Annotated in this window: 41 protein-coding genes and 1 pseudogene; 22 read left to right on the top strand and 20 right to left on the bottom strand. The window is 34.7% G+C overall.

Annotation, left to right across the window (positions count from 1 at the left end):
* Window positions 1-550: 550 nt before the first annotated feature.
* Together GMC_RS0106450 and GMC_RS0106445 are read left to right on the top strand one after the other, a co-directional pair.
* Window positions 551-7,960 (top strand): T9SS type B sorting domain-containing protein, encoded by a 7,410-nt coding sequence (locus GMC_RS0106450; RefSeq protein WP_010521368.1) that lies wholly within the window; start codon window positions 551-553, stop codon window positions 7,958-7,960.
* Between the two features lie 12 nt (window positions 7,961-7,972).
* Window positions 7,973-8,917, top strand: a complete 945-nt coding sequence (locus tag GMC_RS0106445; RefSeq protein WP_010521367.1) for a PorP/SprF family type IX secretion system membrane protein — start codon at window positions 7,973-7,975, stop codon at window positions 8,915-8,917.
* 41 nt (window positions 8,918-8,958) lie between these two features.
* Here the strand turns inward: GMC_RS0106445 and GMC_RS0106440 are convergent, their stop codons facing one another.
* The 11 genes from GMC_RS0106440 to uvrC all read right to left on the bottom strand — a co-directional run bounded on the left by GMC_RS0106440 (window position 8,959) and on the right by uvrC (window position 22,071).
* Window positions 8,959-9,366, bottom strand: a complete 408-nt coding sequence (locus GMC_RS0106440; protein WP_040472463.1) for a hypothetical protein — start codon at window positions 9,364-9,366, stop codon at window positions 8,959-8,961.
* Between the two features lie 168 nt (window positions 9,367-9,534).
* Window positions 9,535-10,596, bottom strand: a complete 1,062-nt coding sequence (locus GMC_RS0106435; RefSeq protein WP_010521365.1) for a formylglycine-generating enzyme family protein — start codon at window positions 10,594-10,596, stop codon at window positions 9,535-9,537.
* Window positions 10,597-12,654: a T9SS type A sorting domain-containing protein gene (locus GMC_RS0106430; RefSeq protein WP_010521364.1), complete on the bottom strand. Its 2,058-nt coding sequence runs from the start codon at window positions 12,652-12,654 to the stop codon at window positions 10,597-10,599.
* 50 nt (window positions 12,655-12,704) lie between these two features.
* A complete protein-coding gene (locus GMC_RS0106425; RefSeq protein ID WP_010521363.1) occupies window positions 12,705-13,142 on the bottom strand; it encodes a hypothetical protein in 438 nt (145 codons plus the stop codon).
* A gap of 93 nt (window positions 13,143-13,235) precedes the next feature.
* Entirely contained in the window at window positions 13,236-14,879 is a 1,644-nt protein-coding gene (gene pgi, locus GMC_RS0106420; RefSeq protein WP_010521362.1) for a glucose-6-phosphate isomerase, read from the bottom strand.
* Window positions 14,809-16,029: a M23 family metallopeptidase gene (locus GMC_RS19315; protein WP_010521361.1), complete on the bottom strand. Its 1,221-nt coding sequence runs from the start codon at window positions 16,027-16,029 to the stop codon at window positions 14,809-14,811. Before GMC_RS19315 ends, pgi begins: the two co-directional genes overlap by 71 nt.
* A gap of 105 nt (window positions 16,030-16,134) precedes the next feature.
* Window positions 16,135-17,103, bottom strand: coding sequence for a tryptophan 2,3-dioxygenase family protein (locus GMC_RS0106405; protein WP_010521360.1), 969 nt, complete (start codon window positions 17,101-17,103; stop codon window positions 16,135-16,137).
* Between the two features lie 6 nt (window positions 17,104-17,109).
* A complete protein-coding gene (locus GMC_RS0106400; protein ID WP_010521359.1) occupies window positions 17,110-17,889 on the bottom strand; it encodes a DUF3108 domain-containing protein in 780 nt (259 codons plus the stop codon).
* Between the two features lie 110 nt (window positions 17,890-17,999).
* Complete coding sequence (locus GMC_RS19310) at window positions 18,000-19,559, bottom strand: BamA/TamA family outer membrane protein (RefSeq protein WP_238527938.1); 1,560 nt, start codon at window positions 19,557-19,559, stop codon at window positions 18,000-18,002.
* 14 nt (window positions 19,560-19,573) lie between these two features.
* On the bottom strand, window positions 19,574-20,260 hold the full coding sequence (locus GMC_RS20590) for a patatin-like phospholipase family protein (protein WP_050813294.1): 687 nt from the start codon (window positions 20,258-20,260) through the stop codon (window positions 19,574-19,576).
* A 20-nt stretch (window positions 20,261-20,280) separates the two neighbouring features.
* Window positions 20,281-22,071 (bottom strand): excinuclease ABC subunit UvrC, encoded by a 1,791-nt coding sequence (gene uvrC, locus GMC_RS0106390; protein ID WP_010521358.1) that lies wholly within the window; start codon window positions 22,069-22,071, stop codon window positions 20,281-20,283.
* 407 nt (window positions 22,072-22,478) lie between these two features.
* Between uvrC and GMC_RS0106385 the strand changes: the two genes are divergently transcribed.
* From GMC_RS0106385 to GMC_RS0106365, 5 genes and pseudogenes are all read left to right on the top strand, one after another.
* The gene (locus tag GMC_RS0106385) at window positions 22,479-22,907 is read left to right on the top strand and encodes an ATP-dependent zinc protease family protein (RefSeq protein WP_010521357.1); all 429 of its coding nucleotides are present in this window, start codon (window positions 22,479-22,481) and stop codon (window positions 22,905-22,907) included.
* A 3-nt stretch (window positions 22,908-22,910) separates the two neighbouring features.
* Window positions 22,911-23,783: a 30S ribosomal protein S6--L-glutamate ligase gene (rimK, locus tag GMC_RS0106380; protein WP_010521356.1), complete on the top strand. Its 873-nt coding sequence runs from the start codon at window positions 22,911-22,913 to the stop codon at window positions 23,781-23,783.
* A 3-nt stretch (window positions 23,784-23,786) separates the two neighbouring features.
* Window positions 23,787-24,760: pseudogene (locus GMC_RS19305) on the top strand (succinylglutamate desuccinylase/aspartoacylase family protein).
* On the top strand, window positions 24,753-25,319 hold the full coding sequence (locus GMC_RS0106370) for a 5-formyltetrahydrofolate cyclo-ligase (RefSeq protein WP_010521355.1): 567 nt from the start codon (window positions 24,753-24,755) through the stop codon (window positions 25,317-25,319). Before GMC_RS19305 ends, GMC_RS0106370 begins: the two are co-directional and overlap by 8 nt.
* 68 nt (window positions 25,320-25,387) lie before the next feature.
* The gene (locus tag GMC_RS0106365; protein WP_010521354.1) at window positions 25,388-25,795 is read left to right on the top strand and encodes a response regulator; all 408 of its coding nucleotides are present in this window, start codon (window positions 25,388-25,390) and stop codon (window positions 25,793-25,795) included.
* Here the strand turns inward: GMC_RS0106365 and GMC_RS0106360 are convergent.
* From GMC_RS0106360 to ileS, 3 genes are all read right to left on the bottom strand, one after another.
* Window positions 25,792-26,403 (bottom strand): lipoprotein signal peptidase, encoded by a 612-nt coding sequence (locus GMC_RS0106360; RefSeq protein WP_010521353.1) that lies wholly within the window; start codon window positions 26,401-26,403, stop codon window positions 25,792-25,794. The genes GMC_RS0106365 and GMC_RS0106360 overlap by 4 nt on opposite strands.
* Window positions 26,404-26,482: 79 nt before the next feature.
* Window positions 26,483-26,869 (bottom strand): TraR/DksA family transcriptional regulator, encoded by a 387-nt coding sequence (locus tag GMC_RS0106355; protein WP_010521352.1) that lies wholly within the window; start codon window positions 26,867-26,869, stop codon window positions 26,483-26,485.
* A gap of 6 nt (window positions 26,870-26,875) precedes the next feature.
* The gene (gene ileS, locus GMC_RS0106350) at window positions 26,876-30,277 is read right to left on the bottom strand and encodes an isoleucine--tRNA ligase (protein ID WP_010521351.1); all 3,402 of its coding nucleotides are present in this window, start codon (window positions 30,275-30,277) and stop codon (window positions 26,876-26,878) included.
* Between the two features lie 201 nt (window positions 30,278-30,478).
* Between ileS and GMC_RS22745 the strand changes: the two genes are divergently transcribed.
* Window positions 30,479-30,736 (top strand): nitrilase-related carbon-nitrogen hydrolase, encoded by a 258-nt coding sequence (locus GMC_RS22745; RefSeq protein WP_316928965.1) that lies wholly within the window; start codon window positions 30,479-30,481, stop codon window positions 30,734-30,736.
* Window positions 30,721-31,257: a nitrilase-related carbon-nitrogen hydrolase gene (locus GMC_RS19300; protein ID WP_316928964.1), complete on the top strand. Its 537-nt coding sequence runs from the start codon at window positions 30,721-30,723 to the stop codon at window positions 31,255-31,257. Before GMC_RS22745 ends, GMC_RS19300 begins: the two co-directional genes overlap by 16 nt.
* Window positions 31,258-31,384: 127 nt before the next feature.
* Here the strand turns inward: GMC_RS19300 and GMC_RS0106340 are convergent, their stop codons facing one another.
* Both GMC_RS0106340 and GMC_RS0106335 read right to left on the bottom strand, forming a co-directional pair.
* Window positions 31,385-32,998, bottom strand: coding sequence for an Ig-like domain-containing domain (locus tag GMC_RS0106340; protein WP_010521350.1), 1,614 nt, complete (start codon window positions 32,996-32,998; stop codon window positions 31,385-31,387).
* 310 nt (window positions 32,999-33,308) lie between these two features.
* Entirely contained in the window at window positions 33,309-33,998 is a 690-nt protein-coding gene (locus GMC_RS0106335) for a ComF family protein (RefSeq protein WP_010521349.1), read from the bottom strand.
* Window positions 33,999-34,045: 47 nt separating this feature from the next.
* On the opposite strand from GMC_RS0106335, the gene GMC_RS0106330 reads away from it, so the two are divergent.
* A complete protein-coding gene (locus GMC_RS0106330; protein ID WP_040472462.1) occupies window positions 34,046-34,927 on the top strand; it encodes a DUF8428 domain-containing protein in 882 nt (293 codons plus the stop codon).
* Between the two features lie 65 nt (window positions 34,928-34,992).
* Window positions 34,993-36,534 carry a glycine--tRNA ligase gene (locus GMC_RS0106325; RefSeq protein ID WP_010521347.1) on the top strand — a complete coding sequence of 514 codons (1,542 nt, stop codon included), beginning with the start codon at window positions 34,993-34,995 and terminating at the stop codon, window positions 36,532-36,534.
* Between the two features lie 203 nt (window positions 36,535-36,737).
* On the opposite strand, the gene GMC_RS0106320 is transcribed toward GMC_RS0106325, so the two are convergent.
* Together GMC_RS0106320 and GMC_RS0106315 are read right to left on the bottom strand one after the other, a co-directional pair.
* Window positions 36,738-37,088, bottom strand: coding sequence for a tRNA-binding protein (locus GMC_RS0106320; RefSeq protein WP_010521346.1), 351 nt, complete (start codon window positions 37,086-37,088; stop codon window positions 36,738-36,740).
* A 12-nt stretch (window positions 37,089-37,100) separates the two neighbouring features.
* Complete coding sequence (locus tag GMC_RS0106315) at window positions 37,101-37,832, bottom strand: lysophospholipid acyltransferase family protein (RefSeq protein WP_029489631.1); 732 nt, start codon at window positions 37,830-37,832, stop codon at window positions 37,101-37,103.
* 293 nt (window positions 37,833-38,125) lie between these two features.
* On the opposite strand from GMC_RS0106315, the gene GMC_RS0106305 reads away from it, so the two are divergent.
* Both GMC_RS0106305 and GMC_RS0106300 read left to right on the top strand, forming a co-directional pair.
* Entirely contained in the window at window positions 38,126-39,007 is an 882-nt protein-coding gene (locus tag GMC_RS0106305; RefSeq protein ID WP_010521344.1) for a diacylglycerol/lipid kinase family protein, read from the top strand.
* A 240-nt stretch (window positions 39,008-39,247) separates the two neighbouring features.
* Entirely contained in the window at window positions 39,248-39,502 is a 255-nt protein-coding gene (locus GMC_RS0106300; protein ID WP_010521343.1) for a DUF1660 family phage protein, read from the top strand.
* A gap of 8 nt (window positions 39,503-39,510) precedes the next feature.
* On the opposite strand, the gene thiL is transcribed toward GMC_RS0106300, so the two are convergent.
* Window positions 39,511-40,557: a thiamine-phosphate kinase gene (gene thiL, locus GMC_RS0106295; protein ID WP_010521342.1), complete on the bottom strand. Its 1,047-nt coding sequence runs from the start codon at window positions 40,555-40,557 to the stop codon at window positions 39,511-39,513.
* A gap of 292 nt (window positions 40,558-40,849) precedes the next feature.
* Between thiL and GMC_RS0106290 the strand changes: the two genes are divergently transcribed.
* The 6 genes from GMC_RS0106290 to GMC_RS0106265 all read left to right on the top strand — a co-directional run bounded on the left by GMC_RS0106290 (window position 40,850) and on the right by GMC_RS0106265 (window position 47,346).
* On the top strand, window positions 40,850-42,061 hold the full coding sequence (locus GMC_RS0106290; protein ID WP_316928963.1) for a choice-of-anchor B family protein: 1,212 nt from the start codon (window positions 40,850-40,852) through the stop codon (window positions 42,059-42,061).
* A gap of 5 nt (window positions 42,062-42,066) precedes the next feature.
* A complete protein-coding gene (locus GMC_RS0106285) occupies window positions 42,067-43,464 on the top strand; it encodes a hypothetical protein (RefSeq protein ID WP_010521340.1) in 1,398 nt (465 codons plus the stop codon).
* A 1-nt stretch (window position 43,465) separates the two neighbouring features.
* A complete protein-coding gene (locus GMC_RS0106280) occupies window positions 43,466-44,221 on the top strand; it encodes an MbnP family protein (protein ID WP_040472464.1) in 756 nt (251 codons plus the stop codon).
* 97 nt (window positions 44,222-44,318) lie between these two features.
* On the top strand, window positions 44,319-45,395 hold the full coding sequence (locus GMC_RS0106275) for a cytochrome-c peroxidase (RefSeq protein WP_010521338.1): 1,077 nt from the start codon (window positions 44,319-44,321) through the stop codon (window positions 45,393-45,395).
* A 311-nt stretch (window positions 45,396-45,706) separates the two neighbouring features.
* Window positions 45,707-46,090, top strand: coding sequence for a VOC family protein (locus GMC_RS0106270; RefSeq protein WP_010521337.1), 384 nt, complete (start codon window positions 45,707-45,709; stop codon window positions 46,088-46,090).
* A gap of 134 nt (window positions 46,091-46,224) precedes the next feature.
* Complete coding sequence (locus GMC_RS0106265; protein ID WP_010521336.1) at window positions 46,225-47,346, top strand: Gfo/Idh/MocA family protein; 1,122 nt, start codon at window positions 46,225-46,227, stop codon at window positions 47,344-47,346.
* A gap of 271 nt (window positions 47,347-47,617) precedes the next feature.
* Here GMC_RS0106265 and GMC_RS0106260 read toward each other — a convergent pair whose 3' ends face one another.
* Window positions 47,618-48,427, bottom strand: coding sequence for a DsbA family protein (locus GMC_RS0106260; RefSeq protein WP_010521335.1), 810 nt, complete (start codon window positions 48,425-48,427; stop codon window positions 47,618-47,620).
* A gap of 223 nt (window positions 48,428-48,650) precedes the next feature.
* Between GMC_RS0106260 and GMC_RS0106255 the strand changes: the two genes are divergently transcribed.
* The 3 genes from GMC_RS0106255 to GMC_RS0106240 all read left to right on the top strand — a co-directional run bounded on the left by GMC_RS0106255 (window position 48,651) and on the right by GMC_RS0106240 (window position 51,919).
* Window positions 48,651-49,685 carry an aldo/keto reductase gene (locus GMC_RS0106255; RefSeq protein ID WP_010521334.1) on the top strand — a complete coding sequence of 345 codons (1,035 nt, stop codon included), beginning with the start codon at window positions 48,651-48,653 and terminating at the stop codon, window positions 49,683-49,685.
* 328 nt (window positions 49,686-50,013) lie between these two features.
* A complete protein-coding gene (locus GMC_RS0106245; protein ID WP_010521333.1) occupies window positions 50,014-50,622 on the top strand; it encodes a DUF4254 domain-containing protein in 609 nt (202 codons plus the stop codon).
* A gap of 256 nt (window positions 50,623-50,878) precedes the next feature.
* Window positions 50,879-51,919: a glycosyltransferase family 9 protein gene (locus tag GMC_RS0106240; RefSeq protein ID WP_010521332.1), complete on the top strand. Its 1,041-nt coding sequence runs from the start codon at window positions 50,879-50,881 to the stop codon at window positions 51,917-51,919.
* Window positions 51,920-51,926: the final 7 nt, after the last annotated feature.

The following is a 51,926-nucleotide window of genomic DNA, read 5'->3' as shown; positions in this document are numbered from 1 at the left end:
AAATATATAATTCCTAATTTTGTACTAAATGCAACGTTTAATAGGAGGTTTTAATTCGATTTTTAGCTAATAAATGTTAAATTGAATTTTCACTCAAATTCAATTTAACATTTGTGCGAATAATCCTTCAATTCAAGAAAAGAACAATTTAAATTGATCTCAAAATTGTTTATTACTGGTTTATTATTTTTTTGGTTCCTGTATAATAATTTGGCTACAAATCCGTTACACGGTGAATTTAGTTCTGAAATGAATTTAATATAATTATTAAAAATCTGTTAGTCAGAAATTTATGTTTTAGTTAGCTTTTAATTGGGCTGACTTTTTTTCACAAATCGATAAAAAAGCAAGATGAAACATAAAATTCTACTGTCGGAAAAATTTCGATGTATTGCTCACTAACTACGTTGTTGGAAGTGATAATTATGTTAAAATTAAAGATTGAATGTTTTTAATTTTTTGGAGCAAAATTTAATTCTATTTATGTCATTTATATGATACGTAAAGTCGAAGGCTATGATAGGAATTAAAACTAATTAAAAGAATTACTATGAAAGAACGATTACTTAATCAAAAACTAAATTATATAACTTTAGTTTGTTTGTTGTTTGCTACTAGTAACCTATTTTCACAGGCTGAAGAGCGTGGTGAAATTATTAAGTTTGAAACCAGAGCAAACGAGACTATTCAGGGAGATATGTCTATTACAGGTAATAGTGTTTTGGGTATTCGAGGAGCCTTTACAAATGCCAGCGGTATTATTACTGATTTTTTACCAAATGACGATTATAATGGAGGCTTAAGTAATGGAGTTTCTCGTGGAGGTGGAATAAATTATAGTAGAGCATATATTGATATTGATAGTGATCGTTCAGGGACTCGATTTTCAACTATTTTTAACCCAGGGCTGGCCAATTCTGAAACTGAATATGGGGGTACAGTAAATGAAAATGGTACACCAACTTCGTTTAGTAGCGATGGAACATTTAGTTCAAGCGCAGCTCGTTTGGATACAAATGAAGAATGTGCCAAAATAGTTAAAGCCTATTTGTACTGGTCAGGCTTTAATGTTGGAGCTACTTTTGATTCTGGTAGTGGCTCATTTACGCCAAGAACAAATTTTTGTGGTAGCGATTGTGAAGATTATACTGAAATCAAAATCCTTCCTCCAAACGGTACTGAATATTACGACATTAGTGCAAATCCAACGACAACATCAAATCCTAATGGGATTCAGTTGGAAACTGAAGTTATTGTCGATGGAAAAATAGGGTCTTTTTACAATAATACAATTAAAAGGGATAACGGCAGGGATATTGGTCGAATTCACGGAGATGTATATGTATGTAGGGCTGATGTAACTTCTTTATTTAAAAGTTTAGAAGTTCAAGATATTGAAACTGATGGGTTTTGGACTGTAGCAAATGTTGTAGGAACAACGGGCTATTGGGAGTTTAGTGGATTAGCAGGAGGGTGGACTTTAGCTGTAATTTATGAAGATACGACGCCTACAGTAACGTCTAAAAATATTTACTTTTTTGATGGTTTTGCTGTTATAAATGATAGGGATCCTCCCGTTAATTTTGATTTGCCTAGCTTTAATACTATTCCGAACGGAGAAATCAAGGCTTGGATTGGAACAGCCTCTTTAGAAGGGGATAGGGGATTATCGGGTGATCAATTCTCAATAGAGACAGAGTCAACTAAAAGGAATTTTCCAGGGAACTCAAGAATACCATTATCAGAAAATTCAACCCCTGACAATCGAACAAACTTTTTTAATAGTACGATTACAAATTTAGCTGGGGATACCAATTTTAGATTCCCTAATTCCCAAAATACGTTGAGTTATGATACGGATCATTTTCAATTAATAAATACTCAAAATCGAATTTTAAATAATGGTAGTGCAGTAGGAGGTGGTTTAACAGATACAACAGCCACTATGTATTTAAGTACAAATCAAGACAGTTATAGTAACTTTTTTAATGCGTTTGCTGTTGAAATTGTATCGCCAAATGTAATTGTCGAAAAGAAATTTTTCGATGGTGCAGGCAATGAATTTCCCGAAACAGCTGTAGTGAATTTAGGAGATACTATTATTTATAGTTTGACTATTCAAAACATTGGTAATGATACGGCAACAAATGTAGTGTTGGAAGATTTAATTCCAATCAATACCAATTTGGATGCTACATCATTTACTTATGACGGATTTACACCTACAAACTTTTCAATCACACCAGGGCAACCAGTTATTGACGATTTAACAGGGCTGGAATTTTCAACAGATTTAGTAACAATTGAGCTGCCTGATTTAACTGGTTTAGATTGTGGAACACCAAGTTCGCCAGGTCCTTGCTTAAATGAAGTTAAAATTGAATTCAAGGTACAAGTTGTTGCTCAATGTAGTGAATTGAGAAATGCCTGTAATAATGTAGTTCAAAATATTGCTACAACTAGCTATAATGGTAGGTTGAACACCAATGATTTTACCTCTAGAAGTGTACCTAGCTTTGATAACACTTGTGGTGCTGAGGATGCTGAGCCTACTATATTTTTGTCCGATCAGGAGCAATGTCAGGATATTACGGATTCAGTGTTGTTATGTGCTAGTGAACAAGTTTTAGAAGCAGGTTTAGGTTTTTTAAGTTACGAATGGTTTAGGCTGCCCGAAGGATCTACAAGTAACAATCCCAATGATGGTGTGCTCATTTTATCAAAAACTAATTTGGACGTTGATCCAAATAAAATTACCATTACTGAAACAGGAAGGTATATAGTTGTTGAAAAAACTGATAGTCCTTGTTTAAATATTACCCAAACATTTGATGTCAAATTATTTGATCCTACGCTAACCACATTCAGTCCATTTAATAATCCTGAACTCAACGGTACTCAATTAGAGCCTTGTAGTGTGGATGGCGAAGTGGTAACTCAATTTTTATTATGTAATGGAGCTATTGACATATCGGCCAATTATGTAGATCCTGATACAGGAGATAATATTTTTTATCCTAATGGAACTAACCTAACCTGGTCAAAATTTACTGAAGGCTCCTGTCCAAGACCAGATGATGATAACAACTGTCCTTATATTGGTGAAGGATGCGCTTACACTGAAGTTAAAAGTGCAGTCGTAGACACCATGGATGATGATACTTCTCTATTCAATTTAGCCGAAACAGGAAATTACCGTTTGGAAATAGTATTGCCTGGAGGGTGTAGTAATATTTTTTATTTCACAGCATCAGAAGTAGATCCTGGTTTAAGTATTTCGGTTCCACCAAATGCCATTTGCGCCGGAGATGCTTTAGTGCAAGTTAACGGTTTACCAACGTCTGATACGTCAACTAATTTGCGTTACAATTTGGAGTATTTGATAGACACAGGAAGTGGTTTTGTATCTGAACTTTCACAAACTCCAACAAGCGATAATTATGGTAGTTTTAATATTCCTAAACCAAACCCAATTGTTAGGTCGGTTAATGTTAGAGTGGTTGCTAAGCCTTTAATTATTGGACTTTCCGATACTTCTAGTTGCGAATTTATTTTTGAAGATACAGTGCAATTTACGGATCCAATTATTGAAAGATTTGAATTTACAAGATTGCCATCATGTAGTGTGGATAAATTAGTTAGTAGCGAAGACGATACTAAAGCTGACATCATTGTTGAAGTGGCTCCAGGTACGCCGCAGTATTACTACCAGTTAATTGATACCAAGGGGACTACTAGTTTGGCGGATGATGAGATAGCACAGGAGTCTTTACCCACAACTACTTTTTCATTTCCTTTCTTTAACGTGGATCCAAATGGAACCTATAAAATACGTGTTTTTTCTGGCAATAGCGCCAGTATAGCTTTAACAGAGCCCATAACAAATGCTGAATGTGCGCAGGAAGCAGGACCAATTGAAACGCCACCGTTTCCAACTTTTGCAGGAACATTTTCTATTGAAAAAGAAATTACCTGTACCGCTGGTGAGTATAGGCTTGAGTTATCAACACCCGCTACGTCATTGGATTTATCGCCTGCAGTATTTCAAATTCTTGAGCTAGGTATTTCAGGCAGAGGTGCTAATGCTACTTTTAGAGTTGATGACATTAGCAACCAACCGCCACCAATTGATGATACAACAGGGGGGCTTCCTACCGGACCTGATGTGTCTGATGTAACCTTTGTTGATGTAGCATCATTGCCTACGGATTTAACTTTGGAAATTGACCTAAACGGTTGTATTGTTACGCAAACAATACCAAATCCACTTCTGCTTTATGATGGTTTGGATTTTACTGTTACTGATGCGTCTGTAAATCCAATATGTAATGCATCAAGTGACCACCGTTTCAGGATAAATGCCACTAAAGCTGATGGTACGGATTTGGCTCCAGGTAGAGTACTTGAATACGAAGTAACTGCAGGACCAGTAATAAGACCAAGACAGGCGGATCCTATTTTTATAAATATGCCAGCTGGAACTTACACGGTAGCAGTAATTGATGTAACCAATCCTGATGATGAGTGTTTGGTAGAAAAAGAATATATTGTAATAGACCCAGATCCTTTAATTGCTCCAGATTTAGAGGTAGTTGACGATTTAGCCTGTGACACGAATGGAAGTATAACTATTAAAGATGCTGCTACATTAGCTATTGGAGGTACAGGAACGTATATTGAATTTCAATTATTTAATGGTGGATCGGTTCCAATACGTACCATAACATCCGTGGCTGACTTGCCATTTGAAAATTTAGTTAAAGGGAATTATACACTTGTTGTGGTGGATTCTAATGAATGTGAATCTCCAGTATCTAATGAAATTGTATTTGATTTGTCTGGTGATATTAATTTTATACCTGAAGATCAAATCAGAATTGTACCAACAAATAGTGAGGTAGATTGTTTTAACGATAGGACAACAATTAGCTTTAGAGTAGAAAACTATACGGGTTTTTACAGATATGAAATAAGAGATGGTTCTGGTGCTGTTATTGAAGCTAATGTTGCCTTGTTAAATACGGATACTACTACCAATGTTACTACATCTAATACTTTGGCAATAGGGACCTATACAATTGAGGTTGTGGCCACCGATGGTTTTGGAGTAGATACAGCTACAGATATTTGCGCAGATACTGAAGTAGTACAAATTATAGGACCAGATAGTCCCGTTGAACTCACGATTGATGAGGTAACTGAATTAACCTGTAGTAACCCTGTAACAATTTTAGCTTCCGCAGAAGGTGGGACTGAGCCTTACACATTTGAATTGGTTGAAACTGCCAGCCCGTTAACAGTAATTGCAACGAATACTACTGGTTTCTTTGGAAGCGATTTGAATATTAGAGAAGGAAGTTATACGGTTCGTGTAAGAGATAATTTTCCAACATGTCCAATTGATGAAGAAGTTTTACCAGTAATTAATCCAGTTGCTTTACCAAGCGTATCTATTGCAGCAACACCAATTGTATGTAAGGAAGATGTTTCTACTATTGAAGCAACTCCTACAGCAGGTGATGCTCCCGAAGCAACTATAAATTATACGCTGTTAAAGGTAGATAATACTGCAGGTGATAACCCAGTATCTATAGCTGGAGTACCGCCGCAAATCAGCAATATTTTTACTAACGTACAGCCTGGCGAAAATGGTGTTCCAAACTTTTATTTAGTGAGTATTATAGATAGTTATGGTTGTACAGTAAATTCAGAAGTAGTTGCTTTGGAAAAACCAGCACCGATTTTAATTTCAAGGGATTTGTTAATACCAATAGCTTGTGATAATACAAGGTCTGATAAGGGAGTTGAAACTGCACAATATCAAATAGGGATTTCAAGTGGTTCATCAATTGCTACAGTTGAACTATTAACTGGCGATCCAAATGTATCAACAACTTCGGTGGATGAAACTAATAATAGTACTGGTTTAGCATTCGGAATTTTTGAATTACCAACAGGAGTGAATTATTTTAGAGTAGTGGATACTAATGGATGTGAAGAGTTTACCACAGTTATTGTAGGGCCTCCACCAGCAAATATTGAATACGAAATCAGTTCTCCCGAGGACAGATTGTGTGCGGATAGTGCAGGATTTGTTGACATTGCGGCTCCTGTTACAGGAGGTGTGGGTGACTATACTTATAATATTTATTTAGCAAGTGATACCGGTTTTACTAATCCTTTGGATACGGCTACAACACCATTAGCTATTAGAGAAACGGAAACCAGATTTACAGGTTTGGATGAAGGCAACTATGTGTATAGAGTAACAAGTGGTCCTACTCAAATTTTAGGGTGTACCCCAGTTACTAAAGCATTTTCTATTGAAAAACACCCAGTATTAACGTTTGAAACTTCAGCCACTGAAATATCTTGTTCTGGTGAGGAGGATGGGTCTATAACTGTCAAGTTAGATGAAGGTTTAGGCATTGGACCATATACAGTTCTTATTGTTGAAGAAGAAGGTATTGCCGAGGGTTCAGTAGATTTTGCCGATGGTGATATTCAAGGAATGATTGATTTAGGTAAAGGGAATTCCGTTAGTATTACTAGTGACACTATGCCTGCAACAGTTGAAAATTTAGCGGCTGGTGATTATGTAATTATAGTTAGTGATTTAGGTACAGGATGTACAACCATTGAGCAAATTCAAACCTTAGACACTAAAGAAGCAATTATGGTAACGGAAGTGATGCAATCATCACCAGATTGTTTGGGTGACGAAAACGGGATGATTACTTATGAAATAAGTGGAGGTAGACCTCCTTATTATTACGTAGTGATAGAGGATAGAGATCTGGATAATATCCCTGAGCCAGAAGCCACAGCTATTTTTGGTGTTCCAGAAAATGAAGTAGCAAACACAGGCGATGTTGATCAGCTAACGATAATGAATTTGAAAGCAAATGTGCCTTACGAGGTGTTTATTGTAGATTCTGGAAACGGTTTGGCTGTTCCTGATTTATCTATTTGTGAGCCGGTTTTACGTAGTTTTAATTTAGAATTACCAGACATTAATAATTTTACTGCTGTTGCAGTTCCTGATTGTAAAGATATAGTGGATCCTACTGATCTTGGCACATATACTATTACAGCAACTAATAGAAATGAATCAATTAATGTCGAAGATGTTACTTATGTTTTAGTAAATAAAACGGATAATACTGAAGTAGTTCGCGGAATCAAAGGAGAAAATACTATTATGGATGTGCCAGCGGGGGATTATAATGTATTGTTGGAGTATGAAGCTCCTGGTGGAACTACAGATTGCCCTTCTAAACCATTTGAATTGGAGGAATTGGTGCCCTTTACAAAAGTAACATTTGTAACACAACCTGATGATTCTGGGAGTTTAATTCCTTTTATTCAAACACGTAATTTGAACACTTATAAATTAGAAGCTACTGGAGGTATCGTTGCTCCGGATGATGCAAATCCATATATTTATACGGTTCTTTATGCTACTACCGAAGGGGGAATACCAGATAGAGAAGTAGTTGTAAATGCTGATGGTACTTTTGATGTTGAAGAAAACGGCTTTTATACCTTCAGGGTAACCGATAAAACGTTCCGTGGTGAGGATGCGGATAATTTATGTTTTGATCAGGTAGATGGAATTTTTATTAAAGTAATAAATTTAGAGATTCCTAATGTTTTTAATCCTGACAGTACTAATTTTGCAGAAACTACATGGTATCCTGATAGGTTAACGGTGTTTACTACAAATTCAGCAGACCCTGATCCTTTTATTGAATATGAAAACATGGAAGTTTTGGTTTTTGACCGTTATGGGAGAATGCTGAAAGAGTTCAGAGGAGTGAAGTTAAGAGAAAACGGTGAAGGATGGGATGGTACTTATGCGGGTTCGCTTATGCCTTCAGGAGATTATTGGTATTTAATAAAGTTAAATGATGAAGGTGGTCGAGAGTTTACTGGACATTTTACTCTTTATCGTAAATAAAATTATTTTATAGTGAGTAAACGTTTCAAATTAATTTACTTTTTATTGGTGACCAGCTTTAGTGTTTGTGCACAGGAATTCAATTTACCTGTGATCAATCAATATATAACGGATAATCCCTTTTTAATATCAGCATCTTATGCAGGTATTGGGGATTGTTGGCAAATTCGCGGAACAGGATTTGAACAATGGGTAGGCATTGATGATGCGCCAAGCACGCAAACAATATCCGTTGATGGACGTATACAAAACCGTTCAGGGGTAGGGGCAGTATTGTTTAATGATAGCAATGGAGCCACCTCTCAGCAGGGGTTTCAAGGCTCTTTTGCACACCATTTGACTATAAGCGAATATTCGCGACAATATTTATCATTTGGTATAAGCTATAAGTATACACAGTTCACTATTGATTCATCGGAATTTAACCGTCCGCTGTTAGCTGCTGAGGGTGATATAAACACGGTAGATCATAATTTTGATGTTAGTGTGCTGTACCGATTAAAAACCTTTTTTATTACGCTAAACGCTATTAATTTACTGAATAAACCTTTAGAGGATTTTAGTGTCAATGAGCCAGGTAATTTGACAAATTACTATGCATATTCAGGATTTACTTTTGAAAACGTGTTCAAAAAACTACAATTTGAACCTTCGGTATTGTATCGTCAGTTTTCAAGCGACCTACGTTCAACCTTAGATACCAATTTTAAGGTAAGAAAGTTTTTTCAGGATAGTTATTTATGGGGAGGTATTTCAGTACGAAGTTTGATAGATCAGGATTTTAAACCGTTATCAGTTTCTCCTATGATCGGTATTAAAAAAGCAAAATTTTATTTCGCATACGGCTATCAGGCAAATGTAAACGAAGTATCAGGTACCGATAATAGCGGATCACACCTTATTAGTCTAGGAATTGACTTTGGATGTAAAAAAAGTAGCTGTGGTTGTACTTACTAGTTTGGATTGCCGTTATTACCTAACAAAAGAACAAGTGAATTTTAATTTGCGGCTGAGGAAACCACTTTTATCCCTTCGATCTTTTTAGTTTCGCAAGCGCGTTTTGACCAGTCATTTCGCCCACCTTCGTACATGTATAAATTATAAGAATAATCGTTTCCTGTTTCCAGACGATCAATTTTTTTAAATATTTGAAGGTTAACCGATACCGTTTTCTGGTCTGGTTTTGTTACGTCATACACGCTATTTCCTACTAATGAATCTCCTTTTTTTAGTTCTAAATAAATTGTACTCTTCTTTAGCGCTTTATACTCAATTTTATAATTGAAAAACTCTCTTGCAGGCTTTAATTGTGTTGGTGGTGCCTCAGCAAACTTTACAAAAGCTTGCGAATAACTTGGCATTATCCCTAAAAATAGAACTCCCAATACTAGTAGTAATTTTTTCATATCAAAAAATTTATACAATCTAACTATTAAGAATATTTTATTTAGATTATATGGTGTAAATAATTGTATTTTTTTGCTTTGTAATAGCTAATATCTACAAAAAGCGCTAAATAGATCAGTTTAACTTAAAATAATGTACATATATTATTGTAATCAATTTTTATGCCGCTATTTAGTACTGTTTCTTACGCACCTAAATCCCAAATGCTCTAAGCCTGTGTCAGGTGACGCATTCATTCGGGCTGCAACGCGATAACCTGAGCAATAACTTTCGTTACATAAAAACGAACCACCTCGGATTACTTTTTTTTGATTTAACGTATTATCATTAGCTAATATAGGCTGTTCAAAATTAATTTTTTTTGAATAGGCATCTGAAAAATAAGAGTTTAATGTCCACTCCCATACATTGCCCCCTATGTCATAAATACCCAATGCATTATTTTTGAAGCTTTTAACTGGAGCTAAACCTTCAAAATTATCTATTTTTAAATTGCCCAAAGGAAAATTTCCTTGGTGAAAATTTGCATATTCAACGGCTTTATTAAAATCATTGCCCCAACTGTATTTTATTTGTTTTCCTTGATTTCTTGCAGCATATTCAAACTCCTCTTCAGTGGGCAAGCGTTTATTAGCCCAATGACAGTATGCTATGGCATCATACCAGGAGACTTGCACTACTGGGTATGAGTCTTTTCCAATAATAGTACTTTTAGGACCTTGAGGATGCCTCCAGTTGGCGCCTTTTACCATTGACCACCACATTTTAGGATTGCCATTAAAAACTAAAGCAGCAGGGTCGGTATCAACGGTTTCTGGAGCTACACCGGTAATTGCCGCTATAAAATGTGGGTCTATAGGTCTTTCAGCAGTTGTAATATATCCTGTTGCTGTAACAAAAGCGCTAAATTCAGCATTGGTAACTTCGGTAGCATCCATATAAAAATCATCAACTGTTTCTTTATGGACGGGCAATTCATCGGGATTTGCCTGTACGCTAGTCCCGCCCATTAAAAAACTACCCCCTTTAACAAATAGCATAGTTGTGTCCTTTTCATGAGGGGATTTTTTTGGCAATTTTTCAATTTCTTTTAGATAGTTCTGATGGAACGAAAACGAAGCCTGAATTTCATTTTTGTGAGTGGCATCGTTTTGATTTCCTACTTTGTTGCACGAAAAAAGCCCCACTACAAAAATTGTAAGTGAAGCTTTAAATAAATTTAAATTCATTCATTTTTTGAATTTAAGCTTTCCATTAGTGGTAGTTTCTAAAATATATTTACCCACTTTTAGCGTTGAAATATCAATAGTTTCTCCGTTTTTGTAGGACTTTAATTTTTTTATGGTGTTCCCTTCTAAATCTGTAATTTTCGGATTTTTACATTTGATTTCGCTTGAAATATGCAACAAATTACCGCCATGGCTTGAATATACCAGTGTATTGGGAGCCTCATAATTTTTGTTTTCCACATCCGTAGAAAATATTTCGGAATTTATAACCACAGAGCTTACTTTTCCTCCTGTGTCTGCAAATGTAATTTCAACCTCACTAGTATCTTTCAAATAGGACATTGGTATTGGAATAGACAACATGCCAAAAAATGTTTTTCGATTCGATTGATTATAGCCTGCCCAGTTTTTAGGGGTTAATACAATGTTGTCGTTTATTTTAACAATAGGTTGTAGGTCGGATTTTACGTCCTTACCAAAAGACACTCGTAAATTTGCTTTCCCTTTTCCTGTTTTTACATTGGTAAACTCGAATTCAATAGGTTTATCAGCTACAATTGGCTTTAGCATTTGTTTGGAGTAATTGTTATACTCCACAATTGAAGTGGCAAATTCAGTATCTACAGGAACATCGCAAATAAGCATCAGTGTTTCATTGGCATCAATATCCCACTGATCAATATGTATGTCCGTAAAGGCTTCAGTCAATTCTGGTAAGCCAGATTCGTTTAAAAATAACCTTCGTAACGTATATTTAGAAATTCTTTCAGCATCAAATTCTGAAAAATTAAAGTTTAGTAATTGCGATTCGTCCGAAAGGTTATTAAAAATCAGCATCCATTTGCCTTTATCATAAAAAGCATTTACTTGTATATCAGGATTGTCAGATGCTATGTATGTTCGGACCCCTTTGACATCCTTCCAAAATTCATAAAATTTAATCAAGTTGCTGTATTCGTATGACTTTCCATCGGCAGATTTGTGAGTAACTGCTAATGGGTGCGGATTTCCATTGGGATTAATTACTGAGTTTTTATAAAACTTTTCTGCTTTCCCTAAAATATACGGAATCGCCTTTTCAATCCGATCGGGCTTATCCATTAGAGTCATTACCATTTTGTTCAGGGATTCTAAAATAAATCCATCACGATCCGAACTGTAAGCGGTACCCTCCCAATAAGGAACTTTAATTCCGTATTCCGAAATTAACAAGGGTTTTACTTTATTCCATTTATTAAAGCTATATGTTTCTATAAGATCCAGCGTAGCTTCTGCATCACTGCCTGAACAATAGTTTATGGTGGATGTGTCCCTATCTACCTCATCATAAAGCTTAAGTGATAAAAAATCTAATTGCTCTCCGGCAATATCCATAAACAACTTATGGTTATTTTCCCAATAATCAAAATTATTGAGTTCAAATCGAGGCCTTAGTGAGCTAAATCCGCCAATTTTGAGCTTTGGAAATTTCTTTTTTAATCCTTTTGCAATGTCAGCAAAATACCTGCTGATTTCCTTTTTAGCCTCATCCGTATCGTCGGAAAATAATGTTGTACTGGCAAAAGTCTGATCCATTAAATCCAAGTAATTTGATGAATTTTCGGGAAAAGCTTCCTTCATGTACGCGCTAATTTTATCAACGGCAGCATCAGCGTCAGCTCCCATTTTAAAAACTTTCGAAGGCTTTTGTGTAATCACATATTTACGTGTACCATAATTTTTAAAGGTAGCTGTATTTTTATAATATGAACTTTTTGATTTTGCTTTTGAACTTATTTTTCCAGAAGATAAATCTTCCAAATCGCCGTAGGGCTGTGGTCCGTCAAAACCACGAGATGGATAGGTATTTAATTCAGAAAATAAATAATCACTTTCTGATTTAAACTCATTAGAAGTAGCAGCGGATTGTATTCCAAAATATTTTGTTCGGTCTAATTTACTTTCCTTTCCAACGTATTTTTTTATACCTAAATCAATGGTAATGTTTGTCTCCTGAGCAAGAGTAACACTTGAAAAACCTAAGATTAACGTACTGTTTAATATATAATTTAACTTCATATTATGATTAGTTTTTATCGGCGTTTAAAATGTTTAAAAAAAATAAGGATTTAAAACCACGCTTTCCAGGGTATTCTTGAAAGTACCAACAATAATGCTAATGAGTAAAAAATAGCTAATGACTTAAATTTAGGCGTTGAAGTTAATTTTTTTTTGTGTTTTGAGTAGCCTACAGTTAGCAAGGCAATGGCTAAAATCATTACCGTTGGATGCTCCACATTGTATAAGCGCATTTCAGCATTTCCCATAATATCTTTAGCTGGAATATCAGTAAACCATAAAATTTTACCCGACACAAATAAAAGTATTAGTCCTATAACAAACTGTAAATGAGTTACAATAAGTGTAAATAATGAAATCCTGAAATCTTTAGCTTGGTATTCTCTTTTAGAAACCAAACCTGCAATAGCATTAAACGCTGCTAATGCTAATATTGCCAATACTAAATAAGCCCATGTTGAATGAACAATTTTTACGATACTTTCCATATGATTATAATTCTAATTTACTAAAATAATATTATTCAAACAAATAGCCTTTACTTACTTGTAAAGGCTATTTGTTTTATCTAATTTTTAACGTTACTTCAGGTATTCTTTTAAAAGATTAGCAGTTGAGCTGTCGTGTTTATGCGGATGTTCTTCGGTAATTTCATTCAAAATTTTTGATGCCAGCTGTTTTCCTAACTCCACCCCCCATTGATCATAGCTATAAATATTCCAAACAACCCCTTGTACAAAAATTCGGTGTTCGTACATGGCTACCAAAGAGCCTAACGTTTTAGGAGTCAATTTTTCAATTAATAATGTTGTTGTAGGTCTATTGCCCTCAAACTCTTTAAACGGAGCCAGTTTGGCTAGTTCAGCCTCAGATAAGTTTTTAGAAGCCAATTCGGCAACAACAGTTTCCTTAGTTTTTCCGTTCATTAACGCTTCCGTTTGAGCAAAAAAGTTAGCCATCAGTTTATCATGATGTTCCTTATCACCAAATAACGATTTTTTAAATCCAATAAATTCCGTTGGAATAATTTTTGTTCCCTGATGAATTAATTGAAAAAATGCGTGTTGGGAGTTTGTACCTGGTTCTCCCCAAATAATGGTACCTGTTTGGTAATCTATTTTATTCCCGTTACGATCCACACCTTTTCCGTTGCTTTCCATGATACCTTGCTGCAAATAAGCAGGTAAACGGTGTAAATATTGATTGAATGGTATAATAGCTTCGGTTTCAGCTCCATGAAAATTATTGTACCAAACGCTTAATAAGCCTAAAAGGACAGGGATATTTTTTTCAAAATCGGTATACTTAAAATGGATATCCATTTCATGCGCTCCGGCTAATAATTCTTCAAACTGATCAAAACCGATAGATAGCGCTACGGATAATCCAACAGCACTCCACAAGGAAAATCGACCGCCAACCCAATCCCAAAGCGGAAAAATATTTTCCGCTGCAATTCCGAATTCAGTAACCTTTTCTACATTTGAGGATACGGCTACAAAATGTTTACTTACGCCTTCATTTCCGTTAGCTTTTTCAATAAACCACTCACGAGCAGTCATTGCATTGGAAAGTGTTTCCTGAGTTCCAAATGATTTTGAAACCACTACAAATAGCGTGGTTTCAGGATCTAAATTTTTTAAATTTTGGTGTACATGATCTCCATCAACATTTGAAATGAAATGAATATTCAAGTGATTTTTGTAGTATTCTAAGGCTTCAGTAATCATTACCGGCCCAAGGTCCGAACCTCCAATACCAATATTTACAATATCTGTAATTGCCTTACCAGTAAATCCTTTGTGTTGTCCTGAAATTATTTTTTCAGTGAATGCTTTTACTTTAGCATTTACCTCAGTTACTTCATCTACAATATTTTCACCATCAACCTCAATTTTAGATCCTTTTGGTGAGCGCAAAGCCATATGCTGTACTGCTCTTTCTTCGGTAGCATTTATAGTTTTGCCTCCAAAATAGCTTTTCATAGCGCCAGCTAAATCCACTTCCTCAGCCAAATCCAAAAGCAATTCAATTGTTTTTGAGTTTATGTTGTTTTTTGAATAGTCAACATAAAATTGTTCCCATTGAATTTTTAACGTATCTCCTCGAGTAGCATCTTTTTCAAAAAGTTCTTTTAAATGCGTATCCTTTATATCATTGTAATGTACTTGTAATGCTTTCCAAGCTGCTGTTTGCGTTGGATTTTGAGATGGTAGTGTTTTCATAAGTTTGCGTATTATTCACTGATTTATAAGGAATACTATCTATAGCTTTTTTAATTGGTTTTATATATTTAAAATAAGCTTCTTTGTGCTTTTCTTCAATATTTTTTGAACTTGGTAATTTTTGTCGGTACGGATCAACTTGTTTTCCGTTTACCCAAAAACGATAACATACATGTGGACCAGTTGCTAAACCTGTACTTCCTACGCGACCTATAACATCTCCTTGTTTAACATATTGGCCTTTTTTAACCAGTATTTTTGACATGTGTAAATATTGAGTACTGTACTTATTATTATGCTTTACTTTTACGTACTTTCCGTTTCCGGAAGTGTATCCAGCTTTTACAACCGTGCCATTGGCAGTAGACCAAATTGGAGTGCCATGTGGGGCTGCATAATCTGTCCCTTTATGAGATTTCCACCTTTTTTGAACTGGGTGAAATCTACGACGTGAATATCGAGAAGAAATGCGACTAAATTGTAAAGGTGCCTTTAAGAAAAAGCTTTGTAGTGATTTTGCCTGATCATCATAATAGGAAACTTCTTGCTTTTTGCTTTCCTTCACTTCATACTGAAAGGCATAAAAAGGTGTTTTGTTGTGTTCAAAAATAGCGGCTTCAACGTCATTAATTCCCACGTAAGTGCCATCTTCCAAAAACTGTTCTGTAAAAATTACTTTAAAACGATCGCCTTTTTGAATTTTAAAAAAATCAATACTCCATTGGTAAATACTGGAAAGTATGTGAGTTAAGTAAGGAGATACATTTTCATGCTCAATAGTTTGCGATAATGAACTGTCGATAACTCCTGTTATTGACCTTTTTTTGGTAATGACGTTTTTCTTTTTGTTTGATGCGTAAATGGAATCAGTTACATGAACTACTGCGTAATTCACTTTATTTTTTTGATATATAAATGCCTTTACCTCAGCAATACTATCTTTAGATTTTAAAATTGTATACGGTTTACCAACGGCAATTTTAGCAACATTAAAACTATCTTTTACTTTGTTAGAAATTTCAAAAACCTGAGACCTAGTTACTCCATGGGCGTCCATAATTGCCCCGAAACTATCCCCAGACTTTATGGTGTCTTTAACCACTTGGTAGTCATTTAACACAAAATCAAATTCTTTAATTATTTTTGGCACTGGTGCCTTTTTTTTCAACAACAACCTGAGGGGAAGGAGGCGTATTTTTTTTACATGCAAAAATTGCTGTAGTTAAAACTAGAAGAAATTCCTTTTTAAACATTACTAATTACTTGTATTTACTAAGTCTTCAACCCATTTTTTTCCCCAGTTTGCTAATTCATCCTGTGTCCATAGCGAAGGAAAGAAACTTACGTTTTGAAAAGTTGGTGGTAAAAACTGTTTCCAGTTTGTTCCTCCTGTTGCTTTTACTGCATTATCTCCTTTTTTATTTAAATACCTGTATGCAGCTTTTAAATGTACCAGGCACCAATTGATATTTACGTTAGCATCAAAAGTACGCATTGCTGCAATAAGTGTTGCATTATTTTGCTCCGTTTCAGGAAGGTTTTTAAAGCTGTGATACACCGTACTGTGCTGTACCTGATTGGCTATACGCATTAAGCGAGGTGTGTATCGGTATTCAAACTGTTTTAAAGTAAGTGTTTTTTCACCTGTTTCAGTTTCAGTTGCTCCAAACTTCCAATACAAATGTTCATAAGTTTCTTCTAAAGGCTCTTTTTCGGAATAGTTGCTGCGCTCTTTGTTGTTTACTAAATTACAAAGGGGGGTAGCATATACTTCAATCATTCGGAATTGAACTGACTGAAAACCACTTGCAGGTAGTAGCGACATGCGGTATTTTAAAAATTGCTCCTTATCCATTCCTTTGATCATAATATCAAATGAGTCGGTAAGCACATCAAAATAGCGATTGATTCGATTTAATTTTTCAATAAAAAAAGCAGCAGTTTGTAGTTTGTCATCAACAATTTGCTTCATTTCATGAATGATCAATTTAAAATAAAGCTCGGTAATTTGATGATAGGTTATAAAAATTTCTTCATCAGGAAAGTGAGTTCGCGGAATTTGTAAACTCAATAGTGTATCCAAATGAATATAGTCCCAATAGGTTAAATACCGATCATGCAATAATCCATCAAGATAAGAACCTAAATCCTGTCCGGAGTTTCGAAACTTTTCTTCTAATTGTTCTAAACGCTTTACAATATCAGGATCTAACGATTTATTCATACATCATTAATTTGTTACAAACGGATGTTTTAATCCGCTGTAATTAGAAAGACTTGCTGTTAATGAACCTACTGCCAAATCAGCAGAAATCCTTACAGGAATCTTATTCTCATCATTGCTTATCCATACGGTCAAGCTTTCTTCTTCTTTAAAAACACGATCAGCCATTACCAGTGGTCTAAATTTTAGACATGATTTTTTACCATATTTTGTTCTGATCGTTTCATTTCCTAAAAAGCGCAATTTAAACTTAAAATTTTCTTCATCAAAAAACATTGTTAATGTCTCTTCGTCACCTTCCTTTAATTTTGAGGGTTCAATAACGTTTCTTAAATAGTAAAACGAAGATAACATGTCGTGTACATTAGGTACTACATCATACGTTTTATTTGTTTTATGTTTTTTATTATTTACGTGGGCTTTGTTATTATTTTGATCAAAATCAATGACAATATTTTTAGTATATCCTCCTTCGTTAATATTTCTTACAAAACGATAGGGCAAATAAGTTTCAGCATCTATAATGGTTTCATACTGATCCCTGATTTTGAAAAAAAAACTTAAAAATTTAGAGGATCTTCCTTTTCCTACTACATGATATACCTCTTTCCCATTTAAGGTTTCTTTTTTTGTTTCCAACGTAGCAGTACTTGTATTAAAACTTAAATATTTAATTTTAAATTCAATAAACTCATTTTCAGAAAACACAGGTTCATTTGGTACTACTTGGGAAAACCCAGCAATAAAACCAAACAAAACTGTTATATATACGATGACTTTTTTCATGCTCATTTTAATTTTTCGTTTTATGTAAAAACATAGTTACTACCATATATATTCAATTTCTATTCCAAAATTAGTTAAAAGCATTTTGAGGAGCAAATACACATCCCGTTTCAAAACCAATAACCTACACTAAATAAAACTTTTCCTGTTGTTTTTTGATCGTCAGAAAAGGCATATTTAACCTGTATGGGGCCAATTGGAGAGTTGTATCCATATCCCAGTGCATATCCAGAGAATCCTTTTAACTCATATATTTCCCGGATATTGAAAATTTCGTTTCCTACATTCGCAAAATTTGCTGCTATATTTATATGGTGTTTAGTCCAAAAATTATAGTCCAATTGCAACAATCCTTTAACGTAGCTTTCGCCTGAAAGTTGTAAAAAATCATAGCCATAAAATGGAACTTGATTATTTATAGGTTTAGCTCCAAACCCACCTAAAAAAAAGTCTAATGAATTTACTCCAGTTGCCTTTCCTAATCGTATGCCTGAGGCCGCTTGTGCCAATCCTGAAAAGTGTTTGGAAATTGGTACCGCATAATTTAGTGTGGCTTTAGTTACAGCGAATTCTTCAAACTGATCCGATGGAATTGATGAAAATGGGTATCCCGTAAATGAACCTGTAAATAATACCCCCCTAGTTGGGAAATATTTATCATCAAAGCTATCAAATTTTAGGGCTGCGTATGCACTATAATAATTTACATTATCCAGCACTGTACCAGGCACCTGATTGCTATCAACTCCTATGGTTTCGGTTGAATTTTTCAAAAATTTATGTTCCAAACCTATTCTAAATCCAAATTTTTGACCTAAAATGGTTTCTAAATACAACTGAGTAGTAATGTCAACAGTTTCGATATCTACAAAATTGATTGGCACATTAGTTAAATCCTGAAGCTCAGAGGCGCTCAACCTATTATTTAAAAAATTAAAATCGAGCGACTGTTCATATTGGTAAAAGCGATGATTTAATCCTACGCTCCAATAGTAACCTTTATCAATATAATAATCGATGTTATACCGCGGCTTGTCGCCTAAAATACCATCTAGTGATAATACATCACTTTTAAATAATAAGTTTTTTCGGGTAAAATTTACCAACGCCGCTGATTTGTATAAATCATCATAGTGCAGTGCAAAACGCACAAAACTTTTTAGGGGACTTTCTTCAACCTTTACTTCAATTTCGCTATCAATTAAGCTTTTCTGCTTTAATTTATAGCGAATACGCTCAAAATTTCCTGTGCTGTACAAATTGTCCAAACCGCTATTAAGATCTTCTAGCGTAACCAAAGACGGTGTTTTTAACCGAAGTTTTCCTTTTATATAAGCGCGTGTAAATCGTTGATGTCCTTTAATATTTAAATACACAGCAAAAATGTCTTTATCGGGGTTTACGGGTTTTCTTTTTTGAAATGGCGCTTGTTGTGCCGCTATTTTTTGAAGCGTATCAAACTGTACCATAGCACTTTTTTCCCCTTCAGCAATAATTTCATCACCCCGATCAAAACTTACTACCGAATAATCTTTGATATTGGGTTTAATATAAACATCGGTAAGCAATTGTTTGCGTTTCATGGCCTTGATAGTTCTAAAATTGCTAATTTGTAACATGATATTAGTTACCGAGTTAAGCTCTTTTTTATTCATTAAGGTATCCTGCACATCAACACCTATTACTAGTTCAATACCTCTTTTTTTATTTCTTCCACAGGGTAATTGTCCGTAACTCCACCATCCGTAATTAATCGTCCATTTAATTTCACAGGACTATACACCGTTGGTAGGGCACCACTGGCTGCTACCACGTCGGGCAAATAGCCTTGATCAAAAATGATTCCCTGTCCGGTTTCAATATCTGTACCAGTACAAAAAAAGGGGACTGGAAGCTTACTAAAATCAGTGATATGCTTTACGTGGCTGGTTAGTTTTGAATAAAAATTATAAAAATTTTGTCCGTTGGAAATTCCTTTGGGTAAACTTACGCGTCCTTCAACAATTGGTAAAGTGAGCGCATATTTTTCATCATCCTCTTTTTCATAAAAAGTTTTACTATCCCGCGGTAGTATATCCTGAATAAGGTTATTAAAATTTACAGTATGAAATAATGAATCCAACTGTTTGGCAGTATATCCCGAGGCATACAAACCTCCTACAATGGCCCCCATACTTGATCCTGAAACATAATCCAACCTAACGCCTGCCTTGTCAATTGCTTTTAACACACCAATATGAGCCAAACCCTTTGCTCCACCACCGCTTAAAACCAGTCCAACTTTTAAATCAGTGGTATCTTTTTGCTGCGGTTGCGCTGCTACACAGAGCAAACAAAAAAAGGAGATTAGAAAAATGAAAAAATACTTCAAAACAGGTGTTTCAATTGGTTTTACTGTTTGTAGAAATCAATAATTTTTTGAGCTTTTGAATTTCCTACTACTTCTACTAGTTCTTGTTTAGTGGCTTGTTTTATCCGGCTTACTGATCTAAAATGCTTTAAAAGACTAATGGCTGTTTTTTCGCCAATACCTGGTATGCTATCTAATTCAGTTTCTAGGGCTGCTTTACTGCGCTTTTGCCTATGAAATGTAATCCCAAAACGGTGCGCCTCATTCCGCATGTGTTGAATTACTTTCAAACTTTCTGATTTTTTGTCCAAATATAAGGGATAAGAATCGTCTGGGTAGTAAATTTCCTCCAAACGTTTTGCTATTCCCACAATAGTTACTTGACCCCGAATGCCTAGTTGCTCCAGCGCTTTTAATCCCGATGACAATTGTCCTTTTCCACCATCCAGAATAATTAATTGCGGTAAAGGCTCTTCCTCCTCCAGTAAACGCTTGTACCTGCGATAAACCACTTCTTCCATTGAAGCAAAATCATCAGGGCCTTCCACCGTTTTTATATTAAATTTACGATAATCTTTTTTACTTGGTTTTGCATTTTTGAATACAACACACGCTGCCACAGGGTTGGTTCCCTGAATGTTTGAATTATCAAAGCATTCCATGTGTACCGGTAATTGCGGTAGGCGTAAATCTTTTTGAATTTGGGCTAACATACGCTTAGTATGTCTTTCAGGATCAACAATTTTAATTTGTTTGAAACGCTCTTGCCTGCTGTATTTTGCATTTCGTAATGATAAGTCTACCAGCTTTTTTTTATCTCCTAGCTGCGGAATAGTCACTTTTAGTCCTTCGGCAACAGCCACAGGAAACGGCAGATACACTTCTCGCGAAAGCGATTTAAATCGATTTCTAAATTCAACTACCGCTAATTCTAAAATTTCAGCATCTGTTTCCTCTAATTTTTTCTTTATTTCGGTAGTATGTGATCGCACTATTGCCCCGTGATGTACTTGCATAAAGTTTACATACGCAAAGCTTTCATCACTTTCAATACTAAATACATCCACATTGGTAATCCGTGGATTTACCACCGTAGATTTCTCCTGATAGTTTTGCAAGGCTTCAATTTTATTTTTATAAAACTGGGCTTGTTCAAATTCCATAGCCTCAGCATGAACCGTCATTTTTTTAGTAAATGATTTTAAGGCGTCTTTAAAATTTCCTTTTAAAATACTTCTTATTGCAGTAATGTGCTGCATATATTCCGATTCCAATTCATATCCTTCGCACGGAGCTTTGCAATTTTTTAAATGGTACTCTAAACACAGTTTGTACTTTCCGGCATCAATATTTTGTTTGGACAAATCATAATTACAAGTCCTTATTGGATATAGTTCTCTGATTAACGTTTTTACAGCTCCTAATACCTTACCACTGGTATAAGGACCAAAATACTCTGAGCCATCCTTTATCATTCGGCGGGTGCTGAACACCCTTGGAAAACGTTCATTTTTAATACAAATCCACGGGTATGATTTATCGTCCTTAAGTAAAATATTGTACCGTGGTTGGTGTTTTTTTATTAGGGTATTTTCCAATAATAAAGCATCCGATTCAGTGGTAACCACAATATGTTTTATGATTGCAATTTTTCGAACCAAAATACGCAAGCGTGCACTGTCATGATTTTTGGTAAAATAAGAGGCTACTCGCTTTTTTAAGTTTTTTGCTTTCCCTATATACAAAATACCCCCATCCTTATCAAAATATTGATAAACACCAGGAGTACTTGGCAAAATTTTCACTTGTAATTCTATGGCTGAAATATCCATATTCCAAAGATAAAACTATCTATTAATTACTACCTAAAAAAAACCTCCCTTACTACCACTAAATAGTAAGGGAGGACTACCAAAGAATTTTGATGGTATGTACCAAAACTCTAAAAACTAAACACACTATACTTTATAAATTGATGTTCAAATTTTTGTTCATTATTTTAAAAGCCCCAAGCACTAAAAATAACAACTTATCATTTGTTCCATCCAAATTAAAATACACATATATAACGTTTCAACTTTAAAATACCCTACCCTAAAAATTCAATTATTATTTAAAAAGTATTTTTTGTGTTTATAACATTCATATTTTAGATACTTTTATGCAAGTCAAACCTCTATTAGCATGTGGTTTTACTAATAACTAATAATTACTTACTTAAAAAATAGTTTCTTGTACTTTGGAAAATAATAAACTTACAATTGGGCGAACAGATGTAGCTGATTTTCCAGATTTAGCACTTTTAGATATTCCGATTAAAATTGATAGTGGTGCCTACACCTCAAGTATTCATTGTAAAAACGTAGTTGAAAGTAACGGCATATTATATTGTGAATTTTTAGGAGACGCGCATCATCAATTTAATGAAAAAAAAATTACATTTAACGCCTATAAAACAACTATTGTTAAAAGTAGTAATGGTATTGCATCAAAAAGATATGCCATAAAAACCAAAATTAAATTATTTAATAAACTATATCCCATTACCCTAACTTTAAATGACCGAGACAATATGCGCTTTCCAGTATTAATTGGTCGCAAATTTTTAAGTGGCAAATTTATTATTGACCCAAAGCTGCTAAATGTTTCGTTTGGCTTAAAAAATTGATCTATGAATATTATTATTTTATCCCGTAACCCTAATTTATATAGTACCAATGCTTTAGCGCAAGCAGCTATTAAAAGGAAACATACTGTTCGTATTATTGATCCTATTAATTGTGATATTGTTATTGAAAAAAAGAATCCTGCAATTTACTATAAAGGGAAAAAATTAGAATCGGTTGATGCCGTTATACCTAGAATTGGTGCTTCTATTACGTACTATGGAACTGCAGTTGTCAGGCAATTTGAAATGATGGGCGTACTTACCACCGTAGGTTCGCAAGCTTTGGTATTATCGCGTGATAAATTACAAAGTTTACAAATACTAACTAAGGCAAAGTTAGGTTTACCTAAAACTATTTTTACCAATTACTCCAAAAATGTGGAAGAAGTTATTAATCATGTAGGCGGAGCTCCATTAATTATAAAGTTATTGGAGGGTACACAAGGTTTAGGGGTTGTTTTGGCAGAAACAAAAAATGCTGCTAAATCAGTAATTGAAGCGTTTAACGGATTGCAGGCGCGTGTTATTGTTCAGGAGTTTATTGAAGAAGCCAAAGGGGCGGATATCAGGGTTTTTGTGGTTGATGGCCACGTGGTAGGCGCCATGAAACGCCAAGGAAAAGAGGGTGAATTCAGATCAAACTTACACCAAGGAGGCAAAGCAACAGTGATTGAACTTTCAGATGAAGAAGAGATTGCTGCCATTAAAGCTGCCAAAGCACTCGGATTAGCGGTGGCTGGAGTGGACATGCTTCAAAGCGAACGTGGGCCTTTGATTTTAGAAGTAAATTCGTCACCTGGACTAGAAGGTATTGAAACTGCCACCAAAAAAGATATTGCAAAAACCATTATACGATACATTGAAAAAAACATTTAATGTATGGCTACCGACACATTACACATATTAGGGCAGGAAATTCCTTTGGGGCAGCGCAAAACCATTAACCTGAATATTGCGAAACTGTATACTTCCACTAAAGTAGAAATACCCATTATTGTGGAACGCTCCAAAATTCCAGGACCTGTAGTTTTAATTACAGCTGGGATCCATGGGGATGAAATTAATGGAGTTGAAATTGTAAGGCAGCTTATTCAAAAAAAATTAATCGCCCAGCAAAGGGGACTATTATTTGCATTCCAGTGCTTAACGTTTTTGGATTTTTATCCATGAGTAGAAATTTTCCTGATGGTCGCGATTTAAATCGGGTATTTCCGGGTTCAAAAAATGGTTCACTTGCTAGTCAGTTTGCCTATCAGTTTTCCACTGAAATTTTACCGCATGCTGATATTTGTATCGATTTTCATACTGGTGGTGCCAGCAGGTACAATGCTCCACAAATACGGATATCAAAAGACAACGAGGTAAGTTTGGCGTTGGCACACGTATTTAACGCACCTTTTTTATTGTATTCAAAAAATATTGATAAATCCTACCGAGCTACCTGTGCCAAAAAAGGAAAAACAGTTTTATTGTTTGAAGGAGGAAAATCACTTTCAAATGACAAATTAATTGCCAAGGAAGGTGTAGACGGTACTATGCGTGTCTTAAAACACTTGGAAATGCTTGGCAGCGATTTTGAAATTGAAACCCAAAAATCTACTTCAGTAATTATCGAACATAGTCATTGGATACGCGCAAAATACAGTGGATTATTGCATCTAAAAATTGCTTGCGGTGCTTTTGTTAAAAAAGGGGAGCAACTGGCTACAATTACAGATCCTTACGGTACAAAACGCCATATAGTTAAAGCGGCTGATAACGGATATATTATTAATACTAATGAAGCGCCAATCGTTTATCAAGGCGATGCTATATTCCATATCAGTAGCGACAAAAATCAAGTAAATGACTAAAAAAGAACTACGGAAAAAATACAAGGCACTTAGGGCACAACTTACTCCTGCTGCAATTGAACATAAAAGTATTGCTATTGCTAATCAACTTTTACAATTAGATATATGGAACTATGACTATTATCATATTTTTTTGCCTATTACTAAGCAAAACGAAGTGGATACCGAATTTATTTTACACATTTTGCAAGGCAAAGACAAGCACGTTGTAATTTCTAAAAGTAATTTTACGGATGGAAGTTTGTCCCATTATTTGCTTACTGACCAAACACAATTATCTGTAAATGAATGGGGCATACCTGAACCTTTAGGAAATGGCATTCCAATTCCTGATGATAAAATTGAAGTTGTTTTTGTGCCTTTGTTAGCATTTGATAAAAAAGGAAATCGGGTTGGATACGGAAAAGGATTTTACGATAAATTTTTAGCACTTGCAAAACCGAAATTGACCATTGGAGTAAGCTTTTTTAGTCCAGAAGAACAAATTTTTGATGTTGATGATCGAGATTTTTCGCTCAATTATTGCTCTTTGCCCGATAAAACCTACAATTTTATCTAATAATACAGAAAAATATAGCAATTCACATTTGGGAATTTTATTTTTGATATAGCACAAAGTTAGTCTATATGTCCCCAACATTGAACCTTACCTGTATTATCGATGACGATGCTGTTTACATAAAGCTTGTAAAAAAATTACTACAGCTTAAAAAACTATGCAAAAATATTATAGTTTTTGAAAATGGAAAAGAGGCTTTAGAATATTTCAGTCAGAAAAATTTACAAAACAAACAATTGCCCGAATTAATTTTACTGGATTTAAATATGCCAGTCATGAATGGGTGGGAGTTTTTAGAACAATACAATCACATTAAATCAAATTTAGAGCATAAGCCTAGCTTATATGTAGTAAGCTCCTCTATTGATCCAATGGATTCGCAAAAAGCAAAAAATATTGATAGTGTTGAAGATTATTTATCGAAACCTATATCATTAAAAACTTTTGAAACAATTTGCAATGTTATTGCTTCCTAACTAGTTGCTACTTCCTTTGGAAATACTTTTTTATTAAACACAATTAGTAGAATAACAGCAATGCATATCGCTGAATCTGCTACATTAAAAACGGGTTCAAAAAAGGTAAAATACGTTCCACCCCAAATTGGAATCCAATCAGGTAGTATACCTTCATACAAAGGGAAATAAAGCATATCCACTACTTTTCCGTAAAAAACAGAAGAATAACCGCCTCCTTCAGGTAAAAAAGTTGCTACTTGACCGTTGCTATGGCTAAAAAATATGCCTTGAAAAATAGAATCCAGTATATTTCCAGTAGCGCCAGCAAAAATTAATGAAATAGCTACAATTAACAAGTTAGGCTGTTTTTTACGGATACTATCCCATAACCAATATCCTATACCTGTTATGGCTACTAATCTAAATAAACTTAAGACTAATTTACCGTATGATCCTGGAATTTTGACTCCCCATGCCATCCCTTCGTTTTCCACGAAGTGAATTTTAAACCAGCTAAATACTTCATATGAATCACCTAGTGCAAAGTGCGTTTTTACATAAACTTTTGATGCCTGGTCAATAATAAGGACTAATAAAATTAGTAAAGACGCCTTTTTTAAATTCATTTTTTATCTAAAAATTTTTAACTTTAAAAGGAAACGCTTCCTGAATGGGGGGCGTTACACTAAATAATTAGCTTCTCTTTTATTTTTTCTGCATTTTTTTAGCCTCGATACTTAAAGTAGCGTGTGGAACCAATTTTAAACGCTCAGGATTAATTAATTTACCAGTAACACGGCAAATTCCGTAGGTTTTATTTTCAATGCGGTTTAATGCATTTTTTAGGTCACGTAAAAACTTTTCCTGGCGTATGGCTAGTTGGGAGTTCGCTTCTTTTGACATGGTTTCGCTACCTTCTTCAAAAGCTTTAAACGTAGGAGACGTATCATCCGTTCCATTGTTCTTGTCATTTTTATATGAACTTTTTAGCATTTCCAAATCGCGATTTGCATGGGCTATTTTATCTAAAATAATTACTTTAAATTCAGCTAAATGTTCGTCAGAATATCTTTCTTTAGTTTCTTGTGCCATCTTACTTTATATTTTTTGAATAAAAATTTTCACATTAATATTATCAAATTCAATAGCCGTTCCGTTGGGTAATTCTTCTTTAAATACAATCCCTTTTGCTAAAGTTTCAGTTTTAATGTAGTCTTCATTCTGTTTTACCGCTGCTTCAATTACTTGATTAGTCGTAAAACTAATTTCGATATTATCAACTACTTCAAAATTTTGATCCTTTCTCAAATTCTGAATACGATTTATAAGCTCCCTAGCTATTCCTTCTTTTCTTAATTCAGGGCTTATGGTAACGTCTAAAGCTACGGTTAATCCATTAGCATTAGCCACTAGCCAGCCCTCAATATCTTGCGATGAAATTTCTACATCACTCAATTGCAATGTAATACTTTTCCCGTTAATTTCTAAAGGGATTTCTCCTTTTTGCTCCAGTGTGCTAATTTCAGGCTGATCAAACTTCTGTATTTCATTTGAAATCAGCTTCATATCCTTACCAAAGCGAGGGCCCAATGCTTTGAAATTAGGTTTTATCTTTTTAACCAATATGCCCGAAGCATCATCTAAAAGCTCAATTTCTTTGACATTTACCTCACTTTTTATCAAATCAGCAACTGCTTCAATCTCCTTCCTTTCATTGTCATTTAATACAGGAATCATGATTCGTTGCAACGGTTGACGTACTTTTATTTTTTCTTTTTGGCGCAAAGAAAGTACCAATGATGATACTATTTGCGCTTTACTCATTTTTTGTTCCAGCTCAGTATTAATTACACTAGCATCGGCTACTGGAAACTCTGATAAATGAACACTTTCAAAATCTTCCTGACCCGTGCATGCAATTAAATCCTGGTACAACCTGTCCATAAAAAATGGCGCCACGGCAGCTCCTAATTTGGAGACTGTAAGTAAACATGTGTATAATGTTTGGTATGCCGAAATTTTATCCTGCGCGTATTCCCCTTTCCAAAACCTACGGCGGCATAAACGTACGTACCAATTACTTAAATTTTCCTGAACAAAATCCGAAATCGCTCTTGTAGCTTTTGTCGGTTCATATTCATTATAAAATGTGTCAACTTTAGTAATCAACGTATTTAGTTCGCTTAAAATCCATTGATCAATTTCAGGCCTTTTCTTTATAGGAATTTCATTTTCATGGAAATTAAATTGATCAATATTTGCGTATAACGCAAAGAAAGAGTATGTATTATACAAAGTTCCAAAAAACTTACGCCTAACTTCTGCAATTCCTTCAAGATCAAACTTTAAATTATCCCATGGATTTGCATTGCTAATCATGTACCAACGGGTAGCATCGGGACCGTACAATTTTAAAGTTTTAAAAGGATCTACGCCATTCCCTAAACGCTTAGACATTTTTTGTCCATTTTTATCCAATACCAGTCCGTTTGAAACTACATTTTTGTAAGCTACATCATCAAAAATTAGTGTAGATATAGCGTGTAGTGTATAAAACCATCCACGTGTTTGATCTACACCTTCGGCAATAAAATCCGCTTTGCGTGCGCCTGATTCTACTTTTTCTTTATTTTCAAATGGATAATGCCATTGAGCTACAGGCATAGCTCCGGAATCAAACCATACATCAATTAAATCGCTTTCGCGTTGCATTGGTTTCCCTGATGGGGAAACTAAGGTAATCGTATCCACTATATTTTTATGAAGGTCAATTTTGTCGTAGTTATCATCGGACATATTACCCACCACAAAATCTTCAAAAACTGCTTTTTGCATTACGCCTGCTGCCACTGCTTTTTGCATTTCTGCTTTAAGCGTTGCTATGGACTCAACAATTAATTCTTCGGTACCATCTTCCGTACGCCAAATTGGAAGTGGAATACCCCAGTAGCGCGAACGTGATAAATTCCAGTCATTCGCATTTGCCAGCCAATTTCCAAAACGTCCCTCGCCAGTGGCTTTGGGCTTCCAATTGATGCTCAAATTTAACTCGTGCATGCGTTCTTTTACATCCGTTACTTTAATAAACCAACTATCCAGCGGGTAATATAAAATAGGTTTGTCCGTACGCCAGCAATTTGGGTAACTGTGCACATACTTTTCTACCTTAAAAGCTTTGTTTTCTTCCTTAAGTTTTATGGCAATTTCAACATCTACGGAGCGTTCTGGCGCTTCGCCATCAGTATAATATTCGTTTTTTACGTACTTGCCTGCAAACTCGCCTACATGAGCTGTAAATTTCCCTTGTAAATCAACTAAAGGAACTAGGTTGTCATTTTTGTCCTTTACTAACATTGGCGGAACCTCTGGACTGGCTTGTTTAGCTACCAGAGCATCGTCCGCCCCAAATGTGGGTGCGGTGTGTACAATCCCAGTACCATCTTCGGTGGTCACAAAATCTCCTAAAATTACTCTAAATGCATTTTCAGGATTATCATTAGGTTGTGTGTAATCCAACAACTGTTCGTATCTAATATTTAAAAGGTCTTTTCCAACAAATGAAGTGACAATTCTGTACGGTATTTTTTTATCACCTTGCTTATATGCTTGTAAGTCTTCAGCTGTTTCTACGGCAGTGAATTTGCCCGAAAATTGGTTGCCTACCAAATTTTTAGCTAAAACTACCTTTGTAGCTTCAAAAGTATATTGATTATAGGTTTCAACCAGTACATACTCAATTTTTGGGCCCACTGTTAATGCAGTGTTACTTGGTAATGTCCAAGGAGTAGTTGTCCAGGCTAAAAAATGTATGGTGCCAAAACCTTGTAAAAATGGGGGTAATGAACTATCAATGGCTTTAAACTGAGCTACTACAGTGGTGTCAGTAACATCTTGATAAGTCCCTGGCTGGTTTAATTCATGCGAACTTAAACCAGTACCAGCTTTTGGAGAATAAGGTTGTATGGTATATCCTTTGTAAATCAGACCTTTTTTATACAATTGTGCTAAAAGCCACCAAACCGTTTCCATATATTTTGGTTTGTAGGTAATATAAGGATCTTCCATATCCACCCAATATCCAATTTTTTCGGTGAGGTCGTTCCAGATATCCGTATAACGCATTACGGTAGTCCTACAAGCTTTGTTGTACTCCTCTACGGTTATTTTTTTACCAATATCCTCTTTGGTAATCCCAAGCTCTTTTTCAACACCTAACTCAACTGGTAATCCATGAGTATCCCAACCCGCTTTACGTTTTACCTGAAATCCTTTTTGTGTCTTGTACCGGCAAAAAATATCTTTAATTGTACGTGCCATTACATGGTGTATGCCTGGTAATCCATTAGCTGAAGGTGGTCCTTCAAAAAAAACGTATGGCGTTTTCCCCTCGCGCTCCTTAATACTTTTTTCAAAAATGCCTGCTGCTTTCCAAAAAGCTAAAGTTTCTTCAGCTAGTTTAGGTAAATCAAGTCCTTTGTATTCAGTGAACTTTGTGCTCATGGTAATGGCTTTTTTGTCAGCTACTTTATTTTTAATAAGAATGAAGCTGAACTATTTTTATGATTATGAGGCAAGCCTCGTGTATTTAAAAACAATTTAGTTTTTAAGTTGCGAAAATAGGGATTTTTTTAAAAATTTAAGCGACTGAAAACTACGTGAAGTGTCATATTTTATGTAACTTTTTTAAAAAATTTATTCCCTATGAAAAACATAACCACAAAATTGCATTGCGCTTTTGTACAAGCCGATCTAATTTGGCAAGATACTACAGCAAATTTGAATAATTTTGAACAAAAAATACAGCATATTGAACATGCTGATTTGATTATTTTACCAGAATTATTTAGCACTGGCTTTTGCTTTGACACCCATTTGGCGGAATCAATGACAGGTAAAACGGTACAATGGATGTTGCATCTTGCTTTAAAAAAAATAAGGCACTCATGGGCAGTGTCATGATTTCCGAAAATGGTGCTATTTACAACCGTATGCTGTTGGTAACCCCTTCCGGAGAAATTCAATATTACGACAAACGTCATTTATTTGCTTACGCAAATGAAGATAAACACTTTAAAAAAGGAACAACAAACACTATTTTTAAATTAGCCGGTTGGAAAATTAAGCCTATTATTTGTTATGACCTTCGGTTTCCGGTCGCAGCCAGAAATATTGAAGATTATGACCTTCTTATATGTGTGGCTAATTGGCCAAATACCCGTATCGAAGCTTGGGATACGCTGCTAAAGGCGCGTTCTATTGAAAACTTATGTTACACCATTGGAGTGAATAGAACGGGGGCTGATGCCAATAACCTAAAGTATATTGGTCATTCCAATTGTTACGACCCACTGGGCAAAAGATTGTTACCTGTGTACGAAAATCAAGATGTCATATCTGTAGTTATAGATAAAAATAAGGTGCAAAATATTAGAGAAAAGCTTCCGTTTTTAGCTGATAGAGATCATTTTAAAATTTACTAGCTTATGCGGATGCTGATTTTAACTTAAAGTTCAAGGGGCATCATTTGCATCATTGAAGATTGCTTTGAACCATTTGCTTTATAAAGCAGTCTTTTAGTATTGAAAGAAAACTTAGGCATTGGATTTTTTAATCCAATGCTCCAAGATCAATTGCTTGTTTAACATCCCAATTGGCTCTCACATTAATGGCCTCGGGATAATACACTATTTTTTCAGGCTGTAATTTTTTTAAGTAATTGCCTGTATCCCACTTGTTGTTTTTATTGGTGTCAAAAATTACTTTTATAAAATACTCTCCGGGTGCTACAGATTCAATTAAAGCAGTGGTTTCCCCCTCGTTTAATGTAATTTCGTAATCTACATTTGTCTCCCCTTTTTGTAATTGAACAATAATGGGCCATTGTGTTATTTGTTGGAAATTGAGAATCATTTTTCCATAATCGGCTTCAATTCCAGTGCTTGTATTAAAATTTAAAGTGTCATTTTTATTGCCTAAAAAATCTGTAATGGCACCAGGTAGTAATTGTAAATGATATTGAGCACCTTCTTTTTTGTCAAAATTTAGAGTTAATTCGTTTTTAAACCTGTCCAGTTGGTGTTTAAAATTAATTGCAACCGTATCCTGATCCACCAAATTGATATTGCTGATTTTTAAACTATCAATAGGGGTGTTTGCTGAAAGAATCATTGGAGCGTTTAAACGCAGTTTTGAAGCTGATTTTGTGGATACAATTAATGAATCAACAAGCTGATCCTTGTAACGCGAAACAATAGTATCGGTGTACTTTTTGGATGTTGCTAAAAACACAATAGAATCTTGTTCAAAAAATGGTTTTGTCCATACGTTTAGGGTGTCTTTTTGTGGATCTTTATAAAACTGGGTGCTTACGCTTGGTTTTCCTAACACACTTATTTCAGGCGATTCAATAACGCCTTTATACCCTAAAATAAATTGATTTTTGGACACTTGACTCATGCGTTCAAAGGAAAACTCAGGTACTTCTTTAAAAAGTTTCAGTTTTGCTACTGTATCTTGTGGTATGGTGATAATACTGTCATAAAATCCAATTTTGTCTTGTTGTGGTTCAAAAGTGTAATTGGAATTATTGTCTTTTAATGCTATCAGGTGGTATTTTCCTTCTTTTAGATTTTTAAATTCAAACTCAGTGCTGTCTAGCGTGCTTGATATGTACCGGGGCGGATCTTTAAATACTATGGAATCGGTATAATTTTCATCGACCTTGTACAAAAATACGGATACATAATCGTCCAATTTTTTTTTGAATGCATCTTTGACACTTCCTTTAAACGATAGAGAATCTAAAACTGGTCCAGTTGAAAACACGTACTGAAAAAATGGAAAAGGATTACTCTCATTATTATCCACTACGCTTGCTCCAAAATTTATGGTATAAGTGGTATTGGGAATTAGAGTGTCCTGAAACTGAATTTTTATAAATTTCCCTGGTGATCCCAGGGGTGTAATTAAGGGTTTTAACTTCATGGGTGGCGAAATTACCACTTGCTTTTGTGCATTTTCAAGCTTTATTAACTCATCAAAATAAATACGAACTTCATCACTTTTAAAGTTAGTTGAAAAATTAGGAGGACTGGAACGCACAAATTTTGGAGGTTCTTCATCCTTTGGACCGCCTGTAATGGAGCCTCTTTTTGCACAGCTGATAACGGTGAAAAAAACAAGACTATAACTTATAAAAAAAGTAAGGTTACTTTCTTTCATTTTATTTTTTATACAAATAAACAAAAACCTATCGAGTATGTTACACGCCTGGCTATGTAGTTTGTTAAATATTATTTTTATTTAAATTAATGTGTTTTTTTGCGTGAAGGATTGCAATGGAAATCCCGCAACCCGACGCAGGAGGAGTGAGGAATTGCAATGGAAAGCCTGACCCTTGTGGTCACGCCCTAATTAGTATTTTTTTAAATGGTACCATTAACAAACATTGTTAAGGCTAGCCTTATGAATTTAAATGCTTACCGATACCTTTAGACTATGGTTTTTGTCATGTAAAGTTTTGGTTAAATAACTAGGCATCCTCCAGTAGTGTAACGGCCATTGCGGCAATGCTAATGGTTATGCCTTTCACTTGGTTAAGGCATTCGATACAGGCTTTCATGGTGGCGCCAGTGGTAATAACATCGTCAACCAAAAGCACGTGTTTATTTTCAAGTATTTGGGGGTTTCGAATTTGCATGCTATTTAACATATTATCAAAACGCTGCTGCCTACTGTGTTTTGCCTGCGTTTTAGTATTTACTGTTTTTTTAAGCGTGGTCTCGTTAAAGTCTGCATTTAATTTTTTTGCCAAAATTGCACCATAATTAGAAATCTGATTGTACCCTCTATTTTTTAGTTTTTTGATGTGAATGGGTACAGGTAAAACTACATCCACCTGGGTAAAATTCATGTCTGTTGCTAATTTTGCTCCGTGCCATTGTCCAATAATTTTTCCTAATTTTTTTTGGTTTCGATATTTTAAATTATGTATTAACTCCTGAATTTCAGTGTTTTTTTCAAAATTGAATAATGCAGATGCCAAATAGATATTATATTCTTCAAAAATGCTATGCATTTGATTTTCAACCAATGAAATAAAAATCATTTCGGGTAATGAATGTCTGCAGGCGGTGCAAATTCCATCCTCAAACGTATGTAATGGGAGGTTGCATGAGCCACAACTCTTTGGGAAAAAAATGTACAAAATTTCGTTCAACATAAATGTGTCAAATAAATAAGTATATTTGCTGTTATCTAAGACCCTGTATGAGTCCAAAAACAAGTACGATATCACTCTCTATCCTTTCCTCTGTGCTTGCAATTATGTTGCTAGGCTTGGCGGCATATACTTATAATGATTATAAGGAACACTTACTTAATAAACAGGATCTAGCAAAAGAAAAACTGGCTATGGAAAGCGAGTTGTCCTTACTTGTTGAAAAATATGAAAATGTACAGGCACTTAACAGTGTTATGGACAATCATCTTATTGAATCTAAAAAACGTATTATCAGACTTTTAGATACCATTAGATCTAACGAGCCTAAGTTACAACTTCTTATAAAATTTAGAAGAGAAATTTCGGCATTAAAGGAAGAAAAATTAAAATTGTTCAGAATTAACGACAGCATTACTAGAGAAAATAACCTGATGAAAGGTAATTTGAACAAGGCTGCCAATGCTTTGAGCAAGAGTAAAAATATCCAGCAAAAGCTGTCTAAGGAAAACACAAAACTTACCTCTATTGTTCATAAAAAAAAGGAGCTTGCTTTTGCTAAACTTACTGGTAAAGGGGTAAGAATTAAAGGAAATAGGGAAATTAGTACGAGTAAAGCTAAAAAAACAGAACAGATTAAAACCTGTTTTACCATTATGGATAATATTTACTCCTTGAGAGAAGATAAGGTGGTTTATTTAAAATTATTAAATCCGAATAATGTGCTGTTAGGGGATTTTGTACAAGAAGATTATCAGGGTGATGTTATTGCTTACAGTACAAAACAGTTTGTGCCCTACAAAAATGAACAGGTAGAGCATTGTGTTACTTTAAAAATTGATACGCGTTATTTAATATATGGAACGTATACGCTACAATTATTTTCATCGGAACACGAGCTGAAAAAAACTACTAAATTTAAATTAGACTAGTATTTTTTATGCTATTCCGTTCAATAGCATTTTGAGGTTATACTGGTATCATTTACTTTTGCCAAATGGCAAAACAAGAAGACACTTTTAAAAAAGTAATATCACACGCCAAAGAGTACGGATACATCTTTGGATCAAGCGAAATATATGATGGATTAAGTGCTGTTTATGATTACGGTCAGAACGGGGCTGAACTTAAAAAAAATATCCGAGAATATTGGTGGAAAAGTATGGTTCAAATGCATCAGAATATTGTTGGCTTGGACGCTTCAATATTTATGCACCCCACAACTTGGAAGGCATCTGGTCATGTAGACGCGTTTAATGATCCTTTGATTGATAATAAGGATTCAAAAAAACGCTACCGTGCTGATGTTTTGATTGAGGATTATGCCGAAAAAATTCTTCAAAAAGCCAATAAGGAAATAGCGAAAGCAAGAAAGCGCTTTGGCGATGCTTTTAACGAAGAAGAATTTGTGACTACCAATCCAAGGGTTGTAAAATACCTAGCAGAAAATAAAGCGATACTGGCTCGCATGGGTAAATCATTAGAAAATGAAGATTTAGCTGATGTTAAGGCACAAATTGAAGAATTAGGTATTGCTGATCCTGATACAGGATCAAAAAACTGGACGGATGTTCGCCAATTTAATTTGATGTTTGGCACAAAATTAGGCGCTTCTGCAGAAACGGCTACCGATTTGTATTTACGTCCTGAAACTGCGCAAGGGATTTTTGTTAATTTCCTAAACGTTCAAAAAACCGGGCGAATGAAAATTCCTTTTGGTATTGCTCAAACGGGTAAGGCTTTTAGAAATGAAATTGTGGCCCGTCAGTTTATTTTCCGAATGCGTGAATTTGAGCAAATGGAAATGCAATTTTTTGTGCGTCCGGGCGAGGAAATGAAATCCTACGAATACTGGAAAGAAACCCGTTTGAAGTGGCATTTATCACTTGGTTTGGGTGAAGAAAACTACCGTTTCCATGATCATGATAAACTAGCGCATTACGCTAATGCAGCTGCTGATATTGAATTTAATTTTCCTTTTGGGTTTAAAGAATTGGAAGGAATACACTCTCGTACTGATTTTGATTTGAAAGCGCACGAGGAATTTTCAGGTAAAAAATTACAGTATTTTGATCATGAACTAAATAAAAACTACACGCCTTATGTGGTTGAAACTTCAGTTGGTTTGGACCGAATGTTTTTGGCTGTATTTTCAAAATCATTAAAAGAAGAAACTTTAGAGGATGGTAGCAAACGTACCGTTTTAAAATTACCTGCAGTTTTAGCACCTACAAAAGCGGCCATTTTACCGCTAGTCAAAAAAGATGGCTTACCAGAATTGGCACAAGAAATCATCAATACACTAAAATGGAATTTTAATGTAGTTTATGATGAAAAAGATGCTGTAGGGCGCCGATACCGTAGGCAGGATGCCAATGGCACACCATTTTGCATTACCGTAGATCACGAATCTTTAGAAACTAAAACGGTTACTATTAGGGATCGAGATACTATGGAACAACAGCGAGTAGCTATTGCTGAGCTTGAACAAATTTTAGAAGAAAAAACTTCATACAAAAGCTGGTTAGCAAAGCTATAACTAATTGCGTTTACTAAATTTACAAACCCCTGAAACTCTTGTGTTGTTTTTGGGGTTTTTTAGTTTTCTATAATATGTTTTTCAGAATAATATAGTTTGCAGTTATAAGCTACTGACCGGTGTAATTAAAAAATTTATCAACACATATGTTTTTTGCAACAACCAAAGGAGTAAAGGATGAAACACGTCTAACAGAAATAGAATTAACCTATACGTGTCCCGTTTTTGACTGGGCGTTCAGGTTGTATGATAGTAATTTCGTTATCATCTCCTACACCACCTAACAGCAAACATTCACTCATTATATTTGCAATTTGCTTTGGAGAAAAATTAGTAACTGCAATAATTTGTTTATCAATTAAATCATTAGGTTGATAAAGTTTTGTTATTTGAGCTGAGGTTTTTCGAATACCAAATTCTCCGAAATCTATAAATAACTTATATGCAGGTTTTTTAGCTTCTTTAAAAAGTTCTGCCGAAATAATTGTGCCTATTCGCATTTCTACTTTATTAAAATCATTCCAGTTTAGCGGCTCCTTTACGTGATTATCCATAGTAACACAATTTTATTGTTTAAGTTTATTTAAAATAAGTTGATGTAGTTGTTCTTTTAAAGTTCCTTTTTCGTTCATACTATAATTTGAGGTTGAAAATTCATTCAAAATATATGAGCGTGTTTTTCCGAAGCTACCACTGAAAAAAGTATATGAAAAGCGTTTTTTATTATCTGGAAAAACAAGGGGAATTATAGGAAGCTGATGTTCTATTGCCAATCTAAAAGCACCATCTTTAAAAGTGTCCAGTAAAATTGATTCGTCTTCGGGCACACCACCTTCTGGAAAAATACAGATACTTAATCCTGAGTTTATTTTTACTTTTGCCTGTTCAAAAACGTCTCTTTTACTTTTAGTACTTCCGCGATCTACCAATATGCAAGTTCTTTTGTAAAAATAACCAAACACAGGAATTTTAGTGAGTTCTTTTTTTCCAACAAAAACAAACGGATTTTTTACCGTGTGTAACATAAGCATAATGTCAAGCATAGAAGTATGATTGGCAATGATCATAAAACTTTCCCCTTGCTTATTAAAAACACCGTTTTTTCGAATAGGCACAAAACCAGATGCATAAAGTACAAATGTTGCCCATAAACGCGCTACCTTAAAAAAAGCAGGGTACCAAGCCTGCCTTAGTGTAAGTGCAATAAGTAGTGGTGCAAAAATAATTAGCGGTATTCCCATCATGAGGTAAAACCAACTTCTAAAAAAAATATAAAAAATGTAACGATACCACATCATAAAGCTTTGTTTTGCCTGTGGGCAGAATGTGACAATTTACGGTATTTTTCAAATTAAATGGATGTAAATAATTTACAATTTGTAGGAATATTTAACAATAATGACGGGAGTATAGCAGTGCAAAGAGCACTTGGCAATGTAATTCTAAGTTTGGTTTTGTGATGGAAAAGATGGCATCTTTTTTTGTAAATAATTATAGAAATGATTTAAAAAGAAACCTTGACTAAATAGTAGATTGCAGTATTTTAGACCTAAGTATTTAATTAGAATACTAAAAACTACCAATTGAGCTAATGAAGAGCATACACTTTATAATAAATCCAATATCTGGAGCGGGAAACAATCAAATTTCTGAAAGTTTAATTCGAAAGTATTTCTCATCAAACCAATTTGAGGTGAGTATATTTTACACTAAGCACAAAAATCATGCTACTGAATTGGTTAAAAATAGTGTAATGGCTAGCGCTTCAATTGTTGTTGCCTGTGGTGGAGATGGAACTGTAAACGAGGTAGCATCTTATTTAGTAGGAACCAACATTGCTTTAGGTATAATTCCGGGTGGTTCTGGGAATGGTTTGGCTTCAAATTTGAATATTCCTCAGGAAATTGAAAAAGCACTGTTACTTATTAAAAAAGAACACTTTTCTAAAATCGATGTGGGTAGGGTAAACGGCAATTATTTTTTTAGTAATTCAGGTATGGGGTTTGATGCTCAGGTAATTAAAAATTATGAGAACTCCAATGAGCGTACTATTATTGGTTATTTAAAATCAAGTATTAAAGCTCTTAAAGAGTACAGCACCAATGAAGTTTATGAAGTACATATTGATGGACAGGTCATAAATTGCAAGCCATTTATGGTTTTTGTATCTAATTCAAATGAATTGGGGTACAACTTAAGTTTAACACCAAAGGCGTCATTAAAGGATGGTGTTTTTGATGTATTAATTGTTTCAAAAATTAGCAAGCTTAAAATTTTGATATTTGGCTTATTGATGCTTTTTAAAAAGCACGAAAGTTTGAAAGAAGTACATTATTATGCCGCTAAAAAAATTATTGTAAAAAATGTTGAAGGTGATTTTATTGAATATCAGCTAGACGGGGAAGTGAAAAAAGAAAAATCAAATATAATCGATTATGAAATACTCGAAAAATCACTGATTGTAATATGTTAAATTTACCTTAAAGCGTATTATTTTTTACTTAATAAATAGACAAAATGCAAAAAAAACCGATAAAATGTAAATTTTAACACATTTACATCAAATCCTTTGTTTTCAGTAGCTTAGATGTGTCAAAAAGAAAATAAACCTTATATTTGTAGGAATAATACTTCGATTTTAAAAATCACTATTTGGTTTATAGGGATGTTTTTGTTTATTTAGCAGTATAATAATGCATTACACCCCAATGTTATGAATGTATCAAGCAAATTATTTATACCAAAATTATACTGCTCCGTAGTAGGTCACCAGTATCGGATTACAAAAAAAGTCACTAATCACATTAAAGAATATACATGTTCTTGTTGTGGTAAAGAAGTTACTAATGATGCCAAAGGCGTTTTAGTTCCTTTAACCCCAAAATTAAAATTTATTCATTTAGGTTTAGAGCAGGTAATTATAAAACGCCGCAGAACTAAACGCTCTAAAATGAAAATAGTTGCTTAAGCTATAGACTAACTTTTTAAACTGTTCCAGCCTTGAGCAGTAATTTCAACCTTAGTATTGCCACGGGTTACTAAATAAATACCTTCATTTTTAGGGGTCATATGTCCAATAATTGACAGACTTGGATTCGCTTTTATTTTAGGGAAATCTTCTTGCTTAACTGTAAAAAGTAACTCATAATCTTCACCTCCACTTAATGCAATAGTGGTACTGTCTAAATTGAATTCCTCGCAAGTACTAATTACTGTAGGATCTAAAGGTATTTTATCCTCATACAAGGTAGCACTAAGTTCTGATGCCTTACAAAGGTGTAGTAGTTCCGATGATAAACCATCACTGATATCAATCATACTTGTAGGAGTTACTTCAAGAGCTTTTAGCAATTCAGGGATATCTTTTCTAGCTTCGGGCTTGAGTTGGCGCTCCACTAAATAGGAATACATAGACAAGTCTGGTTGTGATTGCGGATTTACTTTAAACACTTCATTTTCACGCTCCAATATTTGCAATCCCATGTACGCAGCACCTAAATCGCCTGAAACTACAATTAAATCGTTGTCTTTTGCTCCGCTTCGGTAAATAATGTCACTTTCGGCTGCATGACCCAGCGCAGTAATGCTTATTAAAAGCCCTTTATTGGATGAGGTAGTATCGCCTCCAATAACATCAATATTATAAATTTTAGCAGCCGTTGCAATCCCGGCATACAAATCCTCTAGTGCTTCCAAAGGGAAACGATTACTTACTGCTATGGACACCGTAATTTGTTTAGGTATGGCATTCATAGCGTATACATCGGATAAATTTACCATAACAGCTTTATAGCCCAAGTGCTTTAAAGGGACATAGGCCAAATCAAAATGAATGCCTTCAACCAATAAATCCGTAGTAATTACACATTTGTCATTTTTAAAATCAACAATAGCTGCATCATCACCAATCCCTTTTATGGTGCTTTCATGTTTTATTTCGAAGTTTTTTGTCAAATGATCAATTAAACCAAATTCCCCTAATTCAGAAAGGCGGGTGCGTGGTGGTGTTTTATCTTCTATCATAGTGCAAAAATAAAAATAACTTAAGTGTTAGAAAATCTATTTCAGCTACAATTCATAACATGTACCTAGTACTACTGTCAGAATTTCTGCTTAAATTGTATAAAAATTAGTATTACGTTATTAATTTTTTTTAATGTTTCATTGGATATGTTTTTACATCTGATTACAGGTGTTGATTTTCAGTTTATTATACAAACATTCGACATCTTCAAATATACAAACGTTCAAAAGCTATCAGTATGTTATCAAAAAATAAACCTTTTTCATTCAGTAACACCTTTTGTTTTTTTTATTGCTGCTTTGTTTAAGCTGCAGCAATGATGACAATAATGGCTTAATAGTTCAAGAACGATTGCCAGATAAGCCTGATTTTTCTGAAAAATTGATTTGCGAAAATGGTTTTGCCGGAATATATCCATGCAACGGCTATGATTTGCTATCACAATTATCACTAAATGATTTAGGCTTTACTGGTGAAGGTGCCAGGGTCAACGATATTTGGGGTTGGACTGATCCTACTAACCAAAAGGAGTACGCTATTATTGGTGGTAATAGCGGTGTAGTTTTCGTAGATTTATCCAATCTGGAAAAACCAGAAATCGTTGGAAGACTGCCTACAGCAACTGTAAACAGTATTTGGAGAGATATAAAAGTGTACGATAACCATGCATTTATTGTGAGTGAGGCTGCAGGACACGGAATGCAGGTTTTTGATTTATCACGCTTGCGCTCAGGAGGGACAAATCAAACTTTTTCTGCTGATGCTAATTTTAACGAATTTGGAAACGCCCATAATATTGTAATTAACGAGAGCATGAGCTATGCTTACGTAAATGGAACCAATAGAAATATTTTTGGGGGTGGCGCTGTGTTTGTTGATGTTTCTACTCCAAAAGCGCCAGTGGCATCAGGAGGATATGGCGAAGATGGCTATTCCCACGATGCACAAGTAGTTACTTATACGGGTCCTGATCCAGATTATCAGGGAAGAGAAATTTATGTGGGCAGCAATGAAGATGAGGTGGTAATTGTAGATGTTACCGACAAAGATAACCCAGCAAAAATTGCAGAAATAACATATAATAATTTTAGATATACGCATCAAGGTTGGTTTACTGAGGATCAAACTTATTTTTTGTTGGGCGATGAACTTGATGAACAAAACATAGGTTTTAAAACCAGAACTATTGTTTTTGACTTTACTGATTTAGATAATCCTATTGTTCATATGGAGTATTCTGGTCCAACCAACGCATCTGATCACAATGGCTATGTAAAAGGTAACTTGTTTTATCTGTCCAATTATACTGCTGGGGTACGTATGATTGATATTAGTGATGTGGCTAATAAAAATATGACCGAAGTAGGTTTCTTTGATACCTTACCCGAGTCAAACGGAGCCGAATTTGGGGGTGTTTGGAGTAATTATCCTTATTTTGAAAGCGGAATTATCATTGTAAGCGATATTAGGCGAGGGCTGTTTGTAATTGAAAAATCAGAGTAATAGCAATGCACAATCATTTACTAAAATATAACCCAGCATTAGTGCTACTCACAGGCTTTTTACTTAGCTGTTCTTCTTCTGAAAGCGAATCAATGCCTAAAACACCTGGTACAGTTTCCTCTTTAAACTCAGTTGAATTCAACCAAAATTGGATAAAAAACCTTGGCGGAAGCTTAAATGACGAAATAAAATCGATTACACTTTCCAAGGAGGATTATATTCTTTTAGGAAATACTGAAAGTATTGATGGTGATGTAAACAGAGCTACTGGTACGCAGGATTTTTGGGTGGTTAAAATTAATGCTGCAGGGGAAATTATTTGGAATAAAACTTTTGGTGGCACTGACGATGATCGTGGCGAAAGTATTTCTAAAACTAGCGACGGTGGATTTATTGTTTCTGGCTATAGCCGAAGTACTGATGGTGATGTGAGTAATAACAAAGGTTCATACGATCATTGGATCATAAAATTAAATGCCGATGGTGATTTAGTGTGGGAAAATAGCTTTGGTTTTTTAGGTGATGATCGCGCTTTTTCGGCCATTGAAACCTCCGATGGTGGTTTTGCTACTGCTGGTTTTTTAGATGTTGATAATTACGTAGGACCTAATTTAAAACCAAATGAAAATCCTGAAAATGGTGCAAAAATAGCAAAATCCAGGCATGGTGTTGGCGAATTCTGGATTCACAAATTAAACAAAAACGGCATTAAAGAATGGGAAAAGTTTTTTGGCGGCTCAAATAATGACAGAGCAAGTGATATTGTAGCCATGCCTAACGGAGGTTTTATTGCTGTTGGCTCCACTGAAAGTACGGATTTTGATATTTCAAACAACAAAGGCAGTTATGATTTTTGGGCTGTTCGTATTGACGATACTGGCGCCTTAGTTTGGGAAAAGACATACGGCGGTTCAGGGATTGACATGGCTAATGCAATCATTAAAACTAGCAATGATAATTACATTATTGTAGGCGATTCTCGTAGTTCGGACTTTGATGTGCCGGATAATAAAGGCAATGCTGATATTTGGGTTATTAAAATTGATGCCAATGGCGCATTACTAGGGCAAACAACCATTGGTGGGACTGAGTTTGAAACAGCAAAGGCTATTTTTGAAACCAATACGGGCAATTTTTTAATTTCGGGGAACACTCGCAGCAATAATGGTGATGTAACGGATAACAGTGGTGAAAATGATATTTATTTGGGTGAAATTGATCAAAATTTAAAATTACAGTGGGCAACTACATTTGGTGGTACGCAACTTGATTTTGCTACTGATGTATTACAGGATGATGCCAAAAATATTATTGTTGTTGGCGACTCGGAAAGTGCAAGCGATACGCTAAAAAATAAAGGAAGAAAAGATGCATTTGTCATTAGTTTATCAGAAAAAAATTGAAATGAAAAATAGAAATGTAAACCTCCTATTGGCTGTAATACTGTTGCTAGTTGTAGCATGTAATAGCGATGAAACGGCGGAATCTGGAACCGTAAATTTAAGTATTAGCAATGTAGTTAATAATAAAAATTTAGTATTAAGTGCGGAAACCTATACCAATGACTCAGGCGAATCCTATCAAATTGATGAGTTAAAGTATATTTTAAGTGATTTTGTGTTTGTAGATGCCCAAGGTAATGAATTTGTTTACCCCAAAGCCGAAAGTTTTTTTTTAGTAAATGAAGCGGATAAAAACACATTAACTATCGATTTTTCTAAAGTGCCAGCAGCAGACTATACGTCCGTTAAATTTGGTTTCGGAGTAGATCAAAGTAAGTACCCTATTGCTTCCGGAACGTTAAATTTTATTCCTATGGCACAAGAAGCACAAATGCTTTGGGGTTGGGCTGCGGGCTATAAATTTATTAAGTTTGAAGGAACATACACTACACCAACGAACGATAAGGCCGAAGATTTTTTAATTCATGTTGGCAGTCATGGAGATAAACTTGACAATTACAAACAAATTGAATTAGCTATTGCACCACTAAATGTAGCAAACGGTAAAACAGCAGATTTGAATTTAAAAGTGGATATAGCCAAGGTTTTTGACGCGGTAAATACACTATCATTAGCATCAAAGCCTGAAATACAAATTGATCCTGAAAATTCACCAAAATATGCAGCTAACATTCAAACCATGTTTTCAGCAAATTAGTTTTAAGTAACTTGTTTACTGTATATTAAATATCAGGTGATGTATGTAAATTTTCTAGCTATAGCTAGAAGGAAAAATAATGTAAAAGTATAAAATAATGCGATTAACCCTTATCATAATTGGTCTATTAGCTACTATGCTTATTTCGTGTTCAAGCGAAAGTGAGCAGGACAAGCAGTACCAAGATGTGGAAGGAGAAAAAGTATTTAATCCTACTTTATTACAAGTAAATATACCAGAAAACTTCCCAGAACTTACTTATGATTTGAATTCGAATCCTCCTACTAAAGAAGGTTTTGCTTTAGGGAAAAAGCTTTTTTACGAAGGTAAATTATCTTCAACAGGAATTATATCCTGTGGGGAATGCCACAGGCAGGAGTTTTCATTTACACATCACAAACATATTGTAAGTCATGGTGTAAATGGGCTTTTGGGCACACGTAACGCGCCACCAATTCAAAATATGGCTTTTTTAAATGAATTCAATTGGGATGGAGCTGCAAATCACTTGGACATGCAACCAATAATCCCAATTACTTCCGAGGTTGAAATGAACGAAACCTTTGTCAATATTTTGAACAAACTAGCTGCAGATAATACTTATCCGCCTTTATTTAAAGCAGCGTTTGAAAACGGAAAAATTGATACGGCAAATATGCTTAAGGCACTTTCGCAATTTGTAGTAACTATGATTTCAGCAGATAGTAAGTATGATAAACTTATCCGTAACGAAGGTGGAATTGCCTTTACTGCCCAAGAAAAAGCAGGACAAAAACTTTTTGAAAACAAATGCGCAAGTTGCCACGCTGGTACTTTGTTTACCGATCAATCCTACAGAAACAATGGGTTGCCCTTAGATCCTGAGTACAACGATGTGGGACGAAAATTAGTGACTGGATTAGCCGAGGATACCCGAAAATTTAGAGTACCAAGTTTGCGAAATGTTGCACTAACTTTGCCTTACATGCATGACGGCAGATTTAAAACCTTAAACGATGTTTTAGATTTTTATAGCGCAGGTGTTCAAGATAGTGAAACACTGGATCCAATTTTAAAAAGCAATAATAATTTAGGCATTGCACTTAGTCAAGAGGAAAAAGAACAGTTAATATCGTTTTTAAACACACTTACTGATACCAATTTTATTTTTGATAAGCGCTTTGCTGAATTTTGATGATGTATTTTAAAAGGATTCAGCCATAGTATGAACTTTTAAACTTGCCTTTGTTACCGATATTAAAATGAAAGCTTTATTGGTTTCAGGTTTAGTTAAAACTATGCATTTTTAATGCATTTCGCTTTTAGCTTCTAAAAATATTACAAGAGCTATTGGTAATTAGTAATTAGCTGTTGGCTTTAAAATACTGCTAATAGCTAGTTGCAAAAAACGAATGTTTAAAAAGTAATGACTTTTAGTCATAACCGAAACTATGGTGTTTTTAGTCCATAATGGTTCATTTTAAGTCTAAAGCCTAAAGTATTGTCATGAATTTAAATCAAGTTACTATTCCTTCATTGGATTTGAAAAAATCAATACCTTTTTATAAAAAATTAGGATTGAAGCTAATTGTTGAAGCATTACCGCATTATGCACGTTTTGAATGTCCAAATGGCAATGCTACTTTTTCAATTCATCAAACCGATAAATTACCTCAAGGTGATGGAATTTATGTGTACTTTGAATGTGATCGCCTTGACGAACAAGTTGACAAAATAAAAAGCCAAGGGATAACATTTGAACTGGATCCTACCGATCAAAAATGGTTGTGGAGAGAAGCGCGGTTAAAGGATGTGGACGGAAATCAACTGATCTTATTCTATGCCGGAACAAACAGATTAAATCCACCGTGGAGACTCAAAAAGGGTTAAAATCAGCGCGTATAAAAATTTTCTCTTCCAATTTATGTAGGTTTTATTAAGTACTAAGCTGGCATATTGCATATAGTTTCACATAATGATTTACAGAAAAAAATAGTAAATTGAGTCAACACAAAAAATGAGTTATGGAACAGCAACAACGAAGAACGTTTTTAAAAAACTTGACTTTACTAAGTAGTGCATCTATACTTCCGTCAACATTAATGTCATTTGAAAGTTTTAAAAATGCCTCGCTAAATTCGGGATCAGAAAAAAAGCTCAATATTGCTTTGTGTGGTTTAGGGCGCTATGCTAAAATTTTAGCAGACGCATTACAGGCTGCTGATAACTGTAAATTAGCAGGGTTGATTATGGAAACTCCTGAAAAAGAAGAAACCTGGGGTAAAAAATACAATGTTCCGTCAAAAAACATTTATAACTATGATAATTTTGATAGTATAAAGGATAATAGTGCTATTGATTTAGTTTATGTGGTACTTCCAAATTCAATGCATAAGGAATTTACTATTAGAGCTGCAAAAGCAAGAAAACACGTTATAGTTGAAAAGCCCATGGCATTGAATGCATCAGATTGTTTGGAAATGATTGCCGAATGCAAAAAGAACAAGGTGCAATTGGCGGTCGGGTACCGCTTACATTATGATCCTTATTATCATGAGGCAAAGCGCCTGGCAAATTCAGATAGTTTGGGGCCAATTAGATTTATTGATTCAGGATTTGGATACCGTATAAAAGGATGGTCAAAAGATGCTTGGCACTTAAAAAAGGCAATGGCAGGTGGTGGTCCGTTACCTAATATTGGAATTTACTGCATTCAAAACAACCGCTATATCTTAGGTGAAGAGCCTACACATGTTACGGCTCAGTTTGGGCCAATTCAAAGGCCAGAATTTTTTGATGAGGTTGAAGAATCAATCACCTGGCAATTGGAATTTCCTGGTGGAGCCATAACAAATTCGGCAAGCTCTTACAGTTACAACATAAATAAAATATATGCTTCAGGAGACAAAGGTCATTTTGAGTTAGACCCTGCGCATAGCTATGCTCCACTTAGTGGAAAATCAAGCCTAGGAGCCATGGATTTCCCTTCCATTAATCAGCAAAAAGAACAAATGGATGGCATTGCAGCTTATATTTTAAAGAATGAACCTTTACCAAATCATATTACTGGGAGGGAGGGCTACAAAGACATGTTGGTCATAGATGCAATTTACGAATCCGCTAAAACTGGAAAAAAAACTAAATAAAAAAAGCTTAATTTAGAGGGGGAAGACTACATCTATTGTTTGGTACATAAAGGATAGTATTATTATTATTAATCAAGTCCCGACCTGTTTGAATGAATCTAGGATCACAAAAAATGCTACTTCTAAATGTAAAAGTTTTAATTCAATCTTATAATTTCAAGTGCGAACTAATGATATAGAGCTTTTTACGGACATCTCGAATTTAATTTTCCAGTTGTATCATAATACTTGAGATTTTCAAATATTTTGGTGTTACACAGCGATTCGATTATTACTTTAAATAAGTATCCAACCGTTCAGCCAGTTGCTTGTAACTTACGTAGCCATTGGAAAGTAGTACTTTAGTATCTTCGGTTTCTAGCATTAATGAAGGCATTCCTCTAATTCCATTTTGCTTGTAATTTTGAAATTCTTTTTCTGCCATTTCCTTGTAAACAGGATCGCTCATGTACACTTTAAATGCGTTGGCATCAAAGCCAATTTTTGTAGCGCATTGGGCAATGGCATCCACATCAATGGTGTCCATACCATCGGCATAAATGGCATCCAGTAATATTTTAGCAAAAGCTACCTGGCTTTCGGTTTTTTTATCTTTAACTACACAAAGGGCTATGGATGACCAGGTGGAATCCAGTGTCATTTTACCCTCGCCAAAAACATCTTTTAAAAAAGTTTCTCCAAATTTAGCGCCGGTCATGGCTTCAACACTCTTATAAGCTCCTGATTTTATGTGTGGTGCTACATCATTTACGTAACCTGCTCGGTTTCCTAAAAATAATCCGCCACTAACTACCTCAATAGTCAAATCATCCTTGTAAGTTTCTTTTATATTGGCAATTACTGGACTAAAACCGAAACACCATCCGCAAAGGGCATCGTAATAATAAACTAATTTGGCTTTCTTTTTTTCGCTCATTTGTTGTTGGTTTGTTTTGTTAAGTGTGGAAACGTTGGTAGCAGGTCCGCAACTTGCTGTTTCTATATCGCAAACGTAGCCCGTAGTACTTGTGTTTACCTTCTGCGAAAACATACTCGTATTAAAAGCAACGTGCACCATAAATACTATAACTAAACGTTTCATTTTTATTTTTTAACTAATGTACTAAAAAACAATACTTTAAATGAGGGTAAATTTAATTTTCGAAATTTTTGTGAATTTGGCAATTAATTTTAGTTATAATTCTCAATTTCAACACAATAATCCAATTCAGTTAATACTATGTTAATAGGTGTAACGCAATTGCTATGTGCTAATAAAAAAGTAACTTTCGCTTATAAAAAATAATGCTATTAATTTATATTAAATGAAATACACAAACCTACCTGGAACTGATATTCAAGTAAGTAAAATATGTTTAGGAACCATGACATGGGGTACCCAAAACACCGAAGCTGAAGGACATACGCAAATGGATTTTGCTATTGAAAACGGCGTGAATTTTTTTGATGCGGCGGAACTTTATCCCACCCCTTTTGATATAAAAAAACAAGGAGATACGGAGCGTATTATTGGGACTTGGCTTAAAAAAAACAATAACCGAGATCAAGTTATTGTGGCCAGTAAAATTGTTGGACCTCGGGCTTTTGTAAAAGAAATTAGAAATACTATTGATTTTAGTAAAGCCTCTTTGGATGATGCGATTCACAAATCGTTAGAGCGTTTACAAACCGATTACATTGATTTATATCAATTACATTGGCCTGAACGTAACACTAATTTTTTTGGGCTTTTGGGCTATACACATCAAGAAGATGAAGCTTGGTCGGACAATTTTCAAGAAGTATTACAGGCTTTGGAAAGCTACGTGAAGCAAGGAAAAATAAGACATATTGGAGTATCCAATGAATCACCTTATGGGTTGATGCGCTATATAGAGGAGGCGCGCAAAGGGGCTCAAAAAATAAGTACTGTTCAAAACCCTTATAGTTTACTGAATCGTAAGGATGAAATTGGTTTAACCGAAGTTTTACACCGCGAAGATGTAGGCTATTTGGCATATTCTCCACTTGGTTTTGGACAACTGACAGGAAAATATTTGGATGAAACCCCTGCTGATGGTCGGGTAACAAAATATCCGCAATTTAGTCGCTATCACAACGAACAATCTTTTGATGCGACTCGTGCTTACCGCGAAGTGGCACTTAAGCATGGGATTTCACTAACCGACATGTCCTTGGCATTTATAAATCAGCAGCCTTTTATAACAAGTAATATTATTGGGGCTACATCTGTGGAGCAATTGAAAGAAAATATTGGTAGTATTGATGTTGTCCTTTCGGAAGAAATTATGAAAGATATTAATGCAGTGCACAAGCAGTTTCCTAATCCTGCGCCTTAGTTTGTAATTAGGTTTCAAAAAATAAAATGACCTGCCTTTTGGTAGGTCATTTTTATTGGTGTGCCTTGCAAAAAGTGGATTACAAAGCTTGATGCTGAGTTGAACAAACTAAGATTTGTTGTCTTGTTTGGTATAGCTCTTTGTTGTTTGCAATTCACTGTTTATTTTCTTCAATGAGATGGAGTCTTAAAGCTGTTGAGTTTTTGAACAAAAACTTAACCAAAGGAAAATCTAAAATAAAAAAATCTGTAGATTTAGGTAATAATTTAAACATTTGTCTTGCCGATAAAAACAATATCTTTGTTTTATAAAAACAAGCGTTATCATTATGATTACTAAAACGGCGAACAGCATTTTTCAGGAGGTAATAGACAAATACCACGTGTTGGATAGTGTAGATCAGAATTTTGAAAACCCCTACAAAAGTGAGGATGATTTATTCGCTCACTTGTTATATCGTAAATGTTGGATTGATACGGTGCAATGGCATTATGAAGATATCATTCGTGATCCACAGATTAATCCAGAAGCAGCGTTAATTTTAAAGCGCCAAATAGATGCCTCAAATCAGGATCGAACTGATATGGTGGAGTATTTAGATAGTTATTTTTTGGATTTGTATGAAACAGTTACAGCAAAGGAGCATGCAACAATTAACTCTGAAAGTCCTGCGTGGGCATTTGATCGATTGTCAATTTTAGCGCTAAAAATTTACCATATGACTGAAGAAGCTACGCGAACAGATGCTTCCGAAGCGCACCGGGCAGCTTGTCAAAAAAAATTAGATATTCTATTGGAACAACGTGTTGATTTATCATCAGCAATTGAGCAATTACTTAGTGATATAGAAAAAGGGAATAAATTCATGAAGGTGTATAAACAAATGAAAATGTATAATGACGATGAATTAAACCCTGTGTTAAGAGGGCAGAAATAAAAAGTAATACGTTTTTTGTTAAGGTGAAGTAATTAAAGCTGACTTTCATACAGTTTATTGATTACAGTTGTTATTTTAGTATATGCTTTTTAGGTATATCATACAGCTAGTAGCCAAAGGCTAATAGCCAATTGCAAAAAACGGATGTTTAAAAAGTAATGACTTTTAGTAATAACCGAAACTATGGTACTTTTAGTCCATAGTGGTTCATTTAAATCTCATGAATTCAATTAACATAAATTAATTAAAAACTGAAATGTCTGCACAAGTCGCTCATATCTTAGTAATCAGATTATCCGCAATGGGCGATGTGGCAATGACAGTTCCCGTGTTAAAGGCCTTTTCAAAAGCTTATCCAGAAATTAAAGTCACAGTACTTACCCGCGCTTTTTTTGCTCCTTTTTTTGCTCAAATAGCAAACGTTTCGGTTAAGGTGATTGCCTTAAACGGAAAGCATAAGGGGATTTTTGGCCTCCGAAAATTGTATAAAGAGTTAAAGAAAGAAAAAGTAGATGCGGTGGCAGATCTACATAATGTATTAAGATCAAATATATTAAAGCACTTTTTTAAATTAGGTAAAATTCCATTTGAACAGATAAACAAGGGGCGTGAGGAAAAAAAAGCACTGACCAGGTGGAAGGATAAGGTTTTTGAGCCTCTAAAAAGCACGCATCAGCGTTATCTAGATGTATTTGAGGTTTTGGGATTGCCTTTTGAGCTTAAGTCAGAACATGTGTTGAGTAGAGAAACCGTTGATACTCCAACGAACAATTTAGTAGGTGATAACACAAAAAAATGGATAGGTATTGCACCTTTTTCACAGCATGAAGGAAAGGAATACAAATATGAGTTAATGCTCCAAATAATTCAAGAGTTGGATAAAAAAAACGTGTATAAAATTTTGTTATTTGGTGGTGGAAAAAAAGAAACGCAGTTACTGCAAAATACGGCACAAAAATTTCAAAACGCAACTTGTATAGCGGGTCAATTAACCATCAGACAGGAGTTGGATTTGATTTCCAATTTAGATGTTATGTTATCCATGGATAGTGGAAATGGACATTTGGCAGCCATGTACGGGATACCTGTAGTTACTATTTGGGGTGTCACACATCCGTATGCGGGTTTTGCGCCTTTCGGTCAGTCCGAAAAAAATAATATATTACCTGATTTGGCTACATTCAATAAAATACCAACATCAGTATATGGTAATAAAATACCTGATGGATATGAAAAGGTAATGCATAGCATTTTACCTGAGGTTGTATTGGAACGAATTCTTGAAATTGTGAAATAATTAATGT

This window comes from Aquimarina agarivorans, assembly GCF_000218485.1.
Classification (GTDB): Bacteria; Bacteroidota; Bacteroidia; order Flavobacteriales; family Flavobacteriaceae; genus Aquimarina; species Aquimarina agarivorans.
This window is presented reverse-complemented; position numbering and strand designations above follow the sequence as displayed.

Excerpts from the sequence above, each read along its gene's own strand:
- GMC_RS0106450 (WP_010521368.1), top strand. The coding sequence starts at position 551 with ATGAAAGAACGATTACTTAATCAAAAACTAAATTATATAACTTTAGTT.
- GMC_RS0106440 (WP_040472463.1), bottom strand. The coding sequence starts at position 9,366 with ATGAAAAAATTACTACTAGTATTGGGAGTTCTATTTTTAGGGATAATG.
- GMC_RS0106435 (WP_010521365.1), bottom strand. The coding sequence starts at position 10,596 with ATGAATTTAAATTTATTTAAAGCTTCACTTACAATTTTTGTAGTGGGG.
- GMC_RS0106430 (WP_010521364.1), bottom strand. The coding sequence starts at position 12,654 with ATGAAGTTAAATTATATATTAAACAGTACGTTAATCTTAGGTTTTTCA.
- GMC_RS0106425 (WP_010521363.1), bottom strand. The coding sequence starts at position 13,142 with ATGGAAAGTATCGTAAAAATTGTTCATTCAACATGGGCTTATTTAGTA.
- pgi (WP_010521362.1), bottom strand. The coding sequence starts at position 14,879 with ATGAAAACACTACCATCTCAAAATCCAACGCAAACAGCAGCTTGGAAA.
- GMC_RS0106405 (WP_010521360.1), bottom strand. The coding sequence starts at position 17,103 with ATGAATAAATCGTTAGATCCTGATATTGTAAAGCGTTTAGAACAATTA.
- GMC_RS0106400 (WP_010521359.1), bottom strand. The coding sequence starts at position 17,889 with ATGAAAAAAGTCATCGTATATATAACAGTTTTGTTTGGTTTTATTGCT.
- uvrC (WP_010521358.1), bottom strand. The coding sequence starts at position 22,071 with ATGGATATTTCAGCCATAGAATTACAAGTGAAAATTTTGCCAAGTACT.
- rimK (WP_010521356.1), top strand. The coding sequence starts at position 22,911 with ATGAATATTATTATTTTATCCCGTAACCCTAATTTATATAGTACCAAT.
- GMC_RS0106370 (WP_010521355.1), top strand. The coding sequence starts at position 24,753 with ATGACTAAAAAAGAACTACGGAAAAAATACAAGGCACTTAGGGCACAA.
- GMC_RS0106365 (WP_010521354.1), top strand. The coding sequence starts at position 25,388 with ATGTCCCCAACATTGAACCTTACCTGTATTATCGATGACGATGCTGTT.
- GMC_RS0106360 (WP_010521353.1), bottom strand. The coding sequence starts at position 26,403 with ATGAATTTAAAAAAGGCGTCTTTACTAATTTTATTAGTCCTTATTATT.
- GMC_RS0106355 (WP_010521352.1), bottom strand. The coding sequence starts at position 26,869 with ATGGCACAAGAAACTAAAGAAAGATATTCTGACGAACATTTAGCTGAA.
- ileS (WP_010521351.1), bottom strand. The coding sequence starts at position 30,277 with ATGAGCACAAAGTTCACTGAATACAAAGGACTTGATTTACCTAAACTA.
- GMC_RS22745 (WP_316928965.1), top strand. The coding sequence starts at position 30,479 with ATGAAAAACATAACCACAAAATTGCATTGCGCTTTTGTACAAGCCGAT.
- GMC_RS19300 (WP_316928964.1), top strand. The coding sequence starts at position 30,721 with ATGGGCAGTGTCATGATTTCCGAAAATGGTGCTATTTACAACCGTATG.
- GMC_RS0106340 (WP_010521350.1), bottom strand. The coding sequence starts at position 32,998 with ATGAAAGAAAGTAACCTTACTTTTTTTATAAGTTATAGTCTTGTTTTT.
- GMC_RS0106335 (WP_010521349.1), bottom strand. The coding sequence starts at position 33,998 with ATGTTGAACGAAATTTTGTACATTTTTTTCCCAAAGAGTTGTGGCTCA.
- GMC_RS0106330 (WP_040472462.1), top strand. The coding sequence starts at position 34,046 with ATGAGTCCAAAAACAAGTACGATATCACTCTCTATCCTTTCCTCTGTG.
- GMC_RS0106325 (WP_010521347.1), top strand. The coding sequence starts at position 34,993 with ATGGCAAAACAAGAAGACACTTTTAAAAAAGTAATATCACACGCCAAA.
- GMC_RS0106320 (WP_010521346.1), bottom strand. The coding sequence starts at position 37,088 with ATGGATAATCACGTAAAGGAGCCGCTAAACTGGAATGATTTTAATAAA.
- GMC_RS0106315 (WP_029489631.1), bottom strand. The coding sequence starts at position 37,832 with ATGATGTGGTATCGTTACATTTTTTATATTTTTTTTAGAAGTTGGTTT.
- GMC_RS0106305 (WP_010521344.1), top strand. The coding sequence starts at position 38,126 with ATGAAGAGCATACACTTTATAATAAATCCAATATCTGGAGCGGGAAAC.
- GMC_RS0106300 (WP_010521343.1), top strand. The coding sequence starts at position 39,248 with ATGAATGTATCAAGCAAATTATTTATACCAAAATTATACTGCTCCGTA.
- thiL (WP_010521342.1), bottom strand. The coding sequence starts at position 40,557 with ATGATAGAAGATAAAACACCACCACGCACCCGCCTTTCTGAATTAGGG.
- GMC_RS0106285 (WP_010521340.1), top strand. The coding sequence starts at position 42,067 with ATGCACAATCATTTACTAAAATATAACCCAGCATTAGTGCTACTCACA.
- GMC_RS0106280 (WP_040472464.1), top strand. The coding sequence starts at position 43,466 with ATGAAAAATAGAAATGTAAACCTCCTATTGGCTGTAATACTGTTGCTA.
- GMC_RS0106275 (WP_010521338.1), top strand. The coding sequence starts at position 44,319 with ATGCGATTAACCCTTATCATAATTGGTCTATTAGCTACTATGCTTATT.
- GMC_RS0106270 (WP_010521337.1), top strand. The coding sequence starts at position 45,707 with ATGAATTTAAATCAAGTTACTATTCCTTCATTGGATTTGAAAAAATCA.
- GMC_RS0106265 (WP_010521336.1), top strand. The coding sequence starts at position 46,225 with ATGGAACAGCAACAACGAAGAACGTTTTTAAAAAACTTGACTTTACTA.
- GMC_RS0106260 (WP_010521335.1), bottom strand. The coding sequence starts at position 48,427 with ATGAAACGTTTAGTTATAGTATTTATGGTGCACGTTGCTTTTAATACG.
- GMC_RS0106255 (WP_010521334.1), top strand. The coding sequence starts at position 48,651 with ATGAAATACACAAACCTACCTGGAACTGATATTCAAGTAAGTAAAATA.
- GMC_RS0106245 (WP_010521333.1), top strand. The coding sequence starts at position 50,014 with ATGATTACTAAAACGGCGAACAGCATTTTTCAGGAGGTAATAGACAAA.
- GMC_RS0106240 (WP_010521332.1), top strand. The coding sequence starts at position 50,879 with ATGTCTGCACAAGTCGCTCATATCTTAGTAATCAGATTATCCGCAATG.